Source organism: Brucella grignonensis (assembly GCF_002252505.1).
GTDB classification, from domain to species: Bacteria; Pseudomonadota; Alphaproteobacteria; order Rhizobiales; family Rhizobiaceae; genus Brucella; species Brucella grignonensis.
This window is the reverse complement of sequence record NZ_NNRL01000166.1, coordinates 1-56,476: the sequence shown is the minus strand read 5'-3', so window position 1 is coordinate 56,476 and position 56,476 is coordinate 1. Positions and strand designations below refer to the sequence as shown.

Here is a 56,476-nt window from a genome sequence, read left to right as displayed (position 1 = left end):
CAAAGAGTGCCTGCAGTAAAGGCATTACCGCAGGATCAGCCAGCATTGCGATGATACGTGCCATATAAGCCTGCAAATCGCCGCCGAGGGTGCCGGTGTCCGGTACTGGAACGAAACCGTCGGCAACATCAAGCACCATATCGACCACAAGACGGGCGCGTGTCGGCCATCGACGATAAACCGTTACATGATCGACTCCGGCGGCAGCCGCGACTCCCCGGTGTGAAATTCCATTGTAGCCCTTGATTTCCAATTCTTTTTTCACGGCTTCCATCACGGCTTCGCGTACGCGGCCACTGCGTCCCCCCCGCCTCGATTTTACCTGATCAAATTCAGCCACTTTTGGTCGAGTTGACATTGCGTCCCTTTACTTGTAATCGTTAATGCAACACATGTTGCAATAAGAGCGATATCATGAACATCCACTACATTCAAACAGGTGATGTGCAAATCAAGAGTTTGCACGCAGTGTCGCGCAAAATTGCGCGCCCAGCCCGCACGTGGGACGTTTTCAAAGACAAAGACTGGACTCCTCTCCTCCCGATTGGTTGCTGGCTGATCGAGCATCCAGAGGGCTTGATCATGGTAGATACAGGTGAAAGTTCTCACGCCAACTACTACCACTATCAACCTTGGTGGCATCCATTCATGCAGACCTGTGAACGCCGCTGGGTACGACCAGAGGAAGAAGCTGGAGCAAAAGTGCGTGCGCTTGGCTTTGATCCGGCCGACGTGCGCTGGGTCGTGATGACCCACATGCACGGCGATCATGCGGGTGGCATTCCAAATTTCCCTAACAGCGAGTTTGTTCTAAGTGCGCCCGAGGCTGCGGCATCTCTCGCCTGGTCTGGCCCGATAAGCGGATTCTTGAACATGCATTATCCCAAGGGCTTCAATCCAACCCGGGTTGAACACAAGGATGGTCCATGGGAGAGCTTTGACCGCAGTACGAAGCTCACAAGGGATGGCCGGGTGCGCATCGTTCCGACCCCCGGACACACTGAAGGCCATCAATCTGTTGTCATCGAGCAGGATGACCACTTGGTCATGATCGCAGGTGATGCAGCCTATAATGAGCGTGCCCTTATCGACGGTATCGTTGATGGCGTGGCAGCGAGCTATGATGTGCACAAGGATACCACGCGACGTCTCCGCGAACTCTGCAAAAGGCATCCTGTCATCACGCAATTCGCACATGATCAGCAATGTGAAACGCGGTTAAACGGGAAAACTTTCACCGTCATAGATTAATTTTGAATGATGACCGGTTGGGGCAATTCCACGGCAGGACGCCATCAACCAGATGCAAGCTCGGACTTGTGATGCCGGGTATAAATCGGATAGCGATAGACCTTCCAGCCTGTGATGATGGACCAGAGCCTTGTACAGGAAGCACTTCGCAGTTCGAGACGACAGCCATTGGGTCATTGTCGGCCCAAATCCCGCTTCATCAGATATCGACTGTCTGAATCTAACAGATGGTCGAAACCTCTTTAATGAGCCAGTCGTGGAAGAGCTGCAATGCCGGATTAGACGCAATGTTTTCGTGACTGCATATAAACTTATAGGATTCTTTGGGCTCAAAATATCGTTCGGACACGATACTGAGGCTTCCGCGCTGCACGTCGTTTTCGACCAATGGTCGATGAGAAAACCCAATGCCTTGTCCCGCCCGTACGGCTGCCAACAATGTGTGCTGGTCATCAAAAAACAGGTTCGAATTTGCGGCTATCTCATCCAAATTGTGATGCGACAACCACCTTTTCCAGTCACTGACGTCCCTATAGTGTAGGCGGGGAACTTCCGGATTAAAGAGAAGATCTTCTGGATTCGCCAATTCGCCAACAAGCGAAGGGTTACAGACAGGCACAAGCCTTTCTCGCAATAATTCGATGCTATAAGCGCCTGCAGGTGGGTGCAGACAATATTTGATTTGCGCATCTTCGCGGTCTTGGGCAAGGGAATCTATATCGAGATTGTTCAGATGAAGCTGGATGCCAGGATTTTGCTTTAAAAATCCTGCAATTCGGCTGGCAATCACTTCCATCGAAAAAAATGGCCCAGCACGAACACGCAGAATTTTGGTCTTGTTGTCGTGGCCGATCAGTGTCGTCACCGCACCGATTTCATCGAATGCGCGAGCACAGACTTCCATCAGCAGAGCTCCTTCAGCAGTCAGTGAAATACCTCGCGGGCCGCGAAGCAGTAACTGGCAACCAAGGTACTGTTCAAGAAGCTTTATCTGATGGCTCACGGCACCCTGACTTACCGCAAGTTCTTCCGCGGCGGCAGTGAAGCTCTTGCAATGCGACACGGCTTCAAAAGCCCTTAAGGCCTTCAAACTTGGAAGTCGTCTTCGTCCGGTCCGTATGCCCATGTGCCATGAATTTTTCTAATAGATGTAAATAGATATTTTGCATTGATTGAGCTCTTTCACAAGCCTAATCGTCAATGAACAAAAACTGCTCAAGTGCACGACAACACATCCGTCTGTTTATCGAATATCGGTAGCTGGATCAGTCGCGAATGGGCACATAAAAGGAGAACGAGACATGCTTAAGCAAGCCAAAATGGGAACTATTGCCGCGCTTATTGCCTTTTCTGGTGTTTTCGCAGCTCATGCCGAGCAAATTCGCATGGGTGCCGAGGGTGCTTATGCGCCATTCAATTATCTTGATCCAAGCGGTCAGCTCAAGGGTTTTGATATTGATGTGGGCAACGCGATCTGTGAAAAGCTGAAAGCTGATTGTGTGTGGAGCGCGAATGAATGGAGCGGGATCATTCCAGCGCTTCAGTCCAAGAAGTTCGACATCATGGCTTCATCGATGGCTATTACTGAGTCGCGTATGCAGCAGGTCAGCTTTTCCAATCCGTATTATTACAACACCATGCGCTTCGTTGCTTTGAAGGAGCTTGGCCTGAAGGACGTGACGCCAGAAAGTGCCAAGGGCAAAGTCATTGGCACGCAAACAGGCTCCATCGCAGTCGATGCTTTGCAGCGCTTTTTCCCAGACAATGAGGTGAAGCTCTATCCAACTCTGGAAGAAGCTTTTCTGGACATTGAGAATGGCCGCATTGATCTTTTGCTTGAATCCAAATTTGCACTTAGCGACTGGATTTCGAAGGGAGCGGACTGCTGCGAATTTGTCGGCAACGAGTTCCTTCTAGATGGAACCCTGGGGGCCGGAATGGCCTTCCGCAAGGATGATGAAGAACTGCGCGCGCGCGTCAACAAAGCGCTGGAAGAGATCATTCAAGACGGCAGCTACGACAAGATCAGTGCCAAGTACTTTGATTTCGACATCAGGGAAAAGCCGAAATTCGCCAGCGAAATCTTTGCAAAATAACACATCGCAGCGGGCACCAGATCTGAAACACCACATAAGATCAGGTGTCCGCTGCGAATGGGCAAAAGCTATTCTCGCGGGTGTAGCAACGAATGACGTTGCCATCTCTTAATATTCTGAGCCGCTACCTGCGTCCGGACTCCTCCCATTGATTTATGACCAATCCAGACTGGTTTTTGCCGACAAAAGAAAGGTTGAACCGTGTCATATCGCGTTGCGATCATCGAATTCATCAATGAAAGTAATACTTTCACTCATAATCGCACGAGCATCAGCGATTTTAGAGCTTCCCACTATTTCAAGGGCGATGAGATTCCGGCCAATTTCCGAGGCACAGGCTCAGAGGTGGGCGGCGCAATAAAAGTCGCTGATGAGAAAGGCTGGTCGCCTGTCTACATCACCGCGGCCCACGCTGAACCCAATGGTCCGGTCCTTGAAACTGCGCGCCTGGAAATAACTGGTGAATGTCTCCGGCGACTGAAGGAGTCCGGGCCGTTTGACGGCATATTCGTCGCCCTGCATGGTGCCATGGTTACGGAAACAGATGGGGATGGCGACAGCCAGTTCCTGCGGGAAATCCGTGCCGTGGTTGGATATGACATTCCGATCGCTATTACCCTCGACCTTCATGCCAATATTTTTGATGAGCTGGCTGATCTGGCGCAGGTCGCTGTTTCGTTCCGTACCTATCCTCATATTGACATGAATGAAGTTGGCGTTGAGGCATGTTCGTTGCTGGATCGGGCGATGAGGGGCGAAATCGAACCTGCGCTGGCCATCTCACGTCCACCAATGCTGCTTGGTTGCGATGACGGTCGCACGACAGATAACGGTCCGATGTGCCGCCTGCTCGAAAGTGCCGGTCGTAAGATGCAGCAGCCGGGTATTTTGAACGTTGCGATCAATGCCGGGTTTACCGATGCGGATGTATGGGCCGCAGGTCCCTGTGTCATCGTAACCTTCGATCGTAAAAGCGTCGACCAGCAAACCGCCTGCGATGTTGCGGGCAAGATGTGCGATGAAATCTGGTCCTATAAGGATCAATGGTCAAAGCCAGTCCCTCTCGATGAATGCATCAGGCAGTTGAAGGAAACTCAAAACGTCGATGGTACGATTGTTGTTGCGGATTTTTCCGATAATCCCGGCTCTGGCGCATATAGTGATTGCACGGCGCTCATTGCTGCGATGCTGGCAGCTGGCGTAACCAATGCCGCAGCAGGCGCGCTTCTCGACCCTGAAGCGGTGACGGAAATCGCAGCCAAGGCGATAGGCGAGACTGTTACGGTGACGATTGGCGGCAAGTCCGATCCATCGGTCGGCGGCGGTCCTTTGACCGTGACAGGTTGTATCATGTCGATCAGCGACGGTACTTTTGTCTTTGAAGGCCCGATGTTTACCGGCTTGCCCGGTACGACTGGACAAGCCGTGTGCTTGCGTGTCGATGGGATAGACATCATGATCGTGTCGGAACGCATGCAGATGCTGGATCAGAATATTTTCCGGGCTGTTGGCATTGAACCAAAAGAAAGATCTATCTTGGCGGTTAAGTCGATGCAGCATTTCAAAGGTGCGTTCGGCCCCATCGCAACGCAGATCATCATTACCGATGCAGGTGGTCTAAGTTCACCGGACTTGTCGAGACGAACCTATTCCCGTTTGCGCCGACCGGTTTTCCCACTGGACAGATTACCGGATGAGCAACAGCCGGAGCTCTGATAAATTTGTTGGACTTTTGAAAGCGAATGGGAATTTAATCTGGCCGGGGAGGATCGTCAGTGGCACCCCTAAGATCAGGTCGATCAACTATAGTTGTAAATGGGGTATTCGATGCACACAGCACCAATTTTTGCCGGAGTAAAAATCGAAGCGGCGGAAATACGGATCATACGTTTACCTCTACTTGTTCCTTTCGTGATTTCCACTGGAACAATGACAGAAAAGATCATACCGATCCTCACTTTGAAAGCTGAAGGCCTTGAAGGCTATGCCGAAGGCGTGATGGATCCGTTGCCGGATTATCTGGAGGAAACTATCGCCGGTTCGCTCTCTTTCCTGCGCGATGTGCTGTTACCCCAGATTGTTGGCAAACGCTTTAATGGCCCCGCCGATCTTGCAGCCATTCTCGATCCATGGCGCGGACACAGAATGAGCAAGGCCATGGTTGAGATGGCGGTATGGGATCTGTGGGCAAAAGCACTGAACCTACCATTGAGCGTTGCGCTTGGTGGCGTTCGCGATGCTATCGATGTGGGTGTCAGCCTTGGCATTGCCGATATTCCAACGACGATTGACCGGGTCGCGACCTCGCTTGATGCCGGCTACAAGCGCGTTAAGCTCAAGATCAAGCGCGGTCACGATCTCGCTATGCTTCAGGCCGTACGCGAGCGTTTCCCGGAAGCCAAGCTGACGGTTGACGCCAATACAGACTATCGGCTGTCCGATCTTCCACTTCTCAAAGCAATGGATGCTTTCGCGCTTGATTATATCGAGCAGCCGCTGGCTTTTGACGACATCACCGATCATGTCCATGTGCAGGAAAAGCTGCTGACCGCAATCTGCCTGGATGAGAGCATCCGGTCTTCGGTGGATGCACGCAAAGCGCTTGTTGCAAGAGCTTGCCGGGTGATCAATATCAAGGTAGGCCGTGTGGGCGGCCATAGTGCATCTCGGGCAATTCACGATGTTTGTGCTGCTTTCGATGTGCCTGTATGGTGCGGCGGGATGCTCGAAGCAGGCATCGGGCGGGCGCACAACATACACCTGTCAACGCTGTCGAATTTCACAAAGCCGGGGGACACTTCGTCCGCCAGCCGCTACTTTCCGCGTGATATTGTCAATGAACCACTTGAAGCGGAGCATGGCCGTATGGCCGTTCCGAAAAGCGGTCCGGGTATCGGCGTGACCCTCAATCATGCTTTTCTCGATACGGTTACCAACCATCGTGAGGAATTTGTTGCATGAGCGACGTAGTCATCCGCGAGCTCGCCTCTCTCAATGAGATGAAGGATTCGGAGACTGTGCAGCGGCTGGTTTGGGGAGAAGACGATCCTGTCGATGCCTCAGACCTATTGCTTGCCATTCAACACGAAGGCGGTCTTGTCGCCGGAGCGTTCGATAGTCAAAAGATGATAGGTTTCATTTTTGGGTTCCCAAGTGCAACGCCCGGCGTTCAGCATTCCCATCGACTGGCTGTGCTGCCGGAAGCGAGAGGCCTGAAGCTGGGCGCGCGGATGAAGTGGTTCCAGCGTGACTGGTGCCTTGCCCGAAACATCACGCTTGTACGCTGGACCTATGATCCTATCCGTGCGGTTAACGCCGGCCTCAACATTGCAGGCCTTGGTGCCACATCGTCCACGTATCATATCGACTATTACGGCCCTATGGTTGGCATCAACTCCGGTCTTCCATCGGACAGGATCGTGGCTGACTGGCAACTTGACGATCCGCGTGTTGAAGCGCGATCTCAGGGCCAGAAGCTTGAATTTCCCGCAAATGTTCAACGTGTGGAGATACCAGGCGATATCGATCGTCTGCTTGCAACCAATCCGGCAGCGGCAATGAATGCAAGGCTGTCGCTTCGCAAGCAACTTCTGACTGCCTTTGACGAGGGTAAGCACATTGTTGGCTTCGACCCCCAGACACCAGCGTATTTATTGGGTTAAAACCGGTACTGGAAATTATAATTAAGTCAGATGTCCATCCAATCGGTTGGTACAGCCTCTTGTCTCGCAATTACGCTTTCAACATGCGAGCTAGGTGTAGCAGCCAGTCATTGGCATCTTTGAAGAATATGTATGAGAGAGCTTGAGTTCAAACGCTCTAAAGAGTAACAGCACTCGTTCTCTCGTTTCATTTTAATACTGATAAGGCGCATACGGTATGAACCCAGAATTTATCGTTACACACTCTGGGGGCTTTCATGCCGACGAGTTGATGTCGAGTGTCATACTCACCAAACTGTTCCCTAATGCCCAGCTCATTCGCAGCCGAGACCGGAATTGGATTACGCCAAACGCTGACCGCGTCATTTACGATGTTGGCGGCCTCTATGATCCGGAAGCGCGTATTTACGATCACCATCAGCGCGGCGCACCTCGCCGCGAAGACGGACAACCCTACAGCTCATTTGGTCTGATCTGGAAGCATTATGGACACGACTACCTTATGCTCTCCGGCATTCCCGAGACGGATGTAGAAGCTATTCACGCGTCCTTTGACCAGAATTTCGTACTTCCAATTGATCTGGTGGACAACGGCGAACTGAGCCCTTCTATTGCCGGACCACTTGCGGGGCTGACCCTGCCCACACTGTTGGAGACGCTTAAACCCGTCTTTGATGAAACAAACCCCGAGGCTGATGATCAGGCGTTTCAACGCGCTTTGATCATCGCCCGCAGTTTTGTCGAAGCAAAAATCGCAGGAAGTGCAGCGAAATTACGAGCTGAGACCATTGTGCAAAATGCAATTGAAGCTGCAGGCGAAGATCGGGTGCTGGAACTTCCGCTCGGAATGCCTTTCCGGTCTGCAATCGTCAAAGCTGGTGCCGATCATCTGCTGTTTGTCGTTCATCCCAGAAATAACGATTGGTGTCTGACTGGCATCCGTAAATCGGATGATGGGTTTGAACTGAGAGCTGATCTTCCTGCAGCTTGGGCTGGGTTGACCAATGGCGATCTGGAAGCGGTATGCGGCATTGAAGGTGCAAACTTCTGCCACAATGGCCGTTTTATCGCTGCCGCACGCACCAGAGAAGCTGCAATTGCGATGGCTGATATAGCCGTTCAGGAAGCTTTGAGCGGTCAGTTATGACAATAGCTATTGATCGCAATTAGAGCGCATCCCGAAAAGTGTGAAACGGTTTTCGGACAAGATGCGCGTTAAAGCAAATATTTAGAGCGCCGATCTGATCCAATCAGATCGAAACGCGCTCTAAAAGAGGCTCGAGAGAGCCTCTTTTCGTATCGACATGGACAATATGAAGGTTGGTTATTCCTTCACGGCTCCAGTCATGGACGAGACGTAATAGTCGACAAAGAATGAATAGAGAATGACAACCGGCAGCGACCCAAATAACGCACCGGCCATAAGTGCTCCCCATTCAAAGATATCGCCGCGCACAAGTTCAGTCAGCACCCCTACAGGAACGGTCTTATTTTCTGATGACTGAATAAATGTCAGTGCATAGATGAACTCGTTCCACGAAAGAGTGAAGGCGAATATACCTGCCGAAATCAGTCCGGGCACCGCAAGAGGCAAAATAATCCTCCACAAAATTTGCCAGCGACTTGCACCATCAACGAGTGCACTTTCTTCCAGCTCAAATGGAATTGAGCGGAAATATCCCATCAGCAACCAGGTGCAGAATGGGATAAGAAAGGTCGGATAAGTAAAAATGAGAGCCAAACGAGAGTCATAGATCCCAAGTTTGAAGACGATAAATGCCAGCGGAATGAACAGGATCGATGGCGGAACGAGATAAGCCAGAAAAATCAGCAAACCTACCGAGCGCGAGCCAGTAAAGCGGATGCGCTCAATCGCATAGGCACTTAGAACTGATGTCACCAGTGATATGAACGTTGCACATGTTGCAACCAACATCGTGTTCCATAACCATCCCGGATATGACGTCTCAAACAACAGATACTTGATGTGATCGAATGTGGCATCGACCACCCAGAATGGGCTGTAGTTGTCATAATCTGTGAGCTGTGAATTTGGCTTAACTGCAGTGATTGCCATCCAGTAAAATGGAAAGAGCAGCACGAAAATAAACAGCGCAATGGGTATATAGATTGTCACCACTCTTCTGGGCAGCCTGTTGAGATAAGACATGCCCTGGGTGTCATCGGTAATGGTATTGATCGCCTGATCCTTGGCTTTCATGATTTTCTCCATTCTCAATCACCTCCGCCCTGCTGCCATTTGCGACGCTGCAAACCGAAGAAGGAGAACATAATTGCGGCGAGCAGGAACGGGATCATTGCGACCGCTATCGCAGCACCCTCGCCTAACTGGCCGCCCGGAATTGCACGTTGAAACGATAGGGTGGCCATGAGATGCGTCGCATTCACAGGCCCACCTTTGGTCAAAACATAGATCAGCTGAAAATCTGTGAATGTGAACAGCACGGAAAACGTCATCACCACAGCGATGATCGGTGTCAGCATCGGTAATGTCACATGCCTAAAACGCTGCCAGCTGGATGCACCGTCAAGGGATGCTGCTTCCTGCAAGGATGCTGGAATGGTCTGCAGGCCCGCAAGGAGAGATATCGCCACGAAAGGAATGCCGCGCCAGACATTGGCAGCAATGACAGACAATCGTGCATTTGTTGGATCGCCCAGAAAATTGATGGGCTGGTCAATCAGGCCGATCTGCATGAGCGTCCAGGATATGATGGAAAACTGGGCATCGTAGATCCACCAGAATGCGAGTGCTGAAAGTACGGTTGGCACCACCCACGGCAACAATACGATTGCGCGGAAGAAAGATTTGATCGGCAGATTTTCGTTCAACAACAGCGCAAGCCAAAGGCCCAAACCAAATTTGAGAACAGATGCGACGAATGTGTAGAGAACCGTGTTGAACACGGAGAGCCAGAAAACATTGTCGTCCCAAAGAAACTCATAATTTTCTAGGCCAATAAAAATGCCGTCGCGTCCTATTTTGGTGTCGGTAAAGCCCAGCCAAACCCCCAGACCAAGCGGATAGGTGAGGAAGCAAAGCAGAAAAACTGCTGCAGGCAGCATGAACAAAAATCCAAGCATATCGCGATTGTTGCTCAGGCGCGGTCGGGCTGGACTTTGCTGCGCCGCGTCACTCCCGGAGCCTTTTGTATTCGTCATCGTCATGGATTGCACCTCCAGAACATCAGCGCATTTCAGGTCGAAACTCGTTCATTAGAAATGCTCTATGCGAAGCGGAGGCGTAAGCTTTCACCTACGCCTCATGATTATGTCGATCACACGCGATAATATCTGTTCGCTCGCTTTTCAGCGCTTGCCATCGCTTCCTCCGGAGTTTCCGCTCCCGTTACCGCAGAGGCAAACATATCGACCAGAACGTAGTCAGCCATCACCGCCGCTGACGCATATCCCAGTGGCCCCGCATACCCATTCGGCCGCAGGGTTTCCGATGCTCGGGCATAAGGCGCATGGATGGGATTCTCCGTCCAGACCGGATTGTTTGCGAACGCCTTAAGTGGTTGGCAGCAATAGGCGCTCGACCCCTTGATCCAAGCATTCATCTGGTCAGCTTCCATCATGAACTTGAGGTAAGCTTTCGCGGCTTCTGGATATTTCGTATGCTTGAACAAAAGCAAGGAACTGGTCTGATGCAACTCAACGCTTTTCCCAACAGGTCCGATTGGGAAGTTTGTGCTGCGCATATCTTCAGCAATTTCAGCAAGCTTCGGGTCATTCTTCGCAGCGTAGTAGATCGAAACCCCGTTCGCAGTTAGTGAAACCTGCCCCGCGAGAAACGCGCGATTATTATTGATGTCCAGCCAGCTTTCTGTTCCTGGAATGAACGTGGCATAAAGTTCTTTTGCGTAGTTCAATGCGGCCAGTGTTTCGGGCGAATTGATAGTGACTTCGCCCTTTTCATTGACCATTTGTGCGCCGTGGCTCCACAACAACCAATGGGCGTAGTTGTTTCCATCGCCAACGGCTTTACCATGTGGAAAACCCGCTGGCGTCCCTTTGGCTTTCATCGCTTTACAAAGCTCGAGAAAGCCTGCAGCGTCCTTGGGGAACTCGCTAAAACCTGCCGCTTTCACATGGCTATCACGATAAACAATTGCATTGCCGATTGCAGTCAATGGCATGGCAATGAACTTGTCATCGCGTACCGCATACCCCTTCAGCCCATCATAGAAGCCGCCGTACTTACCGTCGAGATATGTACCCAGTTCCGTGAGGTCTACGAGCTTATCAGGATATTGATGGGCATCATCGAACCAGCACATGACAATGTCCGGACCAGATCCGACATTGGCTGCGACGGCAGCTTTGGGGCGAATATCTTCCCAGCTTTCCTTATCAATGCGGACTGCAACACCGGTGGCATCGCTGAATTTCTTTGTGTTGGCAAGCCAGCTCTCCTCGTCGCCCTTCACAAAAGGTGTCCAGCGCAAGAGCCTAAGACTTGCGCCTTCTTCGGGTTTATATTGAGGTTCGGCAGCAAAAGCCGGAGAATAGCCGAGGCCAGAAAGACCCGCAGCGCCAACAAGGCTTGCTGTTCCCGCAAGAAATGTTCTTCTTCTGATAGTCATTATGCTCCTCCTCCAAAGATGGGACTTTTTGTTAATCACATCCGCTGTCCCAAACCACGGATGCAGAAATCTGGTGACATGCGTCTTTCCCAGAAACGGCACACCGAAGGCTCCTCTCCTTTGGTGTGCGGAATAAACTCAGGCCGATAGCCGCATTCCATCCTGTTCATCGAACAAGTGAACATTTGCTGGATCAATTGAGACTGAAATCATCTCGCCAGGGCGAACATCGACACGTTCGCGGAAAATACAGGTATTTTCTGTTCCACCGAAATTCACGACGATGTGCGTTTCATAACCGGTTGGTTCAATCACGACGACCGGCACCTGCATGCCCGCACTATCAAGCCGTATATATTCAGGACGCAACCCATAAACGAGATCGCGACCGACAGCGGCTGGATAGCCGCGAGAAAGTGGTAATCGCATACCATCTTCAGCAACAAATGTTTTTGGATCTTCCGGAGCGAGCTTGCCCTTGATCATATTCATTGCGGGTGAGCCGATAAATCCTGCGACAAACAGGTTACTCGGATTATCATAAAGCTCTAGCGGGGAGCCAACCTGCTCAACGCGCCCGTCATGCATGACAACGATCTTGTCAGCCATTGTCATCGCTTCAATCTGATCGTGAGTTACATAGACAGTCGTCGTCTTAAGTCGATGATGCAATTCCTTGATTTCCGCACGCATAGCCACTCGAAGCTTGGCATCAAGATTAGACAGCGGCTCATCGAATAGGAAAACCTGCGGATCACGAACGATCGCGCGCCCCATTGCAACTCGCTGACGCTGCCCTCCTGAAAGCTGACGCGGATATCTGTCGAGTAGATTTGTCAGACCGAGAATACCGGCCGCATAGTTCACCCGCTCCTCAATTTCGGCCTGTGGCGCAGAATTGAGCATCAATGAGAAAGCCATATTCTTGGCAACTGTCATATGGGGATAAAGGGCATAGTTCTGGAACACCATAGCGATATCGCGTTCCTTGGGCGGCAGGTTATTTACTGTTCTGCCACCAATGCGAACCTCCCCACCGGAGATATTCTCCAGCCCGGCCAACATTCTCAAAAGGGTTGATTTTCCGCAGCCAGAAGGCCCAACAAGAATGACGAACTCGCCATCTTCAATATCAATATTCACGCCTTTGATAACAGGAAAGGTACCGAAAGATTTCACTACCTCAGCGAACTGTACAGCTGCCATGCGTATCCTCCCAGAGTGTGATCGATAATTTATGTTTTTTTAAAATGAAAATGCCAGCTCCTCACTTCCGACATTTACACCTTCGCTATTTCTCTCCTTTGTAAGACTTCAGACCATTGCAGCAGGCGACAGTATCAACCGCGCCCGACTAACGGCATTTTGGTTGCCATCACCGTCATGGTCAACACATTAGCGTCCAAAGGCAGGCTCGCCATATAAACAACTGCATTGGCAACATGTGTCGGGTCAATCGTTGGTTCTGCGGCAATCGTCCCATTTGCCTGAATGACACCAGTTGATATTTTCTGCGTCATATCACTTGCAGCGTTGCCGATATCGATCTGTCCGCAAGCAATATCAAAGTTGCGCCCATCAAGTGCCGTCGATTTTGTTAGGCCAGTGATGGCGTGCTTGGTCGCAGTATACGGCGCAGAGTTTGGACGCGGTGTCGTCGCTGAAATTGATCCGTTATTGATGATGCGACCACCACGCGGCTGTTGCGCTTTCATGATGCGAAATGCCTGTTGTGTGCACAAAAACGCACCTGTCAGATTGGCGCCTACAATTGCACTCCAGTCATCGAAACTTATTTCCTCCAAAGGAACACCCGGCACCAAAGTACCCGCATTGTTGATCAGAAGATCCAGTCGTCCAAATTTGCTTTCGATGTTGTCAAAAAGGGTACGCACTGACACAGGATACTTACATCCGCTTTGAAAGCGTGGAAATGTCCGCCCGTTTCAGCCGCGAGTTCCTTAACCGCTTTATCGAGAACCTCGCCACGTCTGCCCGATATGATGACCTGATAGCCTGCAGTGCCAAGCGCTTTTGCAATCGCGCGACCGACCCCCGTTCCCCCACCTGTTACAAGTGCAATGGGCTTATTTCCTGCAGCTGATCCAGCGCTCATTACTATCATTCCTCCTCGTTCTCGTCTCTGTACCGCTTAATAGCTTCATTCAAAAAGGCGCATCCATTTTAGTCCATCAACGGTAGACGTTACCGGACGATATTCAGCCCCAATAGGTTTTTGATAGCCAAGCTTATCGAGCCAACGCACAATATGCCTGTAGTTCAATTCCCCATGATCGGGTTCTGCGCGATCAGGAACGGACGCTATCTGAACATGGCCGATATGCGGCATCAATGCTTCAAGCCGTTTACTGATATCACCCTCCATGATCTGGATATGATAACAATCAAACATCAGCTTCAGATTGTCCTGACCGAGCTCTTCGATAATCGATAGACCTTGCGCAGAGGTTCTCAGAAAGTATCCCGGCGCATCGCGACTATTCAGAGGTTCGATCAGAATAGTAATTCCGTAAATAGACGCGCGCTCGCAGGCATAGGCGAGGTTACTCAAAAAAGTGTGATGGGCTTCCGTTCCTTCACTACGTCCTGCCATGACATGTATATTGGGCACGTTAAGTTCGCTGGCATAGGTGATCGCCTGATCAATAGCCGCGCGCGCTTCACTTTCACGGCCCGGAACGGCTGTAAGACCATTATCTCCGGCTTCCACATTGCCGCGACTAGTATTGAGACCCAGCATTGGCAACCCGGTTTCGTGAAGAGCGGCAGCTATATCTTTGACATCATAGGAATAGGGCCAATGACATTCCACGGCATCAAAGCCAGCGTTGCTGGCTGCGCGTATTGCGTCAGGAAGAGGCAGCTCTTGCCACAGGAAACCCAAATTGGCCGAGAATTTCGCCATGTTACTCCCACTCCACATCAAATTTTTCTACGATCTGACTGATCTGCGCATCGGTTAAGAGCTTGGGTTTCAGCCCGTGGGTCAACAAAGCAAGTTTGGCCGTTTCTTCGAGTTCCTCGATCGCATAAACCGCTGCTTCCAGATCTTTCGATGCAACGACAGGGCCGTGATTGGCCAACATAACAGCACTTCGCTTACCAGCCAGCCCGCGAATTGCATCACCCGTTGCCGGATCACCCGGCAAAAAGTATGGCAAGAGCTTGACCTTGCCGAGCTTCATGATCGAATAAGCCGTTAGAGGCGGCAGCATGTTATCGGGATCGATATCCGGTAGCATTGAAAGGGCAACCGAATGGCATGAATGCAAATGCACAACGGCCCCGGCCTTGGCACCGCGCGTTTCATAAAATGCGGAATGAAGCGGCATTTCTTTCGTAGGACGATCACCGCCAACCAGCATCCCTGCCTCATTAAACAGCGACAGTCTTTGAGGCTCGAGCCCACCAAACGAGCTGCCTGTCGGCGTTACCAACAAGCGCCCGTCGGAAAGGCGAGCCGAAATATTTCCCGAAGATCCACCTGTAAGTCCCCGATCAAACATCGACTTTGCTAACCGGCAGATATCCTCTCGCAATCTTGCTTCTTCGCTCATGCAGCCTCCAGCATCTGAAACGCATCGGAGAAGAAGGACGCAGTTCCAAAATTGCCAGACTTAAGAGCGAGTGCAACGGTTTCATCGCCAATTTTGGCATAGGTCCATGGAACACCGGGCGCGATTTCTTTGCCGACCCTGAGCTTCGAGACTCCAAGGGCCTGAGCGACCGCGCCCGATGTTTCACCGCCAGCGACCACAAATCGACGTATCCCAAGTTTGAACGAAGCAAGCGCCAATTCAGCGAGCGCCTGTTCAACAATTTGTCCGGCCCGCTCCACACCAAGTTTCGATTGCGCTTCTTGCACAGACGTTGGATCAGCACTTGCATAAATCAGCTTCGGCTTTTCGGCTGGTTGTTTTTGAAGCCAGTCGAGCGCATCCGCGATGCCACGTTCGGCCAGAACTGTTGGGTTCAGCTGATAACTTGCAGCCCTATCACGATAGAGTTCGACCTGCTTGAGAGTCATGGCCGAACAACTGCCTGAAAGTACAAGCTGTCCCTTCTGCACCTGAGGCTCAGGTACAGTTTCAGTGGTTTGGCCAATCATACCGGAACCAGCGAGAAGTGCTGGCAGCGGCATAGCGAGAGCGCTACCTCCACTGATTAATGGGAAATCCAGTGAGGCTTCCGCGATAATTGAAAGATCATCATTCGCAACGGCATCAATAATAACATGTGCGATGCCGTCAGCCTCTAGTTCTTTCAATCTGGACTTGAGAGCTTCCACACCACGCGCGACAGTAAGCCGGTTGATGAGGCCCACTTTCCCACACACCTGTGGCGTCAACAATCTGACCAGACTGGAGTCGCGCATTGGCGTTAAAGGATGGTCTTTCATCGCGCTTTCGTTGAGAAGCACTTCTCCCACAAAGAGATGCCCCATGAAAACATTACGACCATTTTCCGGAAATGCAGGACAATAGATCGTCTGAGGTGTGCCTATATCGGCCATCAGTGCTTCAGCAACCGGCCCTATATTGCCTTTTTCAGTGCTGTCGAAGGTCGAGCAATATTTCCAGTAGAAGCGTTTTGCACCGCGAGCGCTGAGCCAGGCATAAGCAGATCGCGCCTGATCAACAGCCATATTTTGGGGAATTGTACGACATTTAAGAGCGATAATTTCGAACGCCGCGGCGTTGCCTTCAGGTTCGGCTTCTGACGGCAATCCAAGTCGCAAAGAAACTGGATAGCCGCTTCGAGCCAATAGACCTGCGAGATCAGTTGCTCCAGTAAAGTCGTCAGCAATAGCGCCTAAAACAATACCCATCGTCTAATCCGCCATTCCGGGCAATATTACATCGCTTTTTAAGGCGAGTATCTTTGCTACAGCTGCATCATCCTGCGGTCCAAATCCGGCATCCGCTGCCTGATTAAAGAGCTCCAGTGCTGTTTGACTTAAAGGTGTCGATCCTCCAGCCTCTGAAGCTTCTGAGGTAACGATGCCCAAATCCTTGACAAAGATATTCACTGCGGAACGTGGTGTGTAATCACCGTCCACAATGTGCGGTCCGCGATTTTCGAACATCCACGACGAACCCGCCGACACACGAATGACATCGAATACTGTCTGAAGGTCCAGTCCAACTTTTGCTGCAAGGGTGAGAGCTTCTGCTGTTGCCGCGATATGTACACCGGCAAGCAGCTGATTGATCATCTTGACCTTCGAGCCCAGTCCGAGCTCTTCACCGAGACGAAATACCTTGCCAGCAACAGCATCCAGACTGGACGCAGCAATGTCAAAGGCTGCGTTCGAGCCAGATCCCATCACCGTCATTTCGCCTGTGAGAGCCTTCTGATGCCCGCCCGAAACCGGTGCGTCTATAACCAGCATGCCAGCCGCTTCAAGGCGTTCGGCTATTTCGACGGTGACGCTCGGCGCCATAGTTACGCACAAAAGAAAGACTGTGCCTCGAACAGCGCTTGCCAATGCGCCTTTGGCGCCGAAAAGGACATCCTTTGCCTGATCAGAATTCACAACGAAAACGAATACTACATCGCTCGGACCCGCCTCGGCAGCGGTCGAGTATGCCTCACCGCCTTCCGCCGCGAAACGTTGCAAAACCTCGTGGCGAACATCCACGCCTTTAACATGAAAGCCTGCGCGCAATAGTGACGTGGCTGCCCCCCAGCCCATGGAGCCAAGTCCGATTACAGTTGCTGTCTTATCCGGCGTCACGTCATGTCATCCTTGGTTCAATTCATCTTCGATATGAATTTTGATGATTTCATCGAACGATGTGTCCGCGATAAAGCCCAACTCAATCGCGCGCTTTGCATCAAAATCTTGCGCCCAGCCATCAACGATCCCAGCAATAAGCGGATCGCGTTCTTTACGGATCAACGCCACGGCTTTGTCGCCGGCAACTCTTCGCAATGCTTCAATCTGCTCACCAACCGTAGCTGAGAGGCCTGGCATGTTCAAAACACAGCGATGGCCGAGGCGCGCAAGATCAATCGTTGCGGCGTGGAGGAGAAAGCCCACTGCGCGGCGAGGACTGACATGCCAATGCCTGACATTTTCATCCACCGGCAGAATGGCTTCTTTGCCTATGAGGGGTTCACGCAAGATATTGGAGAAAAAGCCGGACGCAGCTTTATTTGGCTTTCCTGGGCGAATACACACCGTCGGCAGCCGGATTCCGATGCCGTCCAGAAAGCCTTTACGCGAATAATCCGCGAGCAGGAGCTCGCCTATTGCTTTCTGCGTTCCATAGCTTGTACGGGGCGTCAAAAAGAATTCATCATCGATTTTCTCTGGAAAGGGTGCCCCAAAGACGGCAATCGACGATGTGAAAACCACACGGGGTTTATATGGAGAGATGTCCCCTTGCTTGCGAATAGCTTCAAACAGATATCTCGCGCCATCGAGATTGATTGCATAGCCTTTGTCAAAATCGAGCTCGGCTTCACCGGATACAATCGCTGCCAGATGGAATATAACGTCTGGTCGACCCGCAACTAAAGTAGTTGCGACTGCGGGATAAGAAATGTCTGCAGCATAAGTCTCAACTTTACCGGAATATCCTTCTGGAGCAGAAGGAGTGATTACATCCACTAATGTCAAAGCATTGACTTCCGCTCCAGCAATACCCCCATCACGGCTGATGGTTTCGGCAAGTTTGCGTCCGACCATTCCTGCCGCGCCGATAATCAAGACATGCATACAATTTTGCCTTTCTTCATTTAGTTACATGCAGTTCATTTACAGTCCTCAAGACCGCTCATTTGTGCTCATGGCTACCGAATTTCGGCGGCCAAGGATTTTTTTGTGGAAACATAAATGCGTTCTTCATGCGCAGCGAAAGCTGCCATCGCTGCAACCCGGTCGCGCTTTTTCAATGCGCTCAAGATTACCTGATGATCAGCAAAACTCCCCTCAACAGCACCCGGCTGTGCCATGGCGCGACGACGATGCTCCATCATGTAAGTGTAAAGATCTGTCACGATATCAGCGAGAAGCGGATTCCCGCATTCGCGATAGATCGCCACATGAAACTCCCGATCACAGATCAGAAAGCGGACTGGGTCATCCATGCAACTCGCCTGAGCATCAAGAGACCGATGCAATAATTCCAACGCATCTTCCGAGATGCGCTCAGCTGCATCGCCGACAATCTGCTGCTCGACAAGCAAGCGCGCTGCATGAACCGCATGTACATCGTAAAGATCGACATTGAGGCGAGAGGTTATACCGATGGAAAGCCCCGTCAGATTGATGCTTGCCACACGCGTTCTTGCACCTTGAGCTACCTCAAGAATTCCACGCGCCGCCAAAATCTGGATGGCGCCACGCACAGTTTGACGGCTGACAGAAAGTGCCGTCGCCAGCTCTCTTTCCCCCGGGAGTTCATCACCGACACTCAGCAATCCAGACGCGATAAGGGCACTGATCTTATCTGCGATCACATCGCGAATGGTGCGCCGCTCAAGGTTACGCCCGAGCCCTGCACTCTTATCGAGTAAAAGATCGTGAACAACGTTCAAACGGGACTCCACTGATCTACTGGTTCACCCACTAGTCCAGTTACACTCGGCGACGTAAAGCTTTCTGTCAAGAGACTGCCGCGCCCAGCAGATTAAGTTTCACCAATTTCGAAATACCAAAACGCTTACAAAGCCACTGAATACAGCGTCGATCAGCCCTCCTCCGCGCGGCAGCACGTGCAAAACGCAGAAGCGGTAGTTGCATTTCGTCTTATTATCAATAATTATAAATTATATCTATAATTTGATTCTTGAGGACGCCATCTCATGCAAGTTCGGACACCAAAATCACAACGACTGAAACACAACACGTCAGAATTGCCCTTTTACACCATCGATCAAGCCAATATTATCTATAATTTTCCATTCAATGATCTGCTGTTCCGCGCTCAGAGCGTTCATCGAGAGCACTTCGATCCCAATGCGGTACAGATGAGTCGCCTTTTATCGATAAAAACCGGCGGGTGCGCGGAAGATTGCGGCTATTGCAGCCAATCTTCTCGCTACCCGACCGGCCTAAAAGCCTCAAAACTGATGGAAGTTGAAAAGGTACTCGGAGAAGCACGCAAGGCCAAGGATGCAGGTGCAACGCGCTATTGTATGGGCGCAGCATGGCGTAGCCCGAAAGATCGTGACATGGACACACTTGTTGCCATGGTTGAAGGCGTGAAAGCGCTCGGCATGGAAACCTGCATGACACTGGGCATGCTGACAGATCAGCAAGCACATGACTTCGCCCAAGCCGGGCTCGATTACTACAATCACAACATCGACACGTCCGAACGTTTCTATTCCGAAATCATCACCACCCGAACGTTTGAAGACCGGCTCAACACGCTGGAAACTGTGCGTATGGCAGGCATCAAGGTTTGCGCTGGTGGAATTTTGGGCATGGGTGAAACAATCGACGATCGCATCTCGATGTTGCTGACGCTCGCTAATCTGCCCGTGCCGCCGGAAAGTGTACCAATCAACCAGCTGATCCCCATTCCCGGCTCAAAATTAGCAAATGCAACGCCTGTCGATCCAATCGACTTCATCCGCACAATTGCATTGGCGCGTATCTTGATGCCGACCTCGCATGTGCGCCTGTCTGCCGGACGCACCGAAATGAGCGACGAAATGCAGGCGCTGTGTTTTTTTGCTGGCGCGAATTCAATCTTTATCGGCGACACGCTGCTAACGGCCGATAATCCCGGCGAAGACCACGATACTGCTCTTTTTAATCGTCTTGGCATTTCTCCCATGTCATCGGAACCGGCAACCAGTTGATGACCATGCTCGCCAACTATTCAATCGCACTGGAAGGCCTGCAACGCAAAGCACGACTACGCAGACTGGCATCCCTGTGTGGCATAGACTTCACGTCGAATGATTTCCTCGCACTTGCCAATGCACCACGCATGAAAGCAGCAATCCTTGCAGCGATGGATAGAGGGGTTCCGGCTGGAGCCGGAGGTTCGCGTCTGCTGCGTGGCAACCATCTGGAACACGAAACTCTCGAAATGGAAGCCGCCGCTTTTTTCGGTGCAGAAAGCGCTCTTTATTTCGGCAGTGGTTATATGGCCAACTTCGCGCTTTTCGCGACTTTGCCAAAACGTGACGATCTCATTCTGCATGACGCACTTATTCATGCCAGCGCCCATGAAGGCATTGCGGCTGGCAAAGCTGCATCCATCAGCATCCCCCACAATGATGCACTTGCCTTTGATGAAGCAATCCAAAACTGGCGCAACAAAGGCGGCAAAGGGCGCCCTTGGATTGCAGTGGAAAGCCTCTACTCGATGGATGGGGACCAGGCACCGCTTACCGAACTCGCCGCAGTTGCCGATCATCATGACGGTTTTCTGGTGATCGATGAAGCGCATGCCACCGGCATCTTCGGTACTGGTGGTCGCGGACTTGCGGCAGGCTTAGAGGGCCGAGAAAACGTGCTGGTCTTGCATACCTGCGGCAAGGCGCTTGGCATGTCGGGTGCATTGCTTGTTATGTCAAAAGTATTGGCAGATTATCTCGTTAATCGTGCACGGGCTTTCATCTATTCCACTGCACCGTCGCCGCTTATGGCAGCCGGTGTTCGCGAAGCACTACGTATCGTCAATGATGAACCTGAACGGCGGAAAGCGCTCAGTGCTCAGGTTGCCTTTGCGGGCGAGGCATTAAAACAGCGTTTCGGCATCACGCCAAGCGGATCGCATATCCAGCCGATCATCATTGGCAACAATACGCAAGCCGTGCAAATTGCCGAGGTTCTTCAGGAGCAAGGCTTTGATGTCCGTGCCATCCGCCCGCCGACCGTGCCAGAGGGCACAGCGCGTCTGCGTCTCTCCATCACACTCAATGTCGATCAACAACAGATTTCGCATATGCTGGATTGCCTCGCCGCAACCATGAAAGAATACATGGCATGATCCTCCGTTACGTTATATCCGGCACTGATACCGGCATAGGCAAAACAGTGTTTTCTGCGGCTATCACAGGCACATTCAACGCCCATTACTGGAAACCTGTACAATCGGGACTGGATGAAGAAACAGATAGCGAGATCGTTGCTCGTCTAAGCGGCGTGCCAGCGGCGCACATATTGCCGGAAGCCTATCGCCTGAAAGCACCCGCCTCACCTCACCTGTCCGCGCAACTTGAGGGCGTAGAAATCGATCCGACCCGGCTTGAACCACCCGCCTGCAACAGCCCACTGATCATAGAAGGCGCGGGCGGCCTGCTGGTGCCGCTGACCGACACAACCGTTTTCGCAGATGTCTTCGCGCGCTGGCGCATTCCTGTCATTCTCTGCGCCCGTACATCGCTTGGCACGATCAATCATACGTTGATGTCCATCGAAGCGCTGCGCAGCCGCAATATTCCTATTCATAGCGTGGCCTTCATCGGCGCTGAAAATATCGACACGCAGACAATCATTGCCAAGATTGGACAAGTGAGAATACTCGGGCGCCTGCCCATTTTGGACGAGCTGACAAAAGAAAATCTCAGCCAAGCCTTCCATGAGAATTTCGATATGGCATCCCTGATGGAGACACCAGCATGACCCGCTCTCCTGTCTGGCATCCGTTTGCGCAACATGCCCTTGTACCGCCGATGAAGCACGTTGTCGCGACCGAGGGCGCTTACCTGTTCGATGAAGACGGCACTCGTATCTTCGATGCCATCTCGTCATGGTGGGTGACAACACACGGTCATCGTCATCCCATCATTATGGATGCAATCCGCGCGGCGACTGAGAGTTTAGATCAGATTATTTTTGCCGAATTCACCCACGAACCTGCTGAGTTTCTCGCCAGAGGCCTGCTCGAGTTTGCCCCACAAGGCCTAAGCAATGTCTTCTTTTCCGACAGCGGATCAACAGCTGTCGAGGTCGCGATCAAGATGGCGCTGGGGAGCTTCTACAATCGCCGCATCGTGCGTGATCGCATTGTGGTGATGGAGCATGGCTATCATGGTGACACCATCGGCACCATGTCTGCGGGAGAGCGCGGCGTGTTCAACGTCCCGTTTGAACCATTGCTGTTTGGCGTGGACCGGCTTCCCTTTCCCGATGCGGGGAAAGAACAGGAGACCCTTGATGCGTTTGACGGCTTTTGCCGTTCTGGAAAAGTCGCTGCCATTCTCATTGAGCCACTGGTGCTTGGCGCAGGCGGCATGAAATTTTATGACAAAGCGGTACTTTGTGCACTTAAAGAAATAGCCAATCGTTACGGTTGTCTGTTTATCGCTGACGAGGTGATGACCGGATGGGGACGTACCGGCCCGCGCTTTGCTTGTGATCAGGCAGGCATTACGCCCGATATTCTCTGCACTTCAAAAGGCCTGACCGGAGGCTCTTTGCCACTGGCGGCAACGCTGTGCACTGCGGAGGTCTTCGATGCGCACCTATCGCAAGACCGCAGCAAAGCCTTTTTCCATTCCAGTTCCTATACAGCCAATGCAATTGCCTGCGCCGCCGCTGTCGCCAATCTGGAAGTCTGGCGCAGTGAACCGGTTGAGGCGCGCATTGCGCAGCTTGCTGCACAACATACGCGTCACTTGCAGCGTTTCGAGAATGACGCGCGATTTACCAATGTCCGGCAATGCGGCACTATTGCGGCCCTCGATCTTGCTTCGCCTTCCAGCGGCTATATGGCCGAAGTAGGACCACGCTTGCGTCAGCTATTCCGCGAACGCGCCATACTTTTACGCCCGCTGGGAAACGTCATCTATCTGATGCCGCCCTATTGCACCAGTGCTGAAGAACTTGCTGCCACCTATGACGCGATTGATGAGGTCGCATCAATGGTTTTAGCGGAGGTTGCCTGATGACCACGCTTTCTTCCCGTCTTGCCGGTTTTGGTCATGCCGTACCGTCGCGTATCGTTCACAATGCGGAAATTGAAAACCAGCTTGGTCTTGAAAAAGGCTGGATAGAAAGGCGTACCGGGATTCAAAGGCGCCATTGGGCAACGGAAGACGACACATTAAGCGACCTTGCAGCCGCAGCCGGAAAAATGGCACTCGACAGAGCGGGGATTGCACCGAACGAAATCGCGATGACCTTGCTTGCAACCTCCACGCCGGATCATCTTTTACCCCCGTCAGCACCGCTGCTTGTACATAAGCTTGGCTTAAATCGTTCAGGTGCCGTCGACCTAACCGGAGCCTGTTCAGGCTTCCTCTATGCGTTGACACTTGCTGATGGCTTTGTACGAACGCAAGGCAGAGCGGTGCTTATCGTGGCCGCAAATATTCTCAGTCGCAGGATCAATCCGTCGGAACGGGCGAGTGCAGTTTTATTCGCAGACGCTGCAGGCGCAGTTGTGTTGGCCCCATGCAAAGACGGACAAAGTGGCCTTAAAGCGGCAGCAATGGCATCAGACGGTAGTGGTTATGGCCTCATCACCATTCCCGCGGGCGGGAGCAACAGGCCTTTTTCGCCGGAGACCCCTACAGATCATTCTCTGATGACAATGCGCGACGGGCGCGAGGTTTTCACCCGTGCCGTCGATCTGATGACAGACACCTCACGTCAGGTACTGGACGAAGCAGGTATAACAGCTTCTGCAATTGACCATTTCATCCCCCACCAGGCCAATATCCGTCTTTGCGATGCGGTGTGTCACAATCTGGGACTTGAGGAGAATAAAATGGTCCGCACAATCGCCACCTATGGCAACTCATCAGCAGCAACCATCCCGTTGTCGCTCTCTGTCCAGCATCAACAAAAGCCATTTGAGCCACGCGAGCAATTATTGATGACCGCCGCAGGCGCTGGTTTAACCGGCGGTGCTGTTCTCTTTGTTGTTTGACGAAAATGGGATTACCCAGAAGATCAGGCCAGCCCTTCCAATCACGGCTTTAATGGCAGCTTATTTGGCCGTCTTCCTCTTGCTTGGTCAGCGTCGAGATTCGGAACCACGCCAACCACTAAGCATAGAAATGGTTGGCTGATCATGACTTATCCGGGTTATCTCTTGGAGAGAGACAAGCTGGCCAATAGAGCAGTTCAAGCAAGAAAAGGCTCAACCTCAGACATAATTGCGTGCGCTACCGGCTATTGATCAACGCCTGCACCAAATCGGCTTCCAGATCTTCCGGATCTTCAAGACCAACAGAAATGCGGATCAGTTGAGGACCAATTCCAAGATCATTCTTCTGATCCTCGGGCACAACGGCATGCGTAAGCGAGAACGGGTGTTGAATGAGGCTCTCTACGCTGCCTAAGCTGACAGCAAAGTGGAAGTAACGCGTCGATGTCAGGATGCGTTCGACCCGAGCAAGATCGCCCTTAACTTCAACAGAAACGACGCAGCCGAAATTAATCATTTGCCGCGCAGCCATTGCGTGTTGCGGGTGGCTTATCAGCCCCGGATAAACAACTCTGCTCAACCCAAGCTCGTGGGCTTTGCTTTCAAGACTATTGGCCAGCTTGAGTGCCGTTTCTGACTGCCGGATGCTCCGGATCTCAAGCGTTTTTAGAGAGCGGTGCAACAGCGCGCAATCTGTCGGAGACATCACTGATCCCAGCGCATTTTGCAGATACTTGATCCGTTCGCCGAGCTTGGCTGGAGCATGGGCGGAAACTGCCACAACACCGCCAAGAAGGTCTGAATGTCCGTTTAACATTTTGGTGGCTGAATGGACGACAACATGGATACCATGTTCTATCGGACGCTGCCCTGCAGGCGATGAGAAAGTGCTGTCACACACGGTGATCGCACCGGCTTCCGCCCCAAGTTTTGCAACCAGAGACAGGTCAACAATTCGAAGAGTGGGATTGGAAGGCGTTTCAAACCAGAGCAAACTTGGCTTATGATCAAGAACAGCTTGGCTCAGTGCGCTTTCGTCAGAAAAATCCACAAAACTGACCTTGTGACCCGCGGTGAGCGGTCGAACATCAGCAAGTAGTCGGTAGACACCACCGTAAAGATCATTATGGGCTAGTATCGACGAGCCAGCGGGAAGCGCCTCGAGCAAAGTCGCGGCCGCTGCAAGGCCACTCGGGAACGCGAAAGCTACTTCCGCACCTTCAAGATCGGCGAGACAACGCTCCAATGCATCGCGTGTCGGGTTGCCACTTCGGCTGTAATCATAGCCTTTGCTGGCACCTATGCCGTCCTGTACATAGGTTGTGGCATGGTAGATCGGGGGGATAACAGCACCAGTCAGCGGATCAGGCTCCTGTCCAACGTGAATGGCCCGGGTAGCAAATCCTGCTTGGTTACGAAGAAGCTTGTTCGTCACGTGTTTTGTCTTTCCATCATCTGATGTTTATTTCAGAACAGCTATTAGAGCGCGTTTCGATCTGATTGAATCAGATCAGCGCTCTAAACCTTTGATCTAACGTGCGTCTTACCCGAAAACCGTTTCACACTTTTCGGGATGCGCTCTAAACTCGCTGCCAGTGATTGGCAGTTAGATTGGTCCGCGAAAACTAATAGGAGATCAGTTCACTCGTATCCTTGAGATATAAAGGATGTCCCGGCGAGCCGTTGTTCGTAATTTTTAGGGCGTGGAGCTTAACTTTTGCTGCTCTCAAAGCATCGGTCACAGCCTGCCCGTGGTGTGCCAGTTTCTTGTGAAGTGAGCCATATGCCATCACAACAATTTCAGCGCCCAAAGCCTGTTCGACAATGGTTTGCAGGTTTTCTTGCGTGCAAGGAATAACACCTTGTTCCAGTAACATCTTCGGATTGGTTGCACGGTAATCCATGACATTGCATTTCACGTACCGACCATAACCCCAACGGCGTGTGAATTTCTGTTCTTTAAAAACAGTGGGATCATCGACATTGAATGCGGCAGTGCTCGGATTCATACCGATCCATAGAACATAACCATCCTTCTCCGCTCCATCCCAGTCGCGCGTGAGGAGGCGCCGATAGCGACCGCATTCCGAGAATAGAGCATCGCCCCTGATTTCCGATTTAACCTTGAGGCGAACCTTACCGCCCGGATCATGGAGCTCGTGGCTCATAACTTCTTTATCTCTCTCATGTCGCATACTGTCTCAGACTCTGCATCGCTGTTGCAGCGCTCGGATACACATTTGTCTTCTTTTCTTACGACACCAACTCTTCCGTCAAGCTAAAGATTGGTGTGATTCAATAGGAGAACGAGGCCAGCACCAAATCGACTATGAGCATTATCGACAAGCAGCGCTTGAAATCTCAGCGTTAATTGCTACCTTAACGCAAGGCGTGTGCTGCGTGCGCCCAGGGACTGCCCTGAATACGGAGACTGTGTTTAACCGTTTCTTTCAGGGAGCTGCCATGGCTGGTCGCATTCAAAGTACTATTCGCAATTTTCTCGACAGTGAATCTTCAGGTGGCTTGTTGTTGATAGCAGCAGCGATTGCCGCGTTGTTTGTCGCCAATTCTCCGCTTGCGGAGACCTATTTCCGTACACTGCATGTCTATCTGGGGCCTCTTTCCATTCAGCATTGGGTAAACGATGCACTTATGGCCATCTTCTTTTTGATGGTCGGCCTGGAGATAAAGCGCGAGATGGTTGATGGTCATCTTTCTTCCTGGCCGCGCCGCATTCTGCCTGGGGCAGCAGCTGCTGCTGGTATGGCCGCTCCCGCAATGGTCTATCTTGCGTTCAATCTTAACAACGGCGCTTCCCATGGTTGGGCAATTCCAGCTGCAACCGATATTGCATTTGCCCTCGGTGTCATTTCGTTGCTCGGTTCTCGGGTTCCAACGTCTCTAAAGGTTTTTCTTGCCGCTCTTGCGATCATCGACGATCTTGGCGCTGTGATCATCATTGGGATTTTCTATACGTCTGGCGTTTCGGTAATCGATCTGGCTTTGGCCGGAGGTGTTTTCGCGGTTCTTCTGGCTTTCAATCTTGCAGGCGTAAAGCGTCTGACACCTTATCTCTTGGTCGGTATTTTACTCTGGTTCTTCACCTACCGCTCAGGCGTTCATGCAACAATTGCTGGTGTTTTGCTTGCATTGACCATTCCGATCACACGCACACCGGCAAAGCCAGAAGCCAGCATTTCCGAAAGTCCCTTGCATCTGCTTGAACATAGCCTGATCAAGCCTGTTGCATTCTTCATTGTACCGATATTCGGCTTTGCGAATGCCGGTGTGAGTTTCTCTGGATTGGGTCTGGACGCGATATTTGCTCCAGTTACCTTAGGTGTGGCTGCCGGACTGGCTCTTGGTAAACTCTTGGGAATTTTCGGTGCCGTTTTGCTATTGGTCAAAACGGGTATTGTGGATTTGCCAGCTGGCGCAAGCTGGTCTCAAATGCTCGGTACCACTCTCTTATGCGGCATTGGCTTCACAATGAGCCTGTTTATCTCACTTCTCGCCTTCAATGATGCTCTGCTGCAGGACGAAGCAAAAATTGGAATTTTGATCGGTTCGCTTATCGCCGGCAGTGCTGGTTTCGTTATCCTGCGTTTCGCCAAACGCACTGATGGGCGATAATTAAAAAGATGCGCTTTAGTTTCAGGCCTGGCTCAATGGGACATGCCTGAAACTAGAATATTGATCTTCCGGGAACTGTGAGCGGCTAATCCAAACAAAACTATAAAATACTACGATAAACGATTCATATCCCAAATCTTCATCAGCATCGTGACGGCGCGATCCAGTTGATCGCGCTTCGTGCCGTCTTTCGCTTCAAATGCTATACCCATTAGAAATGTGTGAAACACTCCGGCCAAAGCCGACACATCGGTTCGCTCGGAAAGCTCGCCTTGCGCAATACCACGCCTGATACATTGCTCTATCCCGAGGCGATTGCGTTGACGATCTGCTGCAAGAATCTCATCCACATGGCGATTATCAGGCGCGCAATTACTCGCCCCCAAAATAATCAGACAGCCGGGAGGATGAGTCTCATCGCTTTGCATCTGTGCAGATTTTCTTAGCGCCAACTCTATTGCGTCCCGAGGAGCCAATGAGAGATCGAAAAGACTTGATGTAACTTGTCCATAAGTGGACTGATAGCGTTCGACCACTTCCCGAAATAAGCTCTCCTTGGATCCAAAGGCCGCATAAAAACTCGCCGGAGATATATTCCCCATGGACGCTTTCAGCTGATTGAGTGATGTCGGCTCAAATCCTTGTTCCCAAAACAGCATCAGTGCAGCGTCAAGGGCCTTCTCTCTGTCAAATTCTCGCGGGCGTCCAGTGCGTACCATTATATTCTCCTCGTATAAATATATACTAGTCGATCCATAATTTGTTGCCAAGAGCCAAATCTCCACATATATGGAATGATCGATCTATATATGTAAGGACTCCTGATGACTGTAACAACCGCAAACTTTCCAGCCGAAAGAGAGGCGAAATTACCAATAGCTGCCCTGCTCGCTCTCGCAATGTCAGGCTTTATCTGTATCGTCACCGAAACACTCCCAGCCGGCCTGTTGCCGCAAATCGGAAATGGATTGGAGGTTTCTCAAGCTCTGGCCGGACAAACTGTAACTGCTTACGCAGTTGGGTCTCTCCTCGCAGCTATTCCGCTTACCATCGCGACAAGCAGCTGGAGGCGCCGTAATGTTCTGCTTCTTACGCTTGCGGGCTTTCTGGTCTTCAACATGGTTACGGCTGTTTCGAACAATTACTGGCTTACGCTGACTTCGCGGTTCTTTGCAGGCGTAGCAGCAGGGCTGGCTTGGAGCCTCCTGGCCGGATATGCGCGACGGATGGTTTCTCCCGATCAACAGGGAAAAGCGATGGCAATCGCTATGGTTGGCGCTCCCATAGCCTTATCACTCGGCGTACCGATTGGAACCTGGCTTGGAGCGGCGGTGGGGTGGCGCGCGACATTCTGGATTATGTCAGCTTTGACCGTCGCACTCGTCTTTTGGGTTATTGCAAAAGTTCCCGATTATCCCGGGATCAAAAAAGGCGGACGCATCCCGCTGACAAAGGTTTTAAAGACGCCGGGGGTACTGTCCGTTCTGGCAGTCGTGATCATGTGGATGCTCGCCCACAATATCCTCTATACTTATATCGCGCCATTTGTTGCCCCAGCTGGACTGAGCAATCGCGTCGATCTTGTATTGCTCGTTTTTGGCATCACAGCTCTTGCTGGTATTGGAGTTACTGGGAAACTCGTAGACCGAGCCTTGCGCAAGACGGTACTAGCCAGTCTTCTGGTATTCGCGATGATAGCACTGGCATTCGCATTATTACCTGCATCACCAACTCTTGTGTTCACAGGCGTTGCGATCTGGGGGCTGACATTTGGCGGAGCTGCAACCCTGTTACAGACGGCGTTGGCAGATACAGCGGGAGACGGTGCAGATGTCGCACTGTCAATGAATGTCGTAGCCTGGAATAGTGCTGTCGCAGGAGGCGGGATTGTCGGCGGCATACTCCTGAATACCTATGGTGTTTCCTCATTCTCTTGGGCTGTCGTTCTATTGCTGATAGTGGGCTTGATTTTGGCCTGGCGTGCCCGGTCGCGGGGATTTCCCGCAGGCCACAGATCATCCAGCGCCCAAATCGTTGGACACTAAAATTTCGCCGCGAGATCTTAATCTCGCGGCCTTCTATAACATAGACAATGCAATCGCTCACAGCCTCGCGCGACGTCTTATAACGCACAATTTGCTCCGATATGTGATTGAACCGCCGCACAGGAAACCACACTTGTGACCGCTGGCAATGACCTTGGTAGTCTCGGCGCGGCCCGAGCCAGCTGGCCCCGAAGATGACTGTCGTCTGCCCCCTAAAATAGAAGGCGCAGTGTTTCGAACCATCATCGCCATCGAAACATCCTCAACAGACAGGATTTTGAAACCCGCCGGTCCCACTGCGATGCGATAATAAATGATCTCAGATTCATGTTGTTTCTCAAATATCACCCGCTGACTGGAGAACCAAGTAAAGCTGGCAGAACCTGCGGCATATCCCTGAGTTTAGGCATTTTTGGCGTCCTACCTTGATGCCCAATCTAAGCGACCTCATAAAATACCAAGTTTCAGTGATAGCTAATTCTGAGCTTCCCGGTCAAATCACCGCTGGGCAATTCATGAATTGAAGGTGGGGTTTAGAATGGGGCGTCATATTTGTGTTTCCGTGGCAACACGAGACAGACCAAAGATGTTGGCTAATTTGCTCACTTCTTTAAGTGATATGACCCGCCCGGCGGTGGATAAGGTTTCATTCCTGATCGTCGAGAATAAAGATCATTGTTCTTTGGACGAGATCGTCAACCAATTCCGGTCTTCTGTCGCAGATACGGAAGTTGCCTATTTCAACCAAGGTAAACCTGGCATCTGTGCTGTCAGAAACTTCGCACTGAATTACGCAATCAACAATGGCTATGACTTTCTGGTCTATGTTGATGATGACGAGCAAGTACAAAAAGACTGGCTTATCAATTTGCTTGCGGAGCGTGACAGGCTTGATCTCGATATAATCGGATCGCCGGTTCGTCCTGTCCCTTTTGGAAGGGATTTGAGCCTTATGCAGAAGATCGTATGGTCTGGTATAAAACACAGCAGTCTGAAATCAGAACGCAAATGCAAAACAAAAGCGCTGTCTGGTAAGGGTCATACTATCAAAATTGCAACGGGAAGCTGGATGGGACACTTGAGCTTTTTCCGGGAAACAGGCCTCCGCTTCGATCAAAAATTTGATCTCTCCGGTGGTGAAGATTGGAACTTATGGGCGACAGCCAAGAGCCTCGGCGCCAAGACCGGCTGGGCGCACGATGCTATTGTGTACGAAACCGTGCCAGCCTCACGCCTCACCCTCGCTTATCACTTCCGACGCAATCGCGATCACAATATCACCGAATTCTCAGCGCGCTACAGACAAAATCCCATAAGGGCGGTCAGAGGACTGCCCGTCAAATTAATTGGCAGGGCCTTCAAACTCATTGGCGCAGTTTGTGCGATCCCGTTTCAGGGGAGCCGGGGACTTGTTTCGTCGGCCGCAGCGCTGGGCGGCCTCATCGGTCAAATACAAGGGTGCTGCGGAGTGAATTCAGAACACTATCAAACAACGACAGGATTTTAGTCCAGCCTCAAACATCACTCCCCGTATCGGCTTTGCTGCATGGATCCGATCACCGTCCTCCATCGACCCATCAGGGCCTCAGCGCGACTGGGCTGATTGTGGACTGGGAACTATAGTCTTGGATGGAGGAATGGTGACCTCCGCATTATCACCAAGGCGTGGCTTCAACAGATCGCAGAATGGCGCACCATCGTAACCGCCATCGGCAATAAACTTATCGACGGGGCCATTGATCTGACCCGGAAGATCAGGCAAAACAATCTCGCTACCGTCGAGATCGAAACCGAGATGAAGTTTGCATCGTCTACTGCGTTTAAGCGAGACGTTGTGCTTGCTTCTTGGAAGCCACGCAAATAAACTCGTCACACTGGGGAAGACTTCTGTTCTCGTCGTAAGGTCCCGCAAAAACTGACCAGCGATCCCGAGAAGTGGGAAGTGCTCGAGAACCGTACTTTCACTGTTTATGTTCCTGAAGCACGTATTGACGCCATGCAGCAGAGTCCACATGGAGCAGCACAACTCAACCCCTTATCACGATCAGCATCCGCGCCAGCCTATCAGCTTCCTGCGCGCCTTGGGCCCGGGGCTAGTCACAGGTGCAGCAGATGATGACCCAAGCGGGATCGCAACTTATAGTCAGGTGGGAGCACAGTTTGGCTATTCGCTCGGATGGACCATGTTGTTCAGCTATCCTTTAATGGCTGCAATGCAGGGCGTCAGCGCCGGGATTGGTGTTGTAAGTGGACAAGGCATTGCGCAAAACTTGCGACGACATTATTCGCCTTGGCTATTGCGTGGAGCTGTTGTGTTGCTGTTCCTCGCCAATTTCATCAACATTGGGGTCGATCTTGCAGCGATGGGAGCTGCCATGCGACTGTTTGCCGGTGGCCCCGAAATCCTTTACACTTTGGCTTTTGCGGTGCTTTGTGTGACGCTCGAAATACTGGTGAGCTATAAACACTATGCTTCAGTTCTCAAGTGGCTGACGCTTTCGCTGTTTACATATGCCGCTGTCGTAATGACGGTGAATGTGCCGTGGACCACCGCCCTGCAAGGTGCACTCATTCCCCGACTTGTCTTCGACAAGGAACATGCGATGGCTCTGGTCGCGATATTTGGTACAACGATCAGCCCCTACCTGTTTTTCTGGCAGGCAGGGGAAGAAGTTGAAGAGTTGCATCGCAGACATGTCCGGCGGTTGATTGCGTCTCCCAAAACAGCACACACCGAACTCACCAGGATCAGGACTGACACTTTAATCGGAATGGCAATCTCCAATGTCATCGCGCTACTCATCATTGTAGCCACCGCGTCCACACTCAATGCCAACGGCATCACCAAGATCGAAACTTCAGCCCAGGCTGCGGAGGCACTGAGACCCATCGCCGGAGAGTTCGCATTTGTCGCCTTTGCGATTGGCATTATCGGCACCGGACTACTCGCAGTTCCAGTATTAGCTGGTTCCGCAGCCTACGCTGTTGCGGAGATGTTTCGATGGCCGGAAGGTCTGGATCGGCGCCCTCGCGAAGCCAAGGCGTTCTATAGCACAATCGCCGCTGCAACGATCGGTAGTGTAGTTCTTGGTTTCAGCACAATAGATCCGATACGCGCATTGTATTGGGCTGCATTTATCAATGGTGTCCTGGCCACGCCACTGATGATAATTCTCCTGGCAATGGCCACCAACCGTCGCATTATGGGACGACTGACAGCGCCCATATGGATGGTTGGTCTGGGATGGCTGGCGGTTGTGGTTATGTCATTGGCAACGATAGGGTTTATTCTTCTATGATCATACTTTCCGTCTCAGACTTGAGGACTTAAAGGAGCAGCGGTGTCGCAAGGATCGAATGACTCAACTCCGTCTGCTCCAAATTCTGTCATGCACGATCATTCCGACTAGCATGGCAATAACGAACAGGACGGTCTGCGGTAACCCAACCGATAGCGATGCAATAGCGGGACCGGGACAGAAACCGCCAATGCCCCATCCCAGACCGAACAGCGCCGAGCCAATGATAAGTGGCCTATCAATCCGCCGGCTCGTTGGCACATGAAAACTGTTATCGAAGGTAGGATGATGCATCCGCTTCGTTATCTGGACGCCAATGAAAGCCACGATGACAGCACCGCCGAGAACAAAGGCAAGACTTGGATCCCACGCGCCGAAAATGTCGAGAAAGCCCTGAACGCGGGCCGGGTTCAGCATTCCAGACAAAGACAGCCCGAAGCCAAAAACAGCGCCGGAAGCAAGAGCGACGCAGAATTGATAGATCTTACGGTTCATAGACCCAGACCCCTCAGAACAGCAACCGCAACCACTCCATTTGTCAGAAAAGTAGCAACCGCTGCCATAGATCGTGGTGACAAACGAGCAAGCCCTAGCACACCATGACCGCTGGTGCAGCCAGATCCCATGCGCGAACCAAAGCCGACAAGTAGTCCGGCCACTATGATCAGAGGCCAGCCAGCGGTGATTTGTACGGGTGGCCAGTTGCCAAACGCATATAGGTAAATGACTGGACCAGATATGAGACCCAGAACGAAGGCGAAGTTAATCGACAGACTGTTTCCCTGTATGAGACGTCCGACAATTCCACTAATTCCGGCAATCCTACCGTTAAGGATCAAAAGCATCGAGGCGGAAGCACCAATCAGCATCCCTCCGATGAGCGAGGACAAGTAAGAACTCATTTTTCTTTCTCCACGCAGAATATCTCATAGAGAGAGACGACCAATTGTGCCGCCTTGTCTTCTGTGAGCCGATAGAAGATTTGCTTTCCTTCCCGTCGTGTCTCGACGATCCCGGAGCCGCGCAGGACCGTCAGGTGCTGCGACAGGTGCGGTTGATGAACATCGACTTTTTCTTCAAGCTCTCCAACAGAATATTCACTCTCCATCAAGGTGCAGACGATCATCAGGCGCGCTGGATGGGATAATGTCTTTAGCAGGTCTGCCACTTCGAGCGCGCTCGAGGAAAGTTCTGCCGGAGATAGCTTGATCTTCATCATTGTCGTCTTGTCGATAGTCATTCCCATACAGCTCCTTCCAATGCATCCAGTGGAAATTTCAGGTAGCGCTTACCGTTGGCTTCCGGCTCAGGTAGGCGCCCACCGCTTATGTTCACCTGCAGGGCATGCAGGATGAGCTTTGGCATCGGCAGCGCCTTGTCTCGCTTGGTTCGTAAGGTAACGAACGCCTCTTCCGTGAGACCGACAAGATGTGGGTTGAACTTTCTCTGTTCCGCCACCGTGCTTTCCCAGCGCGGTGAACGCCCATCCGGCTGGTAATCATGACCGCTGAATATCCGCGTCTCGTCGGGAAGTGCGAGGATTTCCTGGATCGACTTCCACAAAACTCTCGCATCGCCGCCGGGAAAGTCGGCCCGCGCCGTACCGCTGTCAGGCATAAAGATTGTGTCATGCACAAAAGCGGCGTCACCGACCACGTAAGTGATCGAGGCGAGGGTATGCCCCGGGGAGAACATGACCCTGGCATCGATAGAACCGACCTTGAACGTCTCGCCATCGGCAAATAGCCGGTCCCATTGCGAGCCGTCGGTGGCAAGCTCGGGCCAGTTATATATCCCCTTCCACAGTTTCTGGACGTCGATTACATGCTCGCCTATCGCTGTTTTCGCTCCGGTTCTTTCCTTCAGATATTGAGCTGCAGAAAAATGATCGGCATGTGGATGGGTGTCGAGAATCCATTCGACAGTCAGGCCGTTATCGCGGACGTAATCAAGAATTGCATCGGCATTGATAGTCGCCGTTGAACCCGACTTTTCATCAAAGTCAAGAACGGGATCTACTATTGCGCACATACCGGTTACCGGATCGGACACCACGTACTGAATGCTCCAGGTTCGCTTGTCGAAAAATCCTTTCACCTGCGGGTGACGGTCAGCAAAGCGATTAAGCCATGCCGCAGCTGCGCTGGTATCAAAACCGTGCCCATGCCCGAACGAAACGATTTCCTCGACAGACATGCGCCCGTCCAACACCTCGCCGATAAGATGAAGGCTGAGCGAGCGCGTACCTGTCTTACAATGAGCGAGCACGGGACCTTCAGATTTTCTGACCATTGCCTGAAACGCCCGCACGTCGGCTTCAGTGATCGAGTTCATGGTGACCGGAATGAAAGCATAGGAAAGATCACATTGATGGGCTGCATCGCATTCGGCCCGGTTTCCGGGCTGATCTGCATCCTCACCATCGGGACGGTTGTTGATGAGTGTTTTGAAGCCGCTGCGATGCAGCGAACTGAGTTCCTCCCGATTCAGTTGCGAAGATACCGATAACTTCTCGGATACTGTCGTGACGGGCATTTTTGCCTCCAAATATCATTATATAAAATAATATAATGTATATTGTTTGCTGTTTTCAAGTGTGCATCGCAAGGCTTTTTTCATAGCTCCCACTCAAAATTTTCCAAAGAGACGGAGCGTTGATCACCTGGGACGGTTGTGACACCCCGAAAGTCTCGAATCCGTTGGTATAAGCCCTCAATAAAGCTATCATCGCGAACTTTGATCGACTGGAGGTGTAAAAATGGGCCGATTGCATGCAGAAGGCCACCTCGTATCCCGGATCGGTTGGCTGCGCGCCGCAGTTCTGGGAGCCAATGACGGCATTGTCTCAACAGCCAGCCTGATCATGGGCGTCGCATCTGCCTCGACTGGAACAACGCAGATAGTGGTTGCTGGCGTCGCAGGTCTTGTTGCGGGCGCGATGTCTATGGCGGCTGGTGAGTATGTTTCGGTCAGCTCTCAGTCTGACACGGAGAAAGCAGATCTCGCCCGAGAGCGTAAAGAACTCGAAACACAGCCCGAAGCAGAACTCGATGAGTTGACGCAAACCTATATTGATCGCGGTCTGACCCACGACCTGGCGCGACAGGTGGCAATACAGCTGACCACGCACAATGCTCTTGAAGCACATGCCCGTGACGAGCTCGGGATTGTAGAGCACATGGAAGCGCGCCCTGTGGAGGCGGCGCTGACGTCAGCCGCCACCTTTTCGGTCGGTGCTGCACTGCCGCTCATAATGGCCATCATCGCGCCTCCTTCGATCCTGCTTTACACAGTTGCCATCGCTTCCTTGCTGTTTCTGGCACTTCTTGGCGCAGTTGGAGCCAAGGCAGGAGGAGCAAATGTGACCAAGGCGACCATTCGCGTTACATTTTGGGGCGCATTGGCAATGGCACTCACGGCGGGTATAGGCGCCTTGGTCGGTACGGCAGTCTGACGATGTCTTATAAATTTTCGACAGCAAGTTGTGTGAAGATGATTGATCCTAATCAGTGTGAGGCGGGACAATGCACCCTATAACCCGTTCATTCTGCATGCTGGGGAAACATGAAAGATGCGGCGTTCGGTCGAAGATCGATCAAAAACAATCCTTTTAATTTTTGCCTTCTGCGGACTTGTATTCGGGCTCGGCTTGTACTTCTCCGGCCACTCATATGGCGCGCGGCTAATTTGGATTGTCGCCACCGTGCCTGTGCTGGCAGCCTTGCTCGTCGAAATTCTCCGGAGCTTATGGAGAAAAGAGTTCGGGCTGGATATCGTCGCGGCAATGTCGATGTCGGCCGCGCTGGCATTTGGGGAAATGCTGGCAGCATCGATTGTCGCCCTCATGTACACCGGTGGAGCATTCCTTGAAAGTTTTGCCGAAGGACGAGCACGTCGTGAGATGCATGCTTTGCTGTCCCGTGCGCCGCGAACGACGATGCGTTATATCGATGACCATCTCGAGGAGATTGCCGTTGATACTGTTCGACCGGGTGACCGCCTGCTGATCCGTCAGGGGGATGTCATTCCCGTTGACGGAAGTATCGTTTCTGTGAAGGCCTTCGTAAATACGTCCGCACTGACGGGAGAATCACTTCCAGTTTCGCTCGAGTCGGGAGCTAATGTGCTGAGCGGATCAATGAATGCTGGTGATGCTTTTGATATCGTTGCCAGACATGAAGCGAAAGATAGCACCTACGCTGGCATCGTTCGCCTCGTAGAAGAAGCCCAACATTCAAAAGCTCCGATGTCGAGACTGGCGGATCGGTGGTCTGTCGGCTTTCTGATCGCGACTGTCGTGATTGCCTTCGGTGCCTGGTGGTTAACGGGAGACCCAATAAGATCGGTGGCCGTTCTCGTCGTGGCAACACCATGTCCTCTAATCCTGGCGGTGCCCGTCGCTCTTGTTGCCGGACTGTCGCGTTCCGCTCATTTTGGGGTGTTGGTCAAGGGCGCTCGTCCATTGGAGAATATGGCCCGTATCAATACACTGGTGTTGGACAAGACCGGAACCCTGACAGACGGACGGCCGCAAATCGCCTCAATCCACGTTGAGCCAGGATTCAGTGAAAATGAGATATTGCGGTTCGCGGCTTCCCTTGACCAAGTGTCCAAGCACCCAATGGCTCAGGCTCTTGTATTGGCCGCTCAGGGACGCGGTATAGATCTTGTATTGCCGACTGACGTTAGCGAACTGGCGGGGGATGGAGTGGCCGGCTGGATCAATGGTAGAAGCGTCGTTGTCGGCGGACACAGCTTCGTTGAAAGACAAACCAACGCAAAGCTGATCGAAATCCCCAGTACAGACGCCGGGGCAGCCTTGGTTGCAGTCGCGATAGACGGTAGCATCGCGGGCAATATCATCATGGCCGATCCGTTGCGCGGCGATGTGGTTGATACGTTACGCGATTTACGCAAAGACGGCGTAAAACGAATAGTGCTGGCGACAGGCGATCGCGCTGCGGTGGCCAAACGCATCACCAAGGGTTTGGGGCTTGACGCCATCTACTCCGAACTTTCACCTGATCGAAAGTTGCTGACCGTACTCAGCGAGCGCAAGAACGGCCCCGTCATGATGGTCGGAGACGGCGTCAACGATGCACCTGCGCTTGCAGCGGCTGATGTCGGCGTTGCTATGGGTGCAAGGGGAGCGGCCGCATCGGCAGAAGCAGCTGACGTCGTTCTTCTCGTTGACAGAATAGACAGACTGCGCACCGGGATAGAGATTGCGAAGCAGTCAAGGCGCATTGCTATCGAAAGTGTAGTGGTGGGTATCGGCCTTTCAGTTATCGCCATGATTGCCGCAGCATTCGGTTACCTGTTACCTGTACAGGGTGCATTGCTCCAGGAGGTGATTGATGTCGCTGTTATCTTCAATGCGCTTCGGGCGTTGAGAATCTCACCAACCATCAGTTGAAGATCGTGGCTGCAGGCCAGAATGTGAACTGGTGAATAATTCACCTACCGCTTTGCACCGCATTGCGGATTCTCCAGCGCGCAATAAAGCCAGCGCAACGAGGCGCAATCGCATAGCCAGCGCCACGCCGGTGACTGATGCAGGTGGCTTCAGCACAGATTCGCGCCAAGACGCGGGTCCATGGTGTGGCGGTCTTTGACGGTAACCCAATGCCGATAATCGCCCGATGTGGCGACCGCCGCATCCTGAAGGGCGAGAACCGAATGGGCTGCTCGACGATCATGGTCGGGAGCCTCGGAAGGCCCCCTCCCAGACAGTTACGGCATCGCCCAAGCCGATATCAAACGCGCCGTCCGATACAAGACCAACGTCGAGCGCAAGCGCGACATCAGATCGCTGTCCGGTTTCCAGGTAAGCACGCAAACCATAACCGGACCCGTATTCATTCCGGCTATTCTCGCAAGACGAGCTGAACGCCGCCTGACACAAGCGCGGTTTCTGCTTCGGCGCTTCGTCAGAAAAAAGCACAATCCGGTTGTCTTGACATGAACCGAAAAGGGCGAACCTGCTAACAGGTTCGCCGTCTCAAGAATCTATGATGATCTGGCCTTTATCAGTGCAGCGACATGCGCTTGAGTGTACCGTCGCGCAGAACGAACTGGTGCCATATCGCCATCAGCGCATGGAGGCCGGCCAGAAAGAGAATGATGGTGCCGGCATTTTCATGCAGGTCGGCAATCAATCCGGGTGCGCCTTGCACCGGTGCGGTAATGGCTGGCACAGAAAGACCGAAGAAGGAAATGGGAGCACCAATCCGCGAGGCGGCATACCAGCCACTGAGCGGCAAGCCGATCAGAAACAGATAGAGCACCGCATGCCCGGCCTTGGCCGCGACTGCAAGCATCCCCTGCGCCGGAGCTTTTGATGGTGCAGCACCAGAAAGCCGCAAAAGAATACGCGGCAAGACAAGCACGAGCACCGCAAGCCCCAGCGAAAAATGCAACAAAGGCGGATTTTCCGCCACACGACGTCCACCCACCGAGGTGAACCAGGCTCCAAGGACCAAAGCGGCGGTGAGCCAGTGAACCACAACCATGCTTTTCGAGTAACGGTCAGGATTGCGAGGCATGACAGGACTTTCTTAAAAAGGCGCTCTTGAAGGGCAGCGCCGGCTACTTATTATAAGATGGCTTTCGGTTGGGAACTCTTCTCAAACAGAGGGTTAGAAGGTAGGACATGTCCAGCGGCTGCGCCCGGCGGCTGATCTTCACCATGCTTTGATCCATGACGATCATCTCTCTGATCCCTTTGTTTCATCTTGACGATTGCCAGTGTAGCCGGATCGATCTTGGCCTTGAGGACCTTCCCCGTTTCATCGGAACCCCGAACCTCGTAACAGCTGTCGTCAATTTTGATCCGCGTTACAGTCCAGCCGCGCGACGTCGCTAAGGTTTGAACCACCTCCCTGGGCTGCCACTGGTCCATAGATACATGGCAGTCGTCGTCAGCTCTCGCAACGCAGGATCCCGCCGCGACGAAAAAGAGAAGGGTTACAAACAGATGCCTCAACATACAACTGTTCCTGATCAATACGATTTAATTGGAATGATGCCAGCCTTTGCTGACGAAGACCTGAAACTGACACAGGTTTATCTTCGACAGATTGACAGATCGAGGACATAGACAAACCATGTTCGGCCTGAACGGGTCAGATCGACATACGCAATTGAACAAATAAGACGCCTGTCTTTGGCCTTCTGAAACGAGGCGAAAAAGTCTTCGTCATCCCTGTTCCGGGTGCCAAAGCGATAATCTTGAGACCAATTATTCGTAATGAAAATTCAACCAGATAGCATCAAATATACCGATACGTTCAGCAGTTATGCATGCCTGATGTTTCCAAATTTTATCACAGTCGGATCAACCATTCGAAGCTGTTTGCCGACAAGCAAAACCATATAAATGGCATCGAGAATTTCTGGAACCAGGCCAAACAGGTCTTGCGGAGATACAACGGCATTCCAAGGCAAACTTCTTCTTGTTCATCAAGGAGTGCGAATTTAGTTTAATCACAGCTCGCCCAAGAAATAGAGCAAAATTCTCCGTAAATGGGCAAAAATCTAATGCTAATCTACAACAAACTCTTAATTTTTCGGATGATAGTCGATTTTTTGAAAAATGTACTGCTTTCTTCCATTTTAAGCGCAATATTACGATCGCCTTCATTGGCTTGACGGATTGCTTCTTTGTCTCTGCTCCCCAATAGTGCATGAAATTCTTGGTGCCGCTGCGTGAACCAATTTGGGCTTTGAAACAGGCACCTTTCCTGCGACCTCCGAGGTCATCTTCATTTTGATTGAGGATTGGAATTGTTCCTTTGTTGTAATCGGTATCATGAATGAACTATCACCACCGATAACGCAATCTTCGAAGTAGAAATCCAAGTGTTCAATATCAACGGGAGATTCACTTGGGTTCATAATCATGATGGGCAGTCCATTTATGGTTATGTTTTGTCTGATTGCCGCATCGCGTGCTATTGTAACGACACCACCGTCATTATTCGGCCCATCTGCTGATAAGTCGAGAACAGATCGACCTAAGTACGGACTGGCTCTAAAAAAATTTATCGCAAAATAAATAGCGCCTGATATGGAAGTCCGAGAGGCTCGCGAGATTGGTGCTTCGCGCAACTTTTTCGCGAACTGCGTAGCGGATGCAGGCCCATCAATCAGCGTCCAGTTGACGACAACGCTTTGTTCAGTGGCCCCTCCCCATTCAAAATATGCTATCGCAATGCGTCGATGACGCCCGCCTGTTATGCTTCGCAGAAAAGCAGCCGATTCAATAGTTTCCGCATAACCGTTACGTTGTATTCTTTGTTCGTCAGGATCCATAGATCGAGAAACGTCGACAGCTAATGCCAATTGGATGTCAACGTCGTTGGAAAATTCTGTATTACTTAGAGTCGGCGGAGCCGAATTCACAGACGTTGTTATTATACAAACAGCACCTGAGATCAGAAATAAGAATAAAATAATTGTAGAGATACATTTATTACAAGTAAGCATTTTATTTCTGCGCCTTGAAACCGTGAAATCAATGAGATAATACGCGATGCGTCAATTCATTGGTGGTATCATTATAGCACTTTTGATGACTATGTTGCAGAGACTCGCCAAGTACGGAAAATTCTTCAATTGCTGTCACAATTATGCTGCGGGAGTGCTGACCTGTTGTTTAAATGTATGTCCTATTGCATTGGTAAACTGATCTTGCTGCTTTCGCATCATCTGAATGAGCTCGATACCGGCGATGATCTTGCTCGATGACGTTGTACATTTATTTACTCGACCGGATACAGACGAACCTGGTTCTGTCGCAAACTTTTTACTCCTGCCAAGCTATGCCCCAGTCAGTGTTTGTAATTGATTGAGGCGGAAGCGGATGACAGTCGATTTCAAAGGTGCTCATTTTCCCAAAAGCGTCATCCTGCATGCCGTCTTCCTTTACGTGTACGTGCGTTACCCCGTCTCCTATCGTGACCTTCAGGAAATACTGGCCGAACGCGGCGTCAGCGTCGACCACGCAACTTTGAACCGAGTTCGTTACTCTCCTCTGATTGCCGCTCAGGCTCAGCTGCGCAAGTGCCGCACGGCCCGTTCCTGGCGTGTTGACGAGACCTATATCAAGGTGAAGGGCAATGAACACGTACTTCACTTCGCATCCCTGGCGAAATACGCGGCCGCGTTCCGCTGAGTAATCGATTCACTGGATTGATTGCTTGTCCGGCTTCAATTTCGGATGTCGCACTCCTCAGTGACGCGAGCCAGTTCCTTCTTCAGCCGTCTGATCTCCTCGACCTCGCCATTGCCTTTGGCGCCCGAGGCCACAAACTTCTTCTTCCACTCGTAATGCAAATGTTGGCCAACGCCCAGACGCTGCGCCCCCCTCTGTGACCTAACGCACAGCGTCGCGTTTAAATTCTTCGCTGAAATTCGATTTGCTCACGATGTTCTTCTTGCCTCAATATTGGGAGAGAAGGTGTCTACAAATCTCGGGGCTATTCAGACATGTATGGACATCCCCTTGGTTGCAAGAAGAATTTTTAGGAAATTTTGAGCGTGTAAGTCGGGTGCTGACATGTATCCGGCCTGTGATGCAGCCATCAACATGCAGCTGGCCGGTATGGGAATTCGCAGACCAAGTCCAATACACAACCGCGTGCTCTTAGCACTTCGTCGCAATCTGGTTTTCCTGATCTCGTCTCATCGACTGTTACGCCATAACTTTCCTTTTGACCTTCTTACACCTCCGACACCCAGCCGTTCATTGCGTTTTCATACTGCAACGACCGGAGCTCGATAAATTCCGCCCTTGGCCATCAACACCCAGACAATCCGCGCCATTTTGTTGGCCAGTGCAAATCGTATTGTGTTTCGGCGCGGAATATTGCCCCCTCTGGCGGGGTGATGGGCGTCCAATTTTGCCCCCGAGCAGTTTCGTCTGACCACCCGTCTTTTGGTGACGGATGGAGAGGGAGTTGAAGCGAGTGGATACGATCACGGTCTTCCATCGACCCCATCGAGGTCTCACCACACTACGCTGATGATAGGCTGAGAACTGCAGTCTTGGACGGAGGATTGGTGCCGACAAGACGTTCAACGGATCGCCTGCGTTTTTCGTTATGCCAGATCACTTCGTTGAAAAGGCTTAGTTTTAACGTCGACAAAAGGCTGAAGCGTGACATGACCACTCTCCCCGTAGCGTAATTTCTGGCTTGCTACCCGGACGTTCGGCATATATATTCATCAAATGATCGATCATTCGTCCAGACCTTCTTCGCTGCCTGTACTCCCAATGGATCCACTAAGCGAAGTCTTGCGAGACTTTCGCTTGAACGGTGTTAATTATGGCCGCTGCGAGCTGCGACATCCATGGAGCATCGCCTTTCCGCAGCAACCACTGCTTCGTTTTCACTTCGTCAGCCAGGGCCCATGCTGGATTCATACCGAAATGCAGGGCTGGCAGGAACTGCACGATGGCGATCTGGTGCTGCTGCCACAGGGCATCGCCCATAAACTGGCCAGTGCACCAGACGTTGTGGGCGACTCGCTTGTGGACTGCCAAATAACAAAATCGGAGAGTAAAGTCTGCGAAGTGGTGCGGGAAGGTACAGGCGCGAACAGCACCCTTTTCTGCGGTTCCATGGACTTGGGCGCTTGTGCACTTAACCCATTAATCAGTTTGATGCCGCCCATCATCAGGGGCTGCGACGTTGCAGGCAACGATCCCGTCATCGGCCCCTTGCTGGCGGCTATGACAGCGGAGACCGCACAGCCACAGATGGGCAGCGCCACTATATTATCACGCATGGCAGATCTGCTGACAGCCCGGCTTATCCGTTGCTGGGTCAATTGCAACGGAGCTTCAACCACAGGCTGGTTGGCCGCCATCCGCGACCCTCATATCGGGCGCGTACTCGCTGCCATGCACAGAGACCCCGGTCATAACTGGACTTTAGAGAGCTTGGCCAGTCTGGCGGGCCAATCGCGTTCGGTTTTCGCGGAGCGTTTCAGCATGATATTGGGCGAAGGTGCGGCACGCTATCTCGCCCGTCTTCGTATGCAGCTTGCCCGGGAATTGCTGGGGCAAAACGGCATGTCGGTTGCCGAGGTTGCTGTCCGTCTGGGCTATGAATCCGAAGCATCTTTCTCTCGCGCGTTTAAACGCATCACAAACGTCTCTCCGGGCGTTGTACGCCGCACAGTTTCCGGACGAATTGATATGCAATTCGGATTTTAAGATACATATCATCCTGTATTATTCGTTTATGAAGTTCTCCACCCTCTGGAGATATTTCAATGACGGACACCACTCTACAACTTGATGACACGGTAACAGAGCTTGACGCTGTGGAACCGGCAGTATGGAGCGCTTCAACCTGGTTCGCAGTCCTTTCAATGGCGGCTACCAGTTTTGCATTGGTATCAGCCGAATTCCTGCCTGCGGGCCTGCTGACGCCAATGGCACGCGATCTGGGCATCAGCGAAGGGACCGCCGGACAGGTTGTAACCGCCACCGCTTCTGTTGGCGCCGTGACGGCGATGTTAAGCAATGTTCTCATAGGACGGTTGAACCGAAAGGTCGTACTGGTTGGTCTCAGCGCGCTTGCCATCGCTTCCAATATTCTTGCAGCGGTTGCAACCGATTTCTGGCTATTGTTATTGGGCCGGGCCGGGCTGGGCATCGCTCTTAGTGCCTTCTGGGCGCTTTCGGTTGCCGTTGTGGCGAGACTGGTTGGCACCAACGCAACTGGTCGGGGCATGGCCATCGTCACTCTTGGTGTCTCGCTCGCCACCATCGCCGCACCGTCTATGGGTGCACTGATCAGCGACTGGCTGGGCTGGCGCAGTGCAATGGCCATGACAGCCGGTTTGGCCGCACTTGCGATGCTGCTTCAATGGATTAGCCTGCCGACCTTGCCTGCAAGTACAAGCAACAGTCTCGTCGATGTCCTTCGGTTGACACGGCGACGTGGTATTCAACTTGGGATGCTCGCTATTCTTTTGTTAATGACAGGGCACTTTGCCGGCTCCGTCTATGTGCGCCCTTTCCTCGAACAGGTAACGCTTCTTACGACCGGCCCGATCGCTCTGGCCTTGCTGGGGTTTGGCATAGCTGCTGTGATTGGCAATATGGCCGGGGGCCGCATGGCCGATACCAATATCCGTACGGCTCTTGTAACCACAGCTGCGTTGATGGCACTTGCCGCGCTCGCTTTAGTACTCTGGGGCGTAAATATTGGTGTTGCCTTCGGCTTTGCCACTTTATGGGGTTTTGCCTTCGGCATGGCGCCGGTGGTGCTACCGACCAACCTGTCTCGTGCAGCCCCTGACGCGCTGGAGGCAGCGGGCAGCCTGATGGTTACCTCTTTCCAGATTGCCATAACTATTGGCGCAGTTGTTGGCGGTTATGTTGTTGATACCTTCGGTGCCACTGCGCCCTTAACTCTTACGGCTATTCTTGCTGCCGCAACGGCCTTACTGGCACTATTACAGCCCCGCAGCTGAATGGCACTCCTGCTATAAACGCAGTACCCAAATGGTTGAAGATGCGGCGGATGTCCGCCGCATCTTCAAAGTACAACATCTACAGATTCGCTGTTGCATTAAAAACCCGCATGATGTTTCCGTAATTGCGTCAGCCAACACGCCGTAAATTGAAGGGCAATCAGCGATTAATCTCCAGATGATTTCTGATTTCGTGTGACCAGCAAGCCCTCCAAAAATGTCCGAAATGCTTTAACAGCCCGCTTTGATGTGGCTTCAGGTTCGCTTGAATTGGCAATCCATTGCGCTGCACTGCTGCTTGCCGCGTTAATGAGCCGTGCCGCTGCCTCCGTATCAATCCCGACAATGATTCCATCTGCACGCAATGCATCAAGACTTTCGGCTACCGTTCTGATGCAGCCGCTGGCGTTTGGCCATCCTGAAGGATCGCCAAAAACCGCCGGACCGTCACGAAACATGATCCGCTGGATCTCGGGTTCAAGTGCCATTTCAATATAAGCTGCATTTTCATCAACGAAGCCTTGCCACGGATCGGTAGCGTTTTCAGAAATCGCGCACAATCTTGTCGTCATCTCCAAATCAATTTCGTTGATAACGGCTTGCAGGAGGCCTTTCTTGTCGCCGAAGTGATGATAAAGAGCCCCTCGCGTTAATCCGGCGGATGCTGTGAAATCATCCATCGACGCCTCCGCATATCCCACGGTACCAAAGGCCTTGCGGCCTGCGGCCACCAGCTTCGCCTTTGTTTCGACAATCATTTCGCTCCGCGGTTTACGCATAGTTTCCCCCTTATTCTCATACGTCACGTATATTAGTTGACATACGCGGCGTATCAACTATGTAATTAACATACGCTGCGTATGCAAGTTTCATATATCATCACTCAGAGGCTGCACTGATGTCCAATCCGTACAGAGAAATTTTCAGCGCTCCGGGCGCTGTACGCTTTTCAACCGCGGCTTTCTTCGCGCGCCTGCCTTTTGCAATGGCGCCGGTGGGTATCGTCGCGATGCTCGCCCAAACCCATGGGGAATATTGGCTTGCGGGAGCCGTGTCTGCCACATTTGCACTAACCAATGCATTTGTGGCACCACAGATATCGCGGCTCGTTGACCGGTTCGGTCAAAGTCGCATCGTCATGCCAACGACCGTTATGTCGGTAATAGCCTTTGCCTTTCTGATCGCCGCCACAAACCAGAGTTGGCCGAACTGGACGTTATTTGCCTCGGCGTTCTTTGCGGGCTCCATGCCCAGCATCCCTGCGATGGTTCGGGCAAGATGGACAGAGATTTTTCGCGACCGCCCTGAGTTAAATACCGCTTTTGCCTTCGAGTCTGCGGCGGATGAGCTTGTGTATATTTCGGGTGCGTCTCTTTCTGTTGCACTGGCGGTATCGCTATTCCCGGAAGCTGGAATGCTCATCAGCACAGCTTTTCTGGCCGTGGGCACAACTGCCTTCCTTCTGCAGCGATCAAGTGAACCACCAGTTCGCGTAATCGATCACACTATCCGGCAACGCTCGGCAATCTGGTCACGTCCGGTTCAGATTATTACGCTTTCTCTCATATTTGTCGGTTCTACATTTGCAACCGCAGAAGTCAGTGCCGTGGCAATCACCAGAGAACTCGGACAACCCAAAGCAGCCAGCATTGTTATTGGTGTTTATGCCATAGGATCATTCATTGTCGGAATAACGCTCGGGGCACTTGCGCTTCGTATGCCTCTGCATCGTCAGTTGATGATTGCCGTAGGAGTCCTGGCTCTGACCGCCCTACCGCTGCCCTTTGCCGGAACATCGACTACGGTTCTTGCAACAGCTGTGTTCATCAGCGGCATCGCCATTTCTCCGACATTCATCACGGCCTTCGGATTGATCGAACGTCGCGTGCCTGAAACAATGCTAACTGAAGGGATAACCTGGGTTATGACCGGCATCGGTATAGGAATGGCGTTTGGTGCTTTCGTTTCCGGGTTGGTTGTCGACCGCTTTGGTGCAGCCAATGGATTTTGGGTGTCAGTGGTGGCGAGCTTCATGGCAGCTGTTATCGTCGCGCTTGGTCAGGCCAGTCTCTCGGGCGCAAGCAGAAGCACTAGCTATAACCCTTCTTGCGCGATTGAGCCGGGCGAATAAGGATCGCGCCGACGTCTTGTGTGGTTACAAGAATGAATAGACGCTACTCTGCGTCTAAAGCCAAGTGAGATAATGCGCTTGGTTCTCATAGCCAAAGCACCAGCACGCTTCGCGCAGAAGGCGGGGACAGTTTAGATAAATCGGTGCGGCAGCGCCGCAAAGTCCGCAAACAGTAACTTCAAAATTCTCCAACCAAACCGACATACTGCCTTTAGCTTGATGATCGCTTTATGCAGCGGAAACCCACATGGCTCGTTGAAGTGTCTTCTGCCTCAGCGTAGCGGGCGGCGGGCTCAGAATGCTCATCTGTCCAATAGTCGCTCGTCCATTCCCACACGTTGCCAATCATGTCGTAAAGGCCATACCCATTTGCAGGAAATGACCGGACGGGCGAGGTCCGCTCATGCCCTGCTGGCTTTGTACTTTTGACCGGGAATATGCCTTGCCAGGTGTTCGCCATCGGCTCTCCGCCGGGCATCAATTCGTCGCCCCACGCAAATTCCTTGTCTTCAAGACCACCTCTTGCGGCAAATTCGAATTCTGCCTCGGTCGGCAAATCAAGCCCTGCCCAGTCGGCATAAGCGCGCGCATCACAATAAGCAACATGAACCACAGGGTGGTCGAGCTTTCCGCGAACATCGCTCAACCCACCCAAAGGTCTGCGCCAGCTTGCCCCAAATTTGAACTTCCACCATTGACTGATGTCCCGACTTGTTACTTTCTTGGGTGGAGTGAAGACAAGAGAACCTGCCCGCAGCATTTCGGGAAGAGCACCAGGATAATCCTTTGCATCAGGTGTTTTTTCCGCGAACGTCACGTGACCAGTCGCCTCGACGAAACGCGCGAACTGCCTGTTGGTGACAGGTGTCTCACTGATCCAGAAGCCGTCCACTTTTACTGGATGCTTTGGTGCTTCTTCCGGATAGTGATCATCCGACCCCATCACAAAAGTCCCGCTTGGTATCCAGACCATCTCGCCAGAGGTCTGTTCCGAATGGCGCTTGTTCGAAACTTCCAGATCCATTGTCTTCCTCCAGAAAGCTTGGTTCAAAGATACAACTTCGATTGTAGATCCAGAAGTACATATTGGAAAATTCGGTGGATGATGCTGTGACTATTTGGGGAACAGGAATGTAATATTCGCACGGTAGCCCCAACCGGTTGTGTTGCAAAATTTTGATTTGCACGGAGCACGGCTTAAGTCTGGACGCAGTTATGCAGCGAGTGCTTCGAACTGTTGTTTGAGGGAGCGTGCTTTTTGATCTGCAAAGACGCCCTGCTGTTTACGCATCATGTGAATGAGTTCGATGCCAAGAAGCGTGATGCCGGCCGTGGTATCCGACTTGAAGCCGAGCATGGAGCGTGTGCGTTGTTTGATGCGGCGATGATCCTGCTCAATCGTATTGTTCATATACTTGCTGGAGCGAATGGCAATGGGTTTGCCAGCCTGTCTGAGCCGGTTCTCTGCATCACATTGTAGAATAGCTGTTCTGTTGGTCTGGCTACCATCAATAGTAATGCGCACTGGCCCGCCGTGGCGGGCCAGTGTCTTGCGGATAAAGCGTTTGGCAGCGCTCAAATCACGATCTTTGCTAAAGTAAAACTCAACCGTATCGCCCGTATCGCCATTGCTATCGATGGCACGGTAGAGATAAAACCATTCGCCTTTAAGGGGTCGTTTGCGGAAGAGGGCGAAATGACACCCTAAGGATTTTCACGGTTTCTTTTAATGATTTCTGCAACAGTGTTCTTGCTGAGGGCGAGATCGCGAGCGATCCAGCGATAGCTGCGGTCTTCAGAAATCAGCGGCATGGCGTTCATGGTGATGACCGATACTTTCCAGCTTTCCAGTTCGCGTAGTGTATTGGGGCCAGGACAAGGTCTGTTCAAAATCCTGCACTAAGGTCGAACGAACCGTGAACTCTCGTCGCGAACCCGCATAATGGTCTGTCGGCTCGTCGCGAATTTTTTCGCGATCGCAGAAACGCTCATGCCCGTCGCGAGATCGTTGCGGACACCCTGCTTCTGTGCATTGCTGAGGGTGAAGGGCCGGCCGAGGGTCTTGCCTTCCGACTTGGCGCGCTTGAGACCGGATTGCGTCCGCTCGATCAGCAAATCCCGCTCGAATTGGGCGACGGCATTGAGCACGTTCATGGTCATGGTGCCGGCCGAAATGGGCGTGCGCGTCTATGGCTGTGTCGCAAAGTTTTGAGCCGGGTAGAAATTGTCCTTATCTCTGGACGCAATTATGCTGCGAGTTCCGCAAATATCTGGAATGGCGAACGGTTGTCGTTGGCGAATTGCTTTTTACGGATCATATGCGCCACTTCGATTCCTGCGAGTGGGGCTGCAGCGGAATGAAATGCTTTGAAACCCATCATTGGCTTGGTGATCCGTTTGATAAAGCGGTGGTCTTGCTCAAGGATATTATTGAGATATTTGATCTGCCGGATTTCAATGATAGCACCTGTTCCGGTGAATTTCAGGATCGTATTTACGGCCTGCAAGCCAGCCAGATTGGCGCCGCTTTTGTCAATGACAACCCTCTCGGGAGCGCCGTTAGTTGCAATGGCTTTCTTGAAGAAGCGCCGCGCTGCAGCCAAATCCCGGCACCCAGATAACAGGAAATCAATGGTTTGGCCATTGCGGTCAACAGCGCGATAAAGATACGTCCATTTTCCCTTCACCTTGATATAGGTCTCGTCAACGCGCCAGGAACGAGAGCCGTGGGCCGTTTGTGCAGTTGAGCCTGCGCGGCGATCTGCGGTGAATAACGAACGACCCACCGGTTCAGGGTTGCATGATCGACGGATACGCCGCGTTCAGCCAGGGTTTCCTGAAGGTCACGATAAGAAACTGGATAGCGCACGTAAAAGAAGATCGCGTGCAGGATGACGCTTTTGGGAAAATGTGCTCCTTTGAAATTGGCCGTCATCCGCTTCTGCCTAACTCAACTCCTACATGGTTTCATGTGATAACTCACCAGAGATGAAAACTTTGCGACAGAGCCTTTAAGTGTCCCTGCACTGTCTCAGCTCAAATACGAGCGTCCAGAGAAAGGCTTCCGGCTAATTCGGCCATCTTCGAGCGAACGAATTCTACACCCGGTGATGTGTGCGCATCGATCCGTTCCAAGTAAGGACACATAAGTGCTGCGACTGCGGTGCGATTAGGACCAAACACCGGGTATCCAATATTGGTTACTCCGACTGCAGTTCTGCTCGGCACCTGTTCATAGCCCGCCGATCTAACACGATCCAGCGTGTCGTCGAACTCCTCTCGTACTGTCGGCATCTCACCGTCGACAAGTTGGTGGGAGGATATAAGCTGATCCAACTCCGTTCTACTTCGGAAGGCTGCGAGAATGTGCCCGCTTCCGGTATTGTAGAGGCCGAGAATGGAACCGGGACGAAGCGCGATTCCCCAATAACCAGGAGATTGAACGGAAGCGACGACGACGATTTGGCCATTCTCTTCAATGCACAAATGGCAGGACTGCTGAATTTCCTGGGCAAGGCTCCTCATGAGAGGCTGAGCACGACTGATCAGTCGGTTCAGTGGCGGATGACTGTGTGCGAGAGCGAATAGAGTCAAACTCAGCTGATATCCGTCTCCCTTGATATCTTTGAGAACATATCCGCGCTGAACAAGAGTAGTAAGCATCCGATATGTCTCGCTCGGTGTACGCCCTAAACTCTGAGCGATTTCGAGTCTGGACAGGCTTTCATCGGACCGAGCCAACAATTCAAGTATATCCAGACCCTTCTCCAATGCAGGAGCATGATAACGACTTGGCTGTGAACTTTCCATTGTGAACTTTCCATAACGATGTGACTCCGACCGACACCAGCAAATAGCGTGGACGTTGACAGCGGTCAAATCCATATATAAATTCAAAGTTCATACACGACAACGGGAGGATGTGGTTTGGTTGATGTTATTCGCGAGAAGCTGCTCACTTGCTATACGGGGGTGGTTCATGACGTAATGCGAGCGTCAGGTCACCGAGACTTCACATTCCCTGCTGAGATAACGCCCCTCCTCCTCAACCAAATCATATGTGGACCAGCGTTCACTATTGAAGGTCGCGTCGACCAAGCGGCAGATCCGCATCAAACGTTGGTCGAGTGGACAGGATTGCTCTCGAAAGCGAAACCAGGACATATATGGGTGTCCCAACCAAACGATCATGTAGTCGCCCATATGGGCGAGCTTTCGGCCGAGACCCTTCAAAGAAAGGGAGTGCTAGGTTGCGTAGTCGACGGCAATATCCGTGATGTGAACTTTATCACCGATATCGGTTTTCAGTGCTGGCGACGAAAGCACACTCCACGCGATGTGGTCGGATACTGGATCCCACAAAATACCGACGTGACGATAAAGATCGGCGACGTCACAATCGCGTCCGGAGACTATCTCCTCGGCGACCAAGATGGCTTGGTTTGTATCCCAGCTGAAATCGCCGCCTCGGTTGCTGCTGAAGCTGTGGTAGCCATGAATACCGAGAGCAAAGTTCGAAAGGCGATTATTGACGGCATGGATCCGCAGGAAGCCTATCTAACCTTCGGAAAATTCTGATCATGATTATTACGAATTTTGAGATTCGCTGCTGCCGACACGATCAAACAAAGATTTCCGGAGATGCCCTGAAGGACAGCGGAGACCAAAATGGTCTTGAGTTTCTGGTCTACACGCTGGAAACCGACGACGGAATGACCGCCTCGATGTTCGCATTTGCAGGTCGCTCTGCCAGAGGCTCCGGCGAGCTTGCGGCGGCGGGGCTTAGGCCGCTTCTTGTGGGGCGGGAAGCTTTGGATCGCGAAGCCCTCTGGCACGATTTCCGTAAGAACGACCGCTTCTGGAACCACCTACCAATTTATTCGTATGGACCTGCAGACGCGTGCCTATGGCTGCTCGGCGCTACTGCTGCTCGTCAACCGCTGCACAAATACATCGGAAGCTACAGAAACGAGGTGCCGGCCTACTACAGCTCCATGTTTTTCAACTCTGCGGAACAGTATGTCGCTGAAGCACTGGAGACGAAAAACGCAGGTCTGAAGGGATACAAACTACACCCTCCGGGGAAGTCGGTGGATGAGGACATCGAAATTCACGCGGCGGTTAGAGAGGCGGTGGGTCCACACTTTCCTCTTATGAGCGATCCAGTCGCCTTTATGACACTACCTGAGGCAGTTCGGTACGGACGTGGATTAGAGCGCCTTGGCTATCTGTGGCTGGAGGAGCCAATTCAGGACGAGAACTTCTCATCATTGCGGGAATTGACACGAATTCTCGACATCCCGGTGATTGGAACGGAAGTGCTTGGCAAGCACCCTTACAGTGTCGCGGAATGCATCTCAACCAAGGTTGTTGATGCCGTTCGTGCTGACGTGAGCTGGACGGGAGGAGTTACAGGCACGCTGAAAACCGCCCACTTGGCTGAAAGCTTCAACGCTAACTGCGAGGTACATTCGGCTATTTTCCAGCCGCTAGACTTGGTCAACTTACATATTTGTGCAGCAATCAGAAACTGTAGTTTCTTCGAACTGCTCAGCCCCCGAAAAGATTTCGACTTTGGCTTGGCAGAGCCAATCGTTTTTCAGGACGGTATGGCTGTCCTCCCGGAAGCGCCCGGGCTGGGTGTGGATCTGGACTGGAACCTAATCGAAAACGCGACTTTCGCCCGCGTCTGACGCGTCAAATCGGAACTTTATCATGGTTAGTGAAACATTTGACGGCGGCGAGCTCATCGCCTTCGCCACTTCAGCAATGGTGGCGGTCGGGCTTTCTGAAGACCGGGCGGCGACCGTGGCAAGGGTTCTTGTCAAGGGCGATCTCCTTGGAAAGTCCACTCACGGCATCGCCCTCCTTCCAGCTTATGTTGATCAAATCATCATTGGCGGAATGAACACGGCAGGTGACCCGCTGGTGATCAGCGACATGGGAGCGTGCACCACTTGGGATGGACAACGGCTGCCGGGTCCATGGCTGATGACGAAGGCGGTAAAGGAAGCAGTTCGTCGGGCAAAGAGTTTTGGCTTGGGTGCGGTTTCCCTGCGACGAAGTCACCATACTGCCTGCCTAGGAGCATATCTTGCGGAACCGCTGGAATCGGGTCTCGCAATTCTAATTTGCTTGACTGATCCAAGTCATAGCAGCGTGGCGCCGTACGGTGGATGTACGCCCGTCCTGACTTCCAATCCGATTGCATTCGGAGCACCCACAAAGGGCGACCCTATACTGATTGACATGTCCACGGCGATGCTCACCAACAGTGCAGCGCTAGCCTACGCGCGATCCGGCAAAGACACGCCGAGCCCCAGTTTTCTCAACAGCGACGGGCTGCTTACATCCGATGCGAGCGTTATTTCGGCGACCCCGCCCGGCTCTATTCTGCCGCTTGGTGGACTGGAGGCCGGCCATAAAGGATATGCTCTCGGCCTGATCGTGGAACTTCTCACAGGCTGCCTGAGCGGACATGGCCGTGCAGAGACTCATGAGGGGTGGGGAGCGTCCGTGCTCGTCATGGTCTTCGATCCAGGTGCTTTCGGCGGTTCATCGGCATTCGTGCAGCAGTCACAGGCTTTGGTTGAACTTTGTCAAAGCGCAAAACCTCGCCCCGGCTTCGGCGAAGTGTCTCTACCAGGCGCAGCGTCTCTCCGGAACCTGAGGCGGCAGGAGCACCAAGGAATCGTATTGCCCCCTGACGTGGTTCAGCGACTGGCATCTCTTGCCGAGGCACACGGATTGAGAGCGCCAACGGCGCTCTGACGGAGGAGTAACTAAGGTGGAGGAGAACAAATGCATTCAACAGCGATAGGCGCAAGCGCCTCAAGAGATCCGAAAAGCATACGACGAGCAGTTACAGCCGCAACGATTGGAACAGTAATCGAATGGTTCGACTACGCGCTCTACGGAGCTGCGTCCGGACTGGTGATAAGCAAGCTCTTTTTTCCTCAATTTTCCCCGTCAGCAGGCATCTTGGCTGCTTTTGCAACCTTCGCCGTCGGCTACTTCAGCAGACCCATCGGCGGTGTGTTGATCGCGCATTTCGGAGATAGGTTCGGACGCAAACCTGCGCTGATTTTAACGATTGTCCTGATGGGACTTTCAACTATCGGAATGGGGCTCCTGCCAACATACGAGCATGTGGGGCTCCTTGCCCCAATCCTGCTTGTATTATGCCGGGTTCTTCAGGGTTTCGGGGCTGGCGCTGAATACGCGGGTGCCTTGACGCTGGTGTCTGAATATGTCCCGCCGGAGAGGAAAGCATACTACACCTCGTTTCTTGCTGCCGCTACGGTGGCAGGAATCATGATGGCAACCATGCTCTTCTTGGTGGTCTCATACTTGCCAGAGGAGACGTTGTTCTCGTGGGCATGGCGGGTTCCCTTCCTGCTTTCGGCAGTCCTTCTCATCGTCGCGCTCTACATCCGTCGAAGCTTGGACGAGACACCAGAGTATGTAGCGGCCATGGAGAAAGCCGAGGAAAAGAAGAAGGAAGCGACTGTGCCTCTTGGTGAGCTCTTGCGAAAGAGCCCCAAGGAAGTCGTCTTCGGATTTCTGTCGGTAACAGGGCACAATGCAAATGCCTACATCCTTAGTGCCTTCTGCCTAAGCTACATGACGAATACGCTGGGAATGACGCGTACCGACGCTTTGACAGCGGCTACAATCGGCACATGCGTTGGTATCGTAATGACACCAATAGCAGGCGCAATTGCTGATCGAATTGGGCAAGCCCGCGTCTACATCTTTGGAGCAGCGTTTGTCTTTGTCTACGCGTTCGCCCTCTTTGCTTTGCTCGACACGAAAAATGTCGTAACTGCCAGCATCGCGATGAGCATCGGCTATGGGCTTGGGTTCAGTGGTTTGGCCAGCTCCCAGGGGGCGTTTCTCGCGAACCTTTTCCCGACCCGATATCGGTTCTCAGGACTGGCTATGGTTCGAGAGATGAACGCGCTCCTGATCGCCGGACCTACACCGTTTATAGCCTCCGCGCTGGTAAGCGCGGGCGGAGGTGCACCGACTTGGGTTGCGGCTTATCTAATGGCCTGTTGCGCCATCACTATGATTGCGGTTCTCGCCATCCGGTCACGGTCGTACGAGCGCCAAGCTGAATAAAAGCCGCCTTTCTATCCGGAGTGCCTTGGGTTGCTAGCCGTATCGGCCCAGCTCAGGACTTCTCCAAAGTATCGCCTTAATCAAAAGTTGAAACAGACTGTTAGAGGGAGTTTCTATGAGAGTCCTTGCCGGAAAGACTGCTATCGTCACGGCTGCTGCACAAGGCATCGGCCGATCAGCCGCCGAGCTCTTCGCAAGTGCAGTGGCCTGGGCTCTGTCGCAAAGTTTTCATCTCTGGTGAGTTATCACATGAAACCATGTAGGAGTTGAGTT

Annotated in this window: 55 protein-coding genes and 5 pseudogenes (1 of these 60 cut by a window edge); 27 read left to right on the top strand and 33 right to left on the bottom strand. The window is 52.2% G+C overall.

All coding sequences use genetic code 11. The annotated features are described in order from the left end of the window. Nucleotides 1-358 carry the 5' portion of a TetR-like C-terminal domain-containing protein gene (locus CEV33_RS21005; RefSeq protein ID WP_094542293.1) on the bottom strand. It extends 260 nt beyond the left edge of the window, so the window shows 358 of its 618 coding nt (coding positions 1-358); it begins with the start codon at nt 356-358; the stop codon falls past the left edge of the window. A 56-nt stretch (nt 359-414) separates the two neighbouring features. On the opposite strand from CEV33_RS21005, the gene CEV33_RS21000 reads away from it, so the two are divergent. After that, nucleotides 415-1,251: an N-acyl homoserine lactonase family protein gene (locus tag CEV33_RS21000; RefSeq protein ID WP_208620235.1), complete on the top strand. Its 837-nt coding sequence runs from the start codon at nt 415-417 to the stop codon at nt 1,249-1,251. 220 nt (nt 1,252-1,471) lie between these two features. Here CEV33_RS21000 and CEV33_RS20995 read toward each other — a convergent pair whose 3' ends face one another. After that, entirely contained in the window at nt 1,472-2,377 is a 906-nt protein-coding gene (locus tag CEV33_RS20995; RefSeq protein WP_094542291.1) for a LysR family transcriptional regulator, read from the bottom strand. Between the two features lie 175 nt (nt 2,378-2,552). Between CEV33_RS20995 and CEV33_RS20990 the strand changes: the two genes are divergently transcribed. The 5 genes from CEV33_RS20990 to CEV33_RS20970 all read left to right on the top strand — a co-directional run bounded on the left by CEV33_RS20990 (nt 2,553) and on the right by CEV33_RS20970 (nt 8,156). Then, nucleotides 2,553-3,347 carry an ABC transporter substrate-binding protein gene (locus CEV33_RS20990; protein ID WP_235818483.1) on the top strand — a complete coding sequence of 265 codons (795 nt, stop codon included), beginning with the start codon at nt 2,553-2,555 and terminating at the stop codon, nt 3,345-3,347. 201 nt (nt 3,348-3,548) lie between these two features. After that, nucleotides 3,549-5,063, top strand: coding sequence for a M81 family metallopeptidase (locus tag CEV33_RS20985; protein WP_167388203.1), 1,515 nt, complete (start codon nt 3,549-3,551; stop codon nt 5,061-5,063). A gap of 99 nt (nt 5,064-5,162) precedes the next feature. Then, nucleotides 5,163-6,308, top strand: coding sequence for an o-succinylbenzoate synthase (gene menC, locus CEV33_RS20980; RefSeq protein WP_328588597.1), 1,146 nt, complete (start codon nt 5,163-5,165; stop codon nt 6,306-6,308). Further along, complete coding sequence (locus CEV33_RS20975; protein WP_094542289.1) at nt 6,305-7,009, top strand: GNAT family N-acetyltransferase; 705 nt, start codon at nt 6,305-6,307, stop codon at nt 7,007-7,009. Before menC ends, CEV33_RS20975 begins: the two co-directional genes overlap by 4 nt. A gap of 217 nt (nt 7,010-7,226) precedes the next feature. Beyond that, nucleotides 7,227-8,156, top strand: a complete 930-nt coding sequence (locus tag CEV33_RS20970; RefSeq protein ID WP_094542288.1) for an MYG1 family protein — start codon at nt 7,227-7,229, stop codon at nt 8,154-8,156. A gap of 177 nt (nt 8,157-8,333) precedes the next feature. Here CEV33_RS20970 and CEV33_RS20965 read toward each other — a convergent pair whose 3' ends face one another. From CEV33_RS20965 to CEV33_RS20915, 11 genes and pseudogenes are all read right to left on the bottom strand, one after another. Continuing rightward, on the bottom strand, nt 8,334-9,230 hold the full coding sequence (locus CEV33_RS20965) for a carbohydrate ABC transporter permease (protein WP_094542313.1): 897 nt from the start codon (nt 9,228-9,230) through the stop codon (nt 8,334-8,336). Between the two features lie 14 nt (nt 9,231-9,244). Continuing rightward, nucleotides 9,245-10,114 carry a carbohydrate ABC transporter permease gene (locus CEV33_RS20960; RefSeq protein ID WP_235818487.1) on the bottom strand — a complete coding sequence of 290 codons (870 nt, stop codon included), beginning with the start codon at nt 10,112-10,114 and terminating at the stop codon, nt 9,245-9,247. Nucleotides 10,115-10,308: 194 nt separating this feature from the next. Continuing rightward, nucleotides 10,309-11,619, bottom strand: a complete 1,311-nt coding sequence (locus tag CEV33_RS20955) for an ABC transporter substrate-binding protein (RefSeq protein ID WP_094542287.1) — start codon at nt 11,617-11,619, stop codon at nt 10,309-10,311. A 138-nt stretch (nt 11,620-11,757) separates the two neighbouring features. Next, complete coding sequence (locus CEV33_RS20950; protein ID WP_094542286.1) at nt 11,758-12,825, bottom strand: ABC transporter ATP-binding protein; 1,068 nt, start codon at nt 12,823-12,825, stop codon at nt 11,758-11,760. Nucleotides 12,826-12,959: 134 nt separating this feature from the next. Next, nucleotides 12,960-13,735: pseudogene (locus CEV33_RS20945) on the bottom strand (SDR family oxidoreductase). Between the two features lie 45 nt (nt 13,736-13,780). Further along, nucleotides 13,781-14,545, bottom strand: a complete 765-nt coding sequence (locus CEV33_RS20940; protein ID WP_094542285.1) for a hydroxypyruvate isomerase family protein — start codon at nt 14,543-14,545, stop codon at nt 13,781-13,783. Nucleotide 14,546: 1 nt separating this feature from the next. Further along, nucleotides 14,547-15,197 carry a 3-oxo-tetronate 4-phosphate decarboxylase gene (gene otnC / locus CEV33_RS20935; RefSeq protein WP_094542284.1) on the bottom strand — a complete coding sequence of 217 codons (651 nt, stop codon included), beginning with the start codon at nt 15,195-15,197 and terminating at the stop codon, nt 14,547-14,549. Beyond that, the gene (otnK, locus tag CEV33_RS20930; RefSeq protein ID WP_094542283.1) at nt 15,194-16,468 is read right to left on the bottom strand and encodes a 3-oxo-tetronate kinase; all 1,275 of its coding nucleotides are present in this window, start codon (nt 16,466-16,468) and stop codon (nt 15,194-15,196) included. Before otnK ends, otnC begins: the two co-directional genes overlap by 4 nt. Nucleotides 16,469-16,471: 3 nt before the next feature. Continuing rightward, nucleotides 16,472-17,377 carry an L-threonate dehydrogenase gene (gene ltnD, locus CEV33_RS20925; protein WP_094542282.1) on the bottom strand — a complete coding sequence of 302 codons (906 nt, stop codon included), beginning with the start codon at nt 17,375-17,377 and terminating at the stop codon, nt 16,472-16,474. A 6-nt stretch (nt 17,378-17,383) separates the two neighbouring features. Further along, nucleotides 17,384-18,364: a D-erythronate dehydrogenase gene (gene denD, locus CEV33_RS20920; RefSeq protein ID WP_094542281.1), complete on the bottom strand. Its 981-nt coding sequence runs from the start codon at nt 18,362-18,364 to the stop codon at nt 17,384-17,386. Nucleotides 18,365-18,438: 74 nt separating this feature from the next. Further along, nucleotides 18,439-19,185, bottom strand: a complete 747-nt coding sequence (locus CEV33_RS20915; protein WP_094542280.1) for a FadR/GntR family transcriptional regulator — start codon at nt 19,183-19,185, stop codon at nt 18,439-18,441. A 267-nt stretch (nt 19,186-19,452) separates the two neighbouring features. On the opposite strand from CEV33_RS20915, the gene bioB reads away from it, so the two are divergent. The 5 genes from bioB to CEV33_RS20890 are packed head-to-tail and all read left to right on the top strand — an operon-like array spanning nt 19,453 to nt 24,482. Continuing rightward, the gene (gene bioB / locus CEV33_RS20910; RefSeq protein WP_094542279.1) at nt 19,453-20,457 is read left to right on the top strand and encodes a biotin synthase BioB; all 1,005 of its coding nucleotides are present in this window, start codon (nt 19,453-19,455) and stop codon (nt 20,455-20,457) included. Then, nucleotides 20,457-21,596: an 8-amino-7-oxononanoate synthase gene (locus tag CEV33_RS20905; protein WP_094542278.1), complete on the top strand. Its 1,140-nt coding sequence runs from the start codon at nt 20,457-20,459 to the stop codon at nt 21,594-21,596. The genes bioB and CEV33_RS20905 overlap by 1 nt, the downstream gene beginning before the upstream one ends. After that, the gene (bioD, locus tag CEV33_RS20900) at nt 21,593-22,231 is read left to right on the top strand and encodes a dethiobiotin synthase (RefSeq protein WP_094542277.1); all 639 of its coding nucleotides are present in this window, start codon (nt 21,593-21,595) and stop codon (nt 22,229-22,231) included. The genes CEV33_RS20905 and bioD overlap by 4 nt, the downstream gene beginning before the upstream one ends. Then, nucleotides 22,228-23,496 carry an adenosylmethionine--8-amino-7-oxononanoate transaminase gene (locus tag CEV33_RS20895; RefSeq protein ID WP_094542276.1) on the top strand — a complete coding sequence of 423 codons (1,269 nt, stop codon included), beginning with the start codon at nt 22,228-22,230 and terminating at the stop codon, nt 23,494-23,496. The genes bioD and CEV33_RS20895 overlap by 4 nt, the downstream gene beginning before the upstream one ends. Then, on the top strand, nt 23,496-24,482 hold the full coding sequence (locus tag CEV33_RS20890) for a beta-ketoacyl-ACP synthase III (RefSeq protein WP_094542275.1): 987 nt from the start codon (nt 23,496-23,498) through the stop codon (nt 24,480-24,482). Before CEV33_RS20895 ends, CEV33_RS20890 begins: the two co-directional genes overlap by 1 nt. Nucleotides 24,483-24,720: 238 nt before the next feature. Here the strand turns inward: CEV33_RS20890 and CEV33_RS20885 are convergent, their stop codons facing one another. Continuing rightward, nucleotides 24,721-25,917 carry a trans-sulfuration enzyme family protein gene (locus tag CEV33_RS20885; protein WP_094542274.1) on the bottom strand — a complete coding sequence of 399 codons (1,197 nt, stop codon included), beginning with the start codon at nt 25,915-25,917 and terminating at the stop codon, nt 24,721-24,723. A 190-nt stretch (nt 25,918-26,107) separates the two neighbouring features. Beyond that, nucleotides 26,108-26,650: a DUF1643 domain-containing protein gene (locus tag CEV33_RS20880; RefSeq protein WP_094542273.1), complete on the bottom strand. Its 543-nt coding sequence runs from the start codon at nt 26,648-26,650 to the stop codon at nt 26,108-26,110. Between the two features lie 295 nt (nt 26,651-26,945). Here CEV33_RS20880 and nhaA point away from each other — a divergent pair, with 295 nt between their 5' ends. Then, complete coding sequence (gene nhaA, locus CEV33_RS20875; protein ID WP_094542272.1) at nt 26,946-28,115, top strand: Na+/H+ antiporter NhaA; 1,170 nt, start codon at nt 26,946-26,948, stop codon at nt 28,113-28,115. 110 nt (nt 28,116-28,225) lie between these two features. On the opposite strand, the gene CEV33_RS20870 is transcribed toward nhaA, so the two are convergent. Then, entirely contained in the window at nt 28,226-28,834 is a 609-nt protein-coding gene (locus CEV33_RS20870) for a TetR/AcrR family transcriptional regulator (protein WP_094542271.1), read from the bottom strand. A 105-nt stretch (nt 28,835-28,939) separates the two neighbouring features. Here CEV33_RS20870 and CEV33_RS20865 point away from each other — a divergent pair, with 105 nt between their 5' ends. Further along, a complete protein-coding gene (locus CEV33_RS20865) occupies nt 28,940-30,160 on the top strand; it encodes an MFS transporter (RefSeq protein ID WP_208620233.1) in 1,221 nt (406 codons plus the stop codon). A gap of 538 nt (nt 30,161-30,698) precedes the next feature. Beyond that, nucleotides 30,699-31,667, top strand: coding sequence for a glycosyltransferase family 2 protein (locus CEV33_RS20860; RefSeq protein ID WP_094542269.1), 969 nt, complete (start codon nt 30,699-30,701; stop codon nt 31,665-31,667). Between the two features lie 78 nt (nt 31,668-31,745). Here CEV33_RS20860 and CEV33_RS24070 read toward each other — a convergent pair whose 3' ends face one another. Continuing rightward, nucleotides 31,746-31,922, bottom strand: a complete 177-nt coding sequence (locus CEV33_RS24070; RefSeq protein ID WP_167388202.1) for a hypothetical protein — start codon at nt 31,920-31,922, stop codon at nt 31,746-31,748. Between the two features lie 250 nt (nt 31,923-32,172). Here CEV33_RS24070 and CEV33_RS20850 point away from each other — a divergent pair, with 250 nt between their 5' ends. Continuing rightward, on the top strand, nt 32,173-33,459 hold the full coding sequence (locus CEV33_RS20850) for an NRAMP family divalent metal transporter (protein WP_094542267.1): 1,287 nt from the start codon (nt 32,173-32,175) through the stop codon (nt 33,457-33,459). Between the two features lie 63 nt (nt 33,460-33,522). Here CEV33_RS20850 and CEV33_RS20845 read toward each other — a convergent pair whose 3' ends face one another. The 4 genes from CEV33_RS20845 to blh are packed head-to-tail and all read right to left on the bottom strand — an operon-like array spanning nt 33,523 to nt 35,994. After that, entirely contained in the window at nt 33,523-33,954 is a 432-nt protein-coding gene (locus tag CEV33_RS20845; RefSeq protein WP_094542266.1) for a YeeE/YedE family protein, read from the bottom strand. After that, nucleotides 33,951-34,361: a YeeE/YedE family protein gene (locus CEV33_RS20840; protein WP_094542265.1), complete on the bottom strand. Its 411-nt coding sequence runs from the start codon at nt 34,359-34,361 to the stop codon at nt 33,951-33,953. The genes CEV33_RS20845 and CEV33_RS20840 overlap by 4 nt, the downstream gene beginning before the upstream one ends. Next, nucleotides 34,358-34,705 carry a sulfite-sensing transcriptional repressor BigR gene (gene bigR / locus CEV33_RS20835; RefSeq protein WP_094542264.1) on the bottom strand — a complete coding sequence of 116 codons (348 nt, stop codon included), beginning with the start codon at nt 34,703-34,705 and terminating at the stop codon, nt 34,358-34,360. Before bigR ends, CEV33_RS20840 begins: the two co-directional genes overlap by 4 nt. Continuing rightward, entirely contained in the window at nt 34,696-35,994 is a 1,299-nt protein-coding gene (gene blh, locus CEV33_RS20830; protein WP_094542263.1) for a bifunctional sulfur transferase/dioxygenase Blh, read from the bottom strand. The genes bigR and blh overlap by 10 nt, the downstream gene beginning before the upstream one ends. 223 nt (nt 35,995-36,217) lie before the next feature. Here blh and CEV33_RS20825 point away from each other — a divergent pair, with 223 nt between their 5' ends. Together CEV33_RS20825 and CEV33_RS20820 are read left to right on the top strand one after the other, a co-directional pair. Continuing rightward, nucleotides 36,218-36,913 carry a VIT1/CCC1 transporter family protein gene (locus tag CEV33_RS20825; RefSeq protein WP_094542262.1) on the top strand — a complete coding sequence of 232 codons (696 nt, stop codon included), beginning with the start codon at nt 36,218-36,220 and terminating at the stop codon, nt 36,911-36,913. A 117-nt stretch (nt 36,914-37,030) separates the two neighbouring features. Further along, a complete protein-coding gene (locus CEV33_RS20820) occupies nt 37,031-38,875 on the top strand; it encodes a heavy metal translocating P-type ATPase (protein WP_094542261.1) in 1,845 nt (614 codons plus the stop codon). A gap of 149 nt (nt 38,876-39,024) precedes the next feature. Here the strand turns inward: CEV33_RS20820 and CEV33_RS24820 are convergent, their stop codons facing one another. The 3 genes from CEV33_RS24820 to CEV33_RS20800 form a co-directional block, all read right to left on the bottom strand. Continuing rightward, nucleotides 39,025-39,192, bottom strand: a complete 168-nt coding sequence (locus CEV33_RS24820; protein WP_208620237.1) for an FAD:protein FMN transferase — start codon at nt 39,190-39,192, stop codon at nt 39,025-39,027. Between the two features lie 296 nt (nt 39,193-39,488). Next, a complete protein-coding gene (locus tag CEV33_RS20805; protein ID WP_094542259.1) occupies nt 39,489-40,004 on the bottom strand; it encodes a cytochrome b in 516 nt (171 codons plus the stop codon). A gap of 50 nt (nt 40,005-40,054) precedes the next feature. Next, complete coding sequence (locus CEV33_RS20800) at nt 40,055-40,447, bottom strand: PepSY domain-containing protein (protein WP_094542258.1); 393 nt, start codon at nt 40,445-40,447, stop codon at nt 40,055-40,057. Nucleotides 40,448-40,611: 164 nt separating this feature from the next. Between CEV33_RS20800 and CEV33_RS24525 the strand changes: the two are divergent. Then, nucleotides 40,612-40,966, top strand: a pseudogene (locus CEV33_RS24525) (IS1595 family transposase); the annotation flags it as partial. Nucleotides 40,967-41,097: 131 nt separating this feature from the next. Here the strand turns inward: CEV33_RS24525 and CEV33_RS20790 are convergent. Further along, nucleotides 41,098-41,946, bottom strand: coding sequence for a DUF1194 domain-containing protein (locus CEV33_RS20790; protein WP_094542257.1), 849 nt, complete (start codon nt 41,944-41,946; stop codon nt 41,098-41,100). A 376-nt stretch (nt 41,947-42,322) separates the two neighbouring features. On the opposite strand from CEV33_RS20790, the pseudogene CEV33_RS20785 reads away from it, so the two are divergent. After that, nucleotides 42,323-42,577: pseudogene (locus CEV33_RS20785) on the top strand (IS6 family transposase); the annotation flags it as partial. Nucleotides 42,578-43,475: 898 nt separating this feature from the next. On the opposite strand, the gene CEV33_RS24065 reads toward CEV33_RS20785, so the two are convergent. Continuing rightward, a complete protein-coding gene (locus CEV33_RS24065) occupies nt 43,476-43,625 on the bottom strand; it encodes a hypothetical protein (RefSeq protein WP_167388201.1) in 150 nt (49 codons plus the stop codon). Nucleotides 43,626-43,690: 65 nt separating this feature from the next. On the opposite strand from CEV33_RS24065, the gene CEV33_RS20780 reads away from it, so the two are divergent. Both CEV33_RS20780 and CEV33_RS20775 read left to right on the top strand, forming a co-directional pair. Continuing rightward, nucleotides 43,691-44,680 carry an AraC family transcriptional regulator gene (locus CEV33_RS20780; RefSeq protein ID WP_094542256.1) on the top strand — a complete coding sequence of 330 codons (990 nt, stop codon included), beginning with the start codon at nt 43,691-43,693 and terminating at the stop codon, nt 44,678-44,680. Nucleotides 44,681-44,739: 59 nt separating this feature from the next. Continuing rightward, nucleotides 44,740-45,948 (top strand): MFS transporter, encoded by a 1,209-nt coding sequence (locus CEV33_RS20775; RefSeq protein ID WP_094542255.1) that lies wholly within the window; start codon nt 44,740-44,742, stop codon nt 45,946-45,948. A gap of 167 nt (nt 45,949-46,115) precedes the next feature. Here the strand turns inward: CEV33_RS20775 and CEV33_RS20770 are convergent, their stop codons facing one another. After that, nucleotides 46,116-46,727, bottom strand: coding sequence for a TetR/AcrR family transcriptional regulator (locus tag CEV33_RS20770; RefSeq protein WP_094542254.1), 612 nt, complete (start codon nt 46,725-46,727; stop codon nt 46,116-46,118). Nucleotides 46,728-46,846: 119 nt separating this feature from the next. Between CEV33_RS20770 and CEV33_RS20765 the strand changes: the two genes are divergently transcribed. Beyond that, nucleotides 46,847-48,079, top strand: coding sequence for an MFS transporter (locus CEV33_RS20765; RefSeq protein ID WP_094542253.1), 1,233 nt, complete (start codon nt 46,847-46,849; stop codon nt 48,077-48,079). Nucleotides 48,080-48,290: 211 nt separating this feature from the next. Here the strand turns inward: CEV33_RS20765 and CEV33_RS20760 are convergent, their stop codons facing one another. From CEV33_RS20760 to CEV33_RS20735, 6 genes and pseudogenes are all read right to left on the bottom strand, one after another. Beyond that, nucleotides 48,291-49,103, bottom strand: coding sequence for a formylglycine-generating enzyme family protein (locus CEV33_RS20760; RefSeq protein ID WP_094542252.1), 813 nt, complete (start codon nt 49,101-49,103; stop codon nt 48,291-48,293). 189 nt (nt 49,104-49,292) lie between these two features. Continuing rightward, nucleotides 49,293-49,751 (bottom strand): annotated as a pseudogene (locus tag CEV33_RS20755) (IS6 family transposase); the annotation flags it as partial. Nucleotides 49,752-49,783: 32 nt separating this feature from the next. Then, nucleotides 49,784-49,969: a hypothetical protein gene (locus CEV33_RS20750; RefSeq protein WP_094542250.1), complete on the bottom strand. Its 186-nt coding sequence runs from the start codon at nt 49,967-49,969 to the stop codon at nt 49,784-49,786. Between the two features lie 9 nt (nt 49,970-49,978). Beyond that, nucleotides 49,979-50,251 (bottom strand): annotated as a pseudogene (locus CEV33_RS20745) (recombinase family protein); the annotation flags it as partial. Nucleotides 50,252-50,325: 74 nt separating this feature from the next. Beyond that, nucleotides 50,326-51,014, bottom strand: a protein-coding gene (locus tag CEV33_RS20740; RefSeq protein WP_235818481.1) for an IS6 family transposase whose coding sequence is annotated in 2 segments (ribosomal slippage) — nt 50,326-50,802 and nt 50,805-51,014 — 687 coding nt in all. Because the reading frame shifts where the segments join, the coding sequence is not laid out codon by codon here. A 101-nt stretch (nt 51,015-51,115) separates the two neighbouring features. Then, nucleotides 51,116-51,889 (bottom strand): IclR family transcriptional regulator, encoded by a 774-nt coding sequence (locus tag CEV33_RS20735; protein ID WP_167388199.1) that lies wholly within the window; start codon nt 51,887-51,889, stop codon nt 51,116-51,118. A gap of 117 nt (nt 51,890-52,006) precedes the next feature. Here CEV33_RS20735 and CEV33_RS20730 point away from each other — a divergent pair, with 117 nt between their 5' ends. The 5 genes from CEV33_RS20730 to CEV33_RS24615 all read left to right on the top strand — a co-directional run bounded on the left by CEV33_RS20730 (nt 52,007) and on the right by CEV33_RS24615 (nt 56,444). Continuing rightward, complete coding sequence (locus tag CEV33_RS20730) at nt 52,007-52,657, top strand: RraA family protein (RefSeq protein WP_235818480.1); 651 nt, start codon at nt 52,007-52,009, stop codon at nt 52,655-52,657. 2 nt (nt 52,658-52,659) lie between these two features. Then, nucleotides 52,660-53,772 (top strand): enolase C-terminal domain-like protein, encoded by a 1,113-nt coding sequence (locus CEV33_RS20725; RefSeq protein WP_094542248.1) that lies wholly within the window; start codon nt 52,660-52,662, stop codon nt 53,770-53,772. A 22-nt stretch (nt 53,773-53,794) separates the two neighbouring features. Further along, a complete protein-coding gene (locus tag CEV33_RS20720; protein ID WP_094542247.1) occupies nt 53,795-54,850 on the top strand; it encodes an Ldh family oxidoreductase in 1,056 nt (351 codons plus the stop codon). A 30-nt stretch (nt 54,851-54,880) separates the two neighbouring features. Beyond that, nucleotides 54,881-56,203, top strand: coding sequence for an MFS transporter (locus tag CEV33_RS20715; RefSeq protein ID WP_094542246.1), 1,323 nt, complete (start codon nt 54,881-54,883; stop codon nt 56,201-56,203). A 115-nt stretch (nt 56,204-56,318) separates the two neighbouring features. Then, on the top strand, nt 56,319-56,444 hold the full coding sequence (locus CEV33_RS24615; protein WP_268875820.1) for a hypothetical protein: 126 nt from the start codon (nt 56,319-56,321) through the stop codon (nt 56,442-56,444). Nucleotides 56,445-56,476 lie beyond the last annotated feature (32 nt).

Coding starts and splice junctions, on each gene's coding strand:
- CEV33_RS21000 (WP_208620235.1), top strand. CDS start 415: ATGAACATCCACTACATTCAAACAGGTGATGTGCAAATCAAGAGTTTG.
- CEV33_RS20995 (WP_094542291.1), bottom strand. CDS start 2,377: ATGGGCATACGGACCGGACGAAGACGACTTCCAAGTTTGAAGGCCTTA.
- CEV33_RS20990 (WP_235818483.1), top strand. CDS start 2,553: ATGCTTAAGCAAGCCAAAATGGGAACTATTGCCGCGCTTATTGCCTTT.
- menC (WP_328588597.1), top strand. CDS start 5,163: ATGGGGTATTCGATGCACACAGCACCAATTTTTGCCGGAGTAAAAATC.
- CEV33_RS20975 (WP_094542289.1), top strand. CDS start 6,305: ATGAGCGACGTAGTCATCCGCGAGCTCGCCTCTCTCAATGAGATGAAG.
- CEV33_RS20970 (WP_094542288.1), top strand. CDS start 7,227: ATGAACCCAGAATTTATCGTTACACACTCTGGGGGCTTTCATGCCGAC.
- CEV33_RS20965 (WP_094542313.1), bottom strand. CDS start 9,230: ATGAAAGCCAAGGATCAGGCGATCAATACCATTACCGATGACACCCAG.
- CEV33_RS20960 (WP_235818487.1), bottom strand. CDS start 10,114: ATGCTTGGATTTTTGTTCATGCTGCCTGCAGCAGTTTTTCTGCTTTGC.
- CEV33_RS20955 (WP_094542287.1), bottom strand. CDS start 11,619: ATGACTATCAGAAGAAGAACATTTCTTGCGGGAACAGCAAGCCTTGTT.
- CEV33_RS20950 (WP_094542286.1), bottom strand. CDS start 12,825: ATGGCAGCTGTACAGTTCGCTGAGGTAGTGAAATCTTTCGGTACCTTT.
- CEV33_RS20940 (WP_094542285.1), bottom strand. CDS start 14,545: ATGGCGAAATTCTCGGCCAATTTGGGTTTCCTGTGGCAAGAGCTGCCT.
- otnC (WP_094542284.1), bottom strand. CDS start 15,197: ATGAGCGAAGAAGCAAGATTGCGAGAGGATATCTGCCGGTTAGCAAAG.
- otnK (WP_094542283.1), bottom strand. CDS start 16,468: ATGGGTATTGTTTTAGGCGCTATTGCTGACGACTTTACTGGAGCAACT.
- denD (WP_094542281.1), bottom strand. CDS start 18,364: ATGCATGTCTTGATTATCGGCGCGGCAGGAATGGTCGGACGCAAACTT.
- bioB (WP_094542279.1), top strand. CDS start 19,453: ATGCAAGTTCGGACACCAAAATCACAACGACTGAAACACAACACGTCA.
- CEV33_RS20905 (WP_094542278.1), top strand. CDS start 20,457: ATGACCATGCTCGCCAACTATTCAATCGCACTGGAAGGCCTGCAACGC.
- bioD (WP_094542277.1), top strand. CDS start 21,593: ATGATCCTCCGTTACGTTATATCCGGCACTGATACCGGCATAGGCAAA.
- CEV33_RS20895 (WP_094542276.1), top strand. CDS start 22,228: ATGACCCGCTCTCCTGTCTGGCATCCGTTTGCGCAACATGCCCTTGTA.
- CEV33_RS20890 (WP_094542275.1), top strand. CDS start 23,496: ATGACCACGCTTTCTTCCCGTCTTGCCGGTTTTGGTCATGCCGTACCG.
- CEV33_RS20880 (WP_094542273.1), bottom strand. CDS start 26,650: ATGAGCCACGAGCTCCATGATCCGGGCGGTAAGGTTCGCCTCAAGGTT.
- nhaA (WP_094542272.1), top strand. CDS start 26,946: ATGGCTGGTCGCATTCAAAGTACTATTCGCAATTTTCTCGACAGTGAA.
- CEV33_RS20870 (WP_094542271.1), bottom strand. CDS start 28,834: ATGGTACGCACTGGACGCCCGCGAGAATTTGACAGAGAGAAGGCCCTT.
- CEV33_RS20865 (WP_208620233.1), top strand. CDS start 28,940: ATGACTGTAACAACCGCAAACTTTCCAGCCGAAAGAGAGGCGAAATTA.
- CEV33_RS20860 (WP_094542269.1), top strand. CDS start 30,699: ATGGGGCGTCATATTTGTGTTTCCGTGGCAACACGAGACAGACCAAAG.
- CEV33_RS20850 (WP_094542267.1), top strand. CDS start 32,173: ATGGAGCAGCACAACTCAACCCCTTATCACGATCAGCATCCGCGCCAG.
- CEV33_RS20845 (WP_094542266.1), bottom strand. CDS start 33,954: ATGAACCGTAAGATCTATCAATTCTGCGTCGCTCTTGCTTCCGGCGCT.
- CEV33_RS20840 (WP_094542265.1), bottom strand. CDS start 34,361: ATGAGTTCTTACTTGTCCTCGCTCATCGGAGGGATGCTGATTGGTGCT.
- bigR (WP_094542264.1), bottom strand. CDS start 34,705: ATGGGAATGACTATCGACAAGACGACAATGATGAAGATCAAGCTATCT.
- blh (WP_094542263.1), bottom strand. CDS start 35,994: ATGCCCGTCACGACAGTATCCGAGAAGTTATCGGTATCTTCGCAACTG.
- CEV33_RS20825 (WP_094542262.1), top strand. CDS start 36,218: ATGGGCCGATTGCATGCAGAAGGCCACCTCGTATCCCGGATCGGTTGG.
- CEV33_RS20820 (WP_094542261.1), top strand. CDS start 37,031: ATGCGGCGTTCGGTCGAAGATCGATCAAAAACAATCCTTTTAATTTTT.
- CEV33_RS20805 (WP_094542259.1), bottom strand. CDS start 40,004: ATGCCTCGCAATCCTGACCGTTACTCGAAAAGCATGGTTGTGGTTCAC.
- CEV33_RS20800 (WP_094542258.1), bottom strand. CDS start 40,447: ATGTTGAGGCATCTGTTTGTAACCCTTCTCTTTTTCGTCGCGGCGGGA.
- CEV33_RS20790 (WP_094542257.1), bottom strand. CDS start 41,946: ATGCTTACTTGTAATAAATGTATCTCTACAATTATTTTATTCTTATTT.
- CEV33_RS24065 (WP_167388201.1), bottom strand. CDS start 43,625: ATGTCACGCTTCAGCCTTTTGTCGACGTTAAAACTAAGCCTTTTCAAC.
- CEV33_RS20780 (WP_094542256.1), top strand. CDS start 43,691: ATGATCGATCATTCGTCCAGACCTTCTTCGCTGCCTGTACTCCCAATG.
- CEV33_RS20775 (WP_094542255.1), top strand. CDS start 44,740: ATGACGGACACCACTCTACAACTTGATGACACGGTAACAGAGCTTGAC.
- CEV33_RS20770 (WP_094542254.1), bottom strand. CDS start 46,727: ATGCGTAAACCGCGGAGCGAAATGATTGTCGAAACAAAGGCGAAGCTG.
- CEV33_RS20765 (WP_094542253.1), top strand. CDS start 46,847: ATGTCCAATCCGTACAGAGAAATTTTCAGCGCTCCGGGCGCTGTACGC.
- CEV33_RS20760 (WP_094542252.1), bottom strand. CDS start 49,103: ATGGATCTGGAAGTTTCGAACAAGCGCCATTCGGAACAGACCTCTGGC.
- CEV33_RS20735 (WP_167388199.1), bottom strand. CDS start 51,889: ATGGAAAGTTCACAGCCAAGTCGTTATCATGCTCCTGCATTGGAGAAG.
- CEV33_RS20725 (WP_094542248.1), top strand. CDS start 52,660: ATGATTATTACGAATTTTGAGATTCGCTGCTGCCGACACGATCAAACA.
- CEV33_RS20720 (WP_094542247.1), top strand. CDS start 53,795: ATGGTTAGTGAAACATTTGACGGCGGCGAGCTCATCGCCTTCGCCACT.
- CEV33_RS20715 (WP_094542246.1), top strand. CDS start 54,881: ATGCATTCAACAGCGATAGGCGCAAGCGCCTCAAGAGATCCGAAAAGC.
- CEV33_RS24615 (WP_268875820.1), top strand. CDS start 56,319: ATGAGAGTCCTTGCCGGAAAGACTGCTATCGTCACGGCTGCTGCACAA.